Source organism: Bordetella ansorpii (assembly GCF_900078315.1).
Classification (GTDB): domain Bacteria; phylum Pseudomonadota; class Gammaproteobacteria; order Burkholderiales; family Burkholderiaceae_B; genus Bordetella; species Bordetella ansorpii.
Genome location: NZ_FKBS01000006.1, coordinates 115,343 through 171,787, shown reverse-complemented (window position 1 = coordinate 171,787; position 56,445 = coordinate 115,343). Strand labels below are relative to the sequence as shown.

General features: G+C 66.1%; 50 protein-coding genes (2 of these 50 only partly in view). 20 read left to right on the top strand and 30 right to left on the bottom strand.

Annotation, left to right across the window (positions count from 1 at the left end):
* Together panE and A7W11_RS01860 are read right to left on the bottom strand one after the other, a co-directional pair.
* Positions 1-367 carry the 5' end (the start) of a 2-dehydropantoate 2-reductase gene (gene panE, locus A7W11_RS01865; RefSeq protein WP_066406955.1) on the bottom strand. It extends 563 nt beyond the left edge of the window, so the window shows 367 of its 930 coding nt (coding positions 1-367); the start codon lies at positions 365-367; its stop codon lies beyond the left edge, outside the window.
* A 122-nt stretch (positions 368-489) separates the two neighbouring features.
* Positions 490-1,437, bottom strand: a complete 948-nt coding sequence (locus A7W11_RS01860; protein WP_066406952.1) for a VTT domain-containing protein — start codon at positions 1,435-1,437, stop codon at positions 490-492.
* A 311-nt stretch (positions 1,438-1,748) separates the two neighbouring features.
* Between A7W11_RS01860 and A7W11_RS01855 the strand changes: the two genes are divergently transcribed.
* Genes A7W11_RS01855 through A7W11_RS01835 form a run of 5 tightly spaced genes read left to right on the top strand, consistent with a single transcriptional unit; the run spans position 1,749 to position 7,657 of the window.
* On the top strand, positions 1,749-2,780 hold the full coding sequence (locus tag A7W11_RS01855; RefSeq protein WP_066406950.1) for a BMP family protein: 1,032 nt from the start codon (positions 1,749-1,751) through the stop codon (positions 2,778-2,780).
* Positions 2,777-4,324: an ABC transporter ATP-binding protein gene (locus A7W11_RS01850; protein ID WP_066406944.1), complete on the top strand. Its 1,548-nt coding sequence runs from the start codon at positions 2,777-2,779 to the stop codon at positions 4,322-4,324. Before A7W11_RS01855 ends, A7W11_RS01850 begins: the two co-directional genes overlap by 4 nt.
* Positions 4,324-5,394 (top strand): ABC transporter permease, encoded by a 1,071-nt coding sequence (locus A7W11_RS01845; protein WP_082887043.1) that lies wholly within the window; start codon positions 4,324-4,326, stop codon positions 5,392-5,394. Before A7W11_RS01850 ends, A7W11_RS01845 begins: the two co-directional genes overlap by 1 nt.
* 10 nt (positions 5,395-5,404) lie before the next feature.
* A complete protein-coding gene (locus tag A7W11_RS01840; RefSeq protein ID WP_066406936.1) occupies positions 5,405-6,355 on the top strand; it encodes an ABC transporter permease in 951 nt (316 codons plus the stop codon).
* Between the two features lie 18 nt (positions 6,356-6,373).
* Positions 6,374-7,657, top strand: a complete 1,284-nt coding sequence (locus A7W11_RS01835; protein ID WP_066406935.1) for an amidohydrolase family protein — start codon at positions 6,374-6,376, stop codon at positions 7,655-7,657.
* 133 nt (positions 7,658-7,790) lie between these two features.
* On the opposite strand, the gene A7W11_RS01830 is transcribed toward A7W11_RS01835, so the two are convergent.
* A complete protein-coding gene (locus A7W11_RS01830) occupies positions 7,791-8,705 on the bottom strand; it encodes a LysR family transcriptional regulator (protein ID WP_066406926.1) in 915 nt (304 codons plus the stop codon).
* A gap of 220 nt (positions 8,706-8,925) precedes the next feature.
* Here A7W11_RS01830 and A7W11_RS01825 point away from each other — a divergent pair, with 220 nt between their 5' ends.
* The gene (locus A7W11_RS01825; protein WP_066406924.1) at positions 8,926-9,858 is read left to right on the top strand and encodes a dihydrodipicolinate synthase family protein; all 933 of its coding nucleotides are present in this window, start codon (positions 8,926-8,928) and stop codon (positions 9,856-9,858) included.
* Positions 9,859-10,159: 301 nt separating this feature from the next.
* Here the strand turns inward: A7W11_RS01825 and A7W11_RS01820 are convergent, their stop codons facing one another.
* The 11 genes from A7W11_RS01820 to A7W11_RS01770 all read right to left on the bottom strand — a co-directional run bounded on the left by A7W11_RS01820 (position 10,160) and on the right by A7W11_RS01770 (position 21,301).
* Positions 10,160-11,707 carry a UxaA family hydrolase gene (locus A7W11_RS01820; protein ID WP_066406920.1) on the bottom strand — a complete coding sequence of 516 codons (1,548 nt, stop codon included), beginning with the start codon at positions 11,705-11,707 and terminating at the stop codon, positions 10,160-10,162.
* A gap of 53 nt (positions 11,708-11,760) precedes the next feature.
* Positions 11,761-12,768 (bottom strand): Bug family tripartite tricarboxylate transporter substrate binding protein, encoded by a 1,008-nt coding sequence (locus A7W11_RS01815; protein ID WP_066406919.1) that lies wholly within the window; start codon positions 12,766-12,768, stop codon positions 11,761-11,763.
* 241 nt (positions 12,769-13,009) lie between these two features.
* Positions 13,010-13,369 carry a RidA family protein gene (locus tag A7W11_RS01810; protein WP_066406918.1) on the bottom strand — a complete coding sequence of 120 codons (360 nt, stop codon included), beginning with the start codon at positions 13,367-13,369 and terminating at the stop codon, positions 13,010-13,012.
* 28 nt (positions 13,370-13,397) lie between these two features.
* Positions 13,398-14,540 (bottom strand): NAD(P)/FAD-dependent oxidoreductase, encoded by a 1,143-nt coding sequence (locus A7W11_RS01805; RefSeq protein ID WP_066406917.1) that lies wholly within the window; start codon positions 14,538-14,540, stop codon positions 13,398-13,400.
* 1 nt (position 14,541) lies between these two features.
* Positions 14,542-15,981 carry an FAD/NAD(P)-dependent oxidoreductase gene (locus A7W11_RS01800; RefSeq protein WP_066407367.1) on the bottom strand — a complete coding sequence of 480 codons (1,440 nt, stop codon included), beginning with the start codon at positions 15,979-15,981 and terminating at the stop codon, positions 14,542-14,544.
* A gap of 56 nt (positions 15,982-16,037) precedes the next feature.
* Positions 16,038-16,346 carry a (2Fe-2S)-binding protein gene (locus A7W11_RS01795; protein ID WP_066406916.1) on the bottom strand — a complete coding sequence of 103 codons (309 nt, stop codon included), beginning with the start codon at positions 16,344-16,346 and terminating at the stop codon, positions 16,038-16,040.
* On the bottom strand, positions 16,330-17,490 hold the full coding sequence (locus tag A7W11_RS01790) for an NAD(P)/FAD-dependent oxidoreductase (protein ID WP_066406914.1): 1,161 nt from the start codon (positions 17,488-17,490) through the stop codon (positions 16,330-16,332). Before A7W11_RS01790 ends, A7W11_RS01795 begins: the two co-directional genes overlap by 17 nt.
* Entirely contained in the window at positions 17,490-18,290 is an 801-nt protein-coding gene (locus tag A7W11_RS01785; RefSeq protein ID WP_066406910.1) for an ABC transporter permease, read from the bottom strand. The genes A7W11_RS01790 and A7W11_RS01785 overlap by 1 nt, the downstream gene beginning before the upstream one ends.
* A gap of 10 nt (positions 18,291-18,300) precedes the next feature.
* Positions 18,301-19,155 (bottom strand): ABC transporter permease, encoded by an 855-nt coding sequence (locus A7W11_RS01780; RefSeq protein ID WP_066406909.1) that lies wholly within the window; start codon positions 19,153-19,155, stop codon positions 18,301-18,303.
* A gap of 34 nt (positions 19,156-19,189) precedes the next feature.
* Positions 19,190-20,239, bottom strand: coding sequence for an ABC transporter ATP-binding protein (locus A7W11_RS01775; RefSeq protein ID WP_066406908.1), 1,050 nt, complete (start codon positions 20,237-20,239; stop codon positions 19,190-19,192).
* A gap of 30 nt (positions 20,240-20,269) precedes the next feature.
* Positions 20,270-21,301 (bottom strand): ABC transporter substrate-binding protein, encoded by a 1,032-nt coding sequence (locus A7W11_RS01770; protein ID WP_066406907.1) that lies wholly within the window; start codon positions 21,299-21,301, stop codon positions 20,270-20,272.
* 132 nt (positions 21,302-21,433) lie between these two features.
* On the opposite strand from A7W11_RS01770, the gene A7W11_RS01765 reads away from it, so the two are divergent.
* Positions 21,434-22,246 carry a GntR family transcriptional regulator gene (locus A7W11_RS01765; RefSeq protein WP_066406904.1) on the top strand — a complete coding sequence of 271 codons (813 nt, stop codon included), beginning with the start codon at positions 21,434-21,436 and terminating at the stop codon, positions 22,244-22,246.
* 27 nt (positions 22,247-22,273) lie between these two features.
* Here A7W11_RS01765 and A7W11_RS01760 read toward each other — a convergent pair whose 3' ends face one another.
* The 3 genes from A7W11_RS01760 to A7W11_RS01750 all read right to left on the bottom strand — a co-directional run bounded on the left by A7W11_RS01760 (position 22,274) and on the right by A7W11_RS01750 (position 27,080).
* Positions 22,274-23,971 (bottom strand): hydantoinase B/oxoprolinase family protein, encoded by a 1,698-nt coding sequence (locus A7W11_RS01760; protein ID WP_066406899.1) that lies wholly within the window; start codon positions 23,969-23,971, stop codon positions 22,274-22,276.
* Positions 23,964-26,018 (bottom strand): hydantoinase/oxoprolinase family protein, encoded by a 2,055-nt coding sequence (locus tag A7W11_RS01755; RefSeq protein WP_066406898.1) that lies wholly within the window; start codon positions 26,016-26,018, stop codon positions 23,964-23,966. Before A7W11_RS01755 ends, A7W11_RS01760 begins: the two co-directional genes overlap by 8 nt.
* A gap of 78 nt (positions 26,019-26,096) precedes the next feature.
* On the bottom strand, positions 26,097-27,080 hold the full coding sequence (locus A7W11_RS01750) for a Bug family tripartite tricarboxylate transporter substrate binding protein (protein WP_066406897.1): 984 nt from the start codon (positions 27,078-27,080) through the stop codon (positions 26,097-26,099).
* A 153-nt stretch (positions 27,081-27,233) separates the two neighbouring features.
* On the opposite strand from A7W11_RS01750, the gene A7W11_RS01745 reads away from it, so the two are divergent.
* Positions 27,234-28,130, top strand: a complete 897-nt coding sequence (locus A7W11_RS01745) for a LysR family transcriptional regulator (RefSeq protein WP_173678802.1) — start codon at positions 27,234-27,236, stop codon at positions 28,128-28,130.
* Between the two features lie 68 nt (positions 28,131-28,198).
* Here A7W11_RS01745 and A7W11_RS01740 read toward each other — a convergent pair whose 3' ends face one another.
* Positions 28,199-29,362, bottom strand: coding sequence for an alpha-hydroxy acid oxidase (locus A7W11_RS01740; RefSeq protein WP_066406896.1), 1,164 nt, complete (start codon positions 29,360-29,362; stop codon positions 28,199-28,201).
* Between the two features lie 169 nt (positions 29,363-29,531).
* Between A7W11_RS01740 and A7W11_RS01735 the strand changes: the two genes are divergently transcribed.
* Positions 29,532-29,816, top strand: coding sequence for an acylphosphatase (locus A7W11_RS01735; RefSeq protein WP_066406894.1), 285 nt, complete (start codon positions 29,532-29,534; stop codon positions 29,814-29,816).
* Between the two features lie 21 nt (positions 29,817-29,837).
* On the opposite strand, the gene A7W11_RS01730 is transcribed toward A7W11_RS01735, so the two are convergent.
* Both A7W11_RS01730 and A7W11_RS01725 read right to left on the bottom strand, forming a co-directional pair.
* Positions 29,838-31,250 carry an amidase gene (locus A7W11_RS01730; RefSeq protein WP_066406890.1) on the bottom strand — a complete coding sequence of 471 codons (1,413 nt, stop codon included), beginning with the start codon at positions 31,248-31,250 and terminating at the stop codon, positions 29,838-29,840.
* Positions 31,251-31,295: 45 nt separating this feature from the next.
* Complete coding sequence (locus tag A7W11_RS01725; RefSeq protein WP_066407362.1) at positions 31,296-32,225, bottom strand: LysR family transcriptional regulator; 930 nt, start codon at positions 32,223-32,225, stop codon at positions 31,296-31,298.
* A gap of 361 nt (positions 32,226-32,586) precedes the next feature.
* On the opposite strand from A7W11_RS01725, the gene A7W11_RS01720 reads away from it, so the two are divergent.
* The 5 genes from A7W11_RS01720 (at position 32,587) to A7W11_RS01700 (ending at position 39,158) form a co-directional block, all read left to right on the top strand.
* Positions 32,587-33,777 carry an acyl-CoA dehydrogenase family protein gene (locus A7W11_RS01720; RefSeq protein ID WP_066406889.1) on the top strand — a complete coding sequence of 397 codons (1,191 nt, stop codon included), beginning with the start codon at positions 32,587-32,589 and terminating at the stop codon, positions 33,775-33,777.
* An 8-nt stretch (positions 33,778-33,785) separates the two neighbouring features.
* Complete coding sequence (locus A7W11_RS01715; protein ID WP_066406887.1) at positions 33,786-34,910, top strand: acyl-CoA dehydrogenase family protein; 1,125 nt, start codon at positions 33,786-33,788, stop codon at positions 34,908-34,910.
* A gap of 11 nt (positions 34,911-34,921) precedes the next feature.
* On the top strand, positions 34,922-36,892 hold the full coding sequence (locus A7W11_RS01710; RefSeq protein WP_082887030.1) for an acyl-CoA synthetase: 1,971 nt from the start codon (positions 34,922-34,924) through the stop codon (positions 36,890-36,892).
* Between the two features lie 218 nt (positions 36,893-37,110).
* The gene (locus A7W11_RS01705; protein ID WP_066406884.1) at positions 37,111-38,091 is read left to right on the top strand and encodes a tripartite tricarboxylate transporter substrate binding protein; all 981 of its coding nucleotides are present in this window, start codon (positions 37,111-37,113) and stop codon (positions 38,089-38,091) included.
* Positions 38,092-38,432: 341 nt separating this feature from the next.
* Positions 38,433-39,158 carry a ribonuclease activity regulator RraA gene (locus A7W11_RS01700; RefSeq protein ID WP_066406876.1) on the top strand — a complete coding sequence of 242 codons (726 nt, stop codon included), beginning with the start codon at positions 38,433-38,435 and terminating at the stop codon, positions 39,156-39,158.
* Positions 39,159-39,184: 26 nt separating this feature from the next.
* On the opposite strand, the gene A7W11_RS01695 is transcribed toward A7W11_RS01700, so the two are convergent.
* The 5 genes from A7W11_RS01695 to dnaA form a co-directional block, all read right to left on the bottom strand.
* Entirely contained in the window at positions 39,185-40,300 is a 1,116-nt protein-coding gene (locus tag A7W11_RS01695) for a Fic family protein (protein ID WP_066407360.1), read from the bottom strand.
* A gap of 134 nt (positions 40,301-40,434) precedes the next feature.
* Positions 40,435-40,974: a hypothetical protein gene (locus tag A7W11_RS27840; protein ID WP_156522964.1), complete on the bottom strand. Its 540-nt coding sequence runs from the start codon at positions 40,972-40,974 to the stop codon at positions 40,435-40,437.
* Between the two features lie 84 nt (positions 40,975-41,058).
* Positions 41,059-43,512 (bottom strand): DNA topoisomerase (ATP-hydrolyzing) subunit B, encoded by a 2,454-nt coding sequence (gene gyrB, locus A7W11_RS01690; protein ID WP_066406874.1) that lies wholly within the window; start codon positions 43,510-43,512, stop codon positions 41,059-41,061.
* 157 nt (positions 43,513-43,669) lie between these two features.
* The gene (dnaN, locus tag A7W11_RS01685; RefSeq protein ID WP_066407355.1) at positions 43,670-44,779 is read right to left on the bottom strand and encodes a DNA polymerase III subunit beta; all 1,110 of its coding nucleotides are present in this window, start codon (positions 44,777-44,779) and stop codon (positions 43,670-43,672) included.
* Between the two features lie 2 nt (positions 44,780-44,781).
* Positions 44,782-46,239 carry a chromosomal replication initiator protein DnaA gene (gene dnaA / locus A7W11_RS01680; protein WP_066407358.1) on the bottom strand — a complete coding sequence of 486 codons (1,458 nt, stop codon included), beginning with the start codon at positions 46,237-46,239 and terminating at the stop codon, positions 44,782-44,784.
* Between the two features lie 444 nt (positions 46,240-46,683).
* Between dnaA and rpmH the strand changes: the two genes are divergently transcribed.
* From rpmH to A7W11_RS01655, 6 genes are all read left to right on the top strand, one after another.
* Positions 46,684-46,818, top strand: a complete 135-nt coding sequence (gene rpmH, locus A7W11_RS01675; RefSeq protein WP_003800771.1) for a 50S ribosomal protein L34 — start codon at positions 46,684-46,686, stop codon at positions 46,816-46,818.
* Positions 46,819-46,887: 69 nt separating this feature from the next.
* Positions 46,888-47,262, top strand: a complete 375-nt coding sequence (locus A7W11_RS01670; protein ID WP_066406870.1) for a ribonuclease P protein component — start codon at positions 46,888-46,890, stop codon at positions 47,260-47,262.
* A complete protein-coding gene (yidD, locus tag A7W11_RS27220; protein ID WP_082887029.1) occupies positions 47,259-47,528 on the top strand; it encodes a membrane protein insertion efficiency factor YidD in 270 nt (89 codons plus the stop codon). Before A7W11_RS01670 ends, yidD begins: the two co-directional genes overlap by 4 nt.
* A gap of 49 nt (positions 47,529-47,577) precedes the next feature.
* Positions 47,578-49,266, top strand: a complete 1,689-nt coding sequence (yidC, locus tag A7W11_RS01665; protein WP_066406869.1) for a membrane protein insertase YidC — start codon at positions 47,578-47,580, stop codon at positions 49,264-49,266.
* Between the two features lie 233 nt (positions 49,267-49,499).
* Positions 49,500-50,489 carry a Bug family tripartite tricarboxylate transporter substrate binding protein gene (locus tag A7W11_RS01660; RefSeq protein ID WP_066406868.1) on the top strand — a complete coding sequence of 330 codons (990 nt, stop codon included), beginning with the start codon at positions 49,500-49,502 and terminating at the stop codon, positions 50,487-50,489.
* Positions 50,490-50,779: 290 nt separating this feature from the next.
* A complete protein-coding gene (locus A7W11_RS01655) occupies positions 50,780-51,877 on the top strand; it encodes an Abi family protein (protein WP_082887028.1) in 1,098 nt (365 codons plus the stop codon).
* A 79-nt stretch (positions 51,878-51,956) separates the two neighbouring features.
* Here A7W11_RS01655 and A7W11_RS01650 read toward each other — a convergent pair whose 3' ends face one another.
* The 5 genes from A7W11_RS01650 to A7W11_RS01630 form a co-directional block, all read right to left on the bottom strand.
* A complete protein-coding gene (locus A7W11_RS01650; RefSeq protein WP_066406864.1) occupies positions 51,957-52,829 on the bottom strand; it encodes an ABC transporter permease in 873 nt (290 codons plus the stop codon).
* 9 nt (positions 52,830-52,838) lie between these two features.
* A complete protein-coding gene (locus A7W11_RS01645; RefSeq protein ID WP_066406861.1) occupies positions 52,839-53,657 on the bottom strand; it encodes an ABC transporter ATP-binding protein in 819 nt (272 codons plus the stop codon).
* A gap of 1 nt (position 53,658) precedes the next feature.
* A complete protein-coding gene (locus tag A7W11_RS01640) occupies positions 53,659-54,702 on the bottom strand; it encodes an ABC transporter substrate-binding protein (RefSeq protein WP_066406858.1) in 1,044 nt (347 codons plus the stop codon).
* Positions 54,703-54,743: 41 nt separating this feature from the next.
* A complete protein-coding gene (locus tag A7W11_RS01635) occupies positions 54,744-55,676 on the bottom strand; it encodes a TauD/TfdA dioxygenase family protein (protein ID WP_066406856.1) in 933 nt (310 codons plus the stop codon).
* A gap of 331 nt (positions 55,677-56,007) precedes the next feature.
* Positions 56,008-56,445, bottom strand: partial view of a M20 aminoacylase family protein gene (locus tag A7W11_RS01630; protein WP_066406853.1) — the 3' end only. The gene runs 768 nt beyond the window's last position; the window shows 438 of its 1,206 coding nt (coding positions 769-1,206); its start codon lies off the right edge, out of view; it ends in the stop codon at positions 56,008-56,010.

The window sequence follows — 56,445 nt, the reverse complement described above, 5'->3', positions numbered from 1 at the left end:
GGCCGCCCAGCACGCGATGCGCGCCGAACGCCGCATCCAGCGTCTCGTACTGGCGCATGCCGTTCAGGATGGGCAGCACGACGGTATTCTCGCCCACGGCGGGACGGATCGCCTCGATGGCGCTGTCCAGGTCGTAGGCCTTGCAACTGAGCATCACCACGTCGTAGGGGCCACCCACGTCGCCAGCCACGGCCAGTTGCGGGGTCAGCGTGGCGTCGCCCAGCGGGCTCTTGATGCGCAGGCCGTCGCGGCGCAGTTTCCCGGCCCGCGCCTCGCGCACCAGGAAGGTCACGTCCACGCCGGCTTGCGCCGCGCGTCCGCCGAAGTATCCACCGGTGCCGCCGGCGCCCAAGACCAACATCCGCATTGCATTCTCCGAGATGACGCGGCCGCCTCTGTCGGGCCGCGCCCGCCATTATGCGCCGTCGGGCCGGTCATCCTGAAGCGGCTTCGCCTGGTCGGGGAGTCGGAGGGCGAACATCATGCCGGTCATGCGCCGTAAGCCGCGGGCGCCATCTCGGGGTGAGCCCGGGCCGCGCGTTCCCAGGCCTCGTAGCCGCCGGTCAACGCCCAGATGTGCGTGAAACCCGCGGCATGCAGCCGCGCGGCCAGGCGGGCGGCCGATATCTCGTTGGGACACGAGCAATAGACCACGATCTGGTCGGGCACTTCATCCAGGGGCAGGTCGGCCAGACGGACGTTGGTGTCGGCCAGCAGCGAGCCGGGAATGCGCGGCATCGCATCCGACAGGCCGGGCCGCACGTCGATGACCACGGGCGTGCGGCCTTCGGCTTGCCAACGCAGCAGTTCGTCGGCCGACAGGCGCGGCACGCGCTTGAGCGTTCGCACCAGCACCAGCCGCCGCAAGGCGCGCATGGCCACGTACAACGCCAGCGCCAGGCCGATCAACAGCAGGCCGTACAGGCCATAGCGGTCCAGCACATCCAGGATGTCGTTGACCACCTCGTGAAACAGCGCGCCGGCCGCCACGCCCAGGCCCGCCCAGATCATCGAACCGGCCAGGTCGTAGGCCAGGAAACGCCGATAGGGCGTGCCGGTGAGCCCGGCCATGATGGTGGACAGCGCCCCCGCGCCCGGCAGGAACTTCGCCACCAGCAGCGAACGCACGCCCACCCGCAGATACAGCTTCTGCGAGGTACGGATGCATGAATCCTGCGACAGCGACACCTTGCACGCCAGGCCCAGCAGGCGGCCGCCATAGCGCTGGCCCGCCAGGTACCACGCGCTGTCGGCCAGCACGCAGGCCAGCGTTGCCAGCAGCCACGCCGCGATCCAGCCGCTCACGCCCTTGGCCAGCGCGCCGGCGGCCACCAGCATGGGAAAGGCGGGAATGGGCAGGCCGGCCTGCTCGGCCAGCACGTTGAAGAAAACCAGCCAGCCGCCGTATTGCTGCAGCAGGGTTTGGATGTCTGGCATGCGTGGGAAAAGGACGTTTGGAACAGGCCTGCATTTTAGGCCTCGCCGCCTCGCACGGAACATAAGCCCTTGGTATGGGAACGGGTACGGCATGCGCGTCATGCACCGGCACAGGCACCTTATTGGTGCGTTTCCGCCTGACGATGGGGCGCCGACAGGCGTATCATTCTCCGCCGCGGTGCGCCCGGCCCCGCATCGCGGCATTCCCCGCGGGCAGGCGGCGCACCGCCGATGGCATGCAACTTGCTTTTCATCGGAACGGGCCACGCGCCCGCTTTCCCATTGAACGTCCCACCTCGGAGCCCCCTTCCATGACTTCCCGGTTCTCCTCTTCCGTGTCCGGATCCGCCCGCCGCGCCCTGCTCAAACTGAGTCTGGCCGCCGGTCTCGCCCTGACGGCATCCGCCGTGCACGCGCAGGCGGCGCCGGCCAAAGTGAAGGTGGCCGCGGTCTACACCGTGCCGGTCGAGCAGCAATGGGTGTCGCGTATCCACAAGGCGCTGAACGCGGCCAAGGAACGCGGCGAGATCGACTACGCCTTCTCCGAGAACGTCAGCAATGCCGACTACGAGCGCGTGGTGCGCCAGTACGCCGAGCAGGGCAACAAGTTCATCGTGGGCGAAGCCTTCGCCGTCGAGTCGGCCGCGCGCAAGGTCGCCAAGGATTACCCGGGCACGGCCTTCCTGATGGGCTCGTCGGGCAAGCCGCAGGCGCCCAACTTCTCGGTGTTCGACAACTACATCCAGGAACCGGCGTATCTCACCGGCATGATCGCCGGCGGCATGACCAAGTCGCATCGCATCGGCCTGGTGGGCGGCTATCCCATCCCCGAGGTCAACCGCCTGATGCAGGCCTTCATGGCCGGCGCCAAGGAAATCGATCCGCAGGTCGAGTTCACTGTCAGTTTCATCGGTTCGTGGTTCGATCCCCCGAAGGCCAAGGAAGCCGCCTTCGCCATGATCGACAAGGGCGCCGACGTGCTGTACGCCGAGCGCTTCGGCGTGTCGGACGCCGCGAAGGAACGCGGCAAGCTGGCCATCGGCAACGTGGTCAACACGCAGCAGCAGTATCCCGAAACCGTGGTGGCCTCGGCCCTGTGGAACATGGAACCCACCATCGCCCAGGCGCTCTCCCAGGTGAAGGCCGGTACGTTCAAGGCCGAAGACTACGGCCAGTACTCGCTGATGAAGTTCAAGGGCTCCGAACTGGCGCCGCTGGGCACGTTCGAAGGCAAGGTGCCCGCTGACCTGATGGCCAAGGTGGCCGCCAGGCAGAAGGCCATCCTGGACGGCAGCTTCACGGTCAAGGTCGTGGACAGCGAACCCAAGTCGACCGCCAAATGACGCAGCCGTCCGCCGCGCTGCGCCTGACGGGCATCACCAAGCGCTTCGGCAGCCTGACCGCCAACGACGACGTGTCGTTGACGCTGGCGCCGGGCCAGGTGCTGGCCCTGCTGGGCGAGAACGGCGCGGGCAAATCCACGCTGGTTTCCATCCTGTTCGGCCATTACGTCGCCGACGCGGGCAGCATCGAGGTGTTCGGCCAGCCTTTGCCGCCGGGCCGGCCCGACGCGGCGCTGGCCGCGGGCGTCGGCATGGTGCACCAGCACTTCACGCTGGCCGACAACATGACGGTGCTGGACAACGTGATGGTCGGCACCGAGTCGCTGTGGCGCATGGCCTCGGCACGGCGCCAGGCGCGCGCCCGGCTGGCCGAGCTGGGCGCGCGCTTCGGCCTGTCGGTGTCGCCGGATGCGCGCGTCGGCACGCTGTCGGTGGGCGAGAAGCAGCGCGTCGAGATCCTGAAGGCCCTGTATCGCGGCGCGCGCGTGCTCATCCTGGATGAACCCACCGCCGTGCTCACGCCGCAGGAATCGCAGGCGCTGTTCGCCACGCTGCGCGAGCTCGTGGCGCAAGGCCTGGCCGTCATCTTCATCTCGCACAAGCTGGACGAAGTAATGGCCGTGTCGCAGCGCGTGGCCGTGCTGCGCCAGGGCAGGCTGGTGGCCGAACGCGATACCGCCGATACCAATGCTGCCGAACTGGCCGAGCTGATGGTGGGCCGCAAGGTCGTGCTGCCGCGCGCCGAGGCCGCCACGCCGTCGCAACAGGCCGCCCCCGTGATCACGCTGTCGCAGGCCGGCGTGCGCGAATCGCGCGATGCCGTGCCGCTGCTGCATCCGCTGGACCTGACCATCCACGCGCACGAGATCGTCGCGGTGGCGGGCGTGGCCGGCAACGGCCAGCAGGCGCTGGTGTCGCTGCTGACCGGCTTGCGCCAGCCGTCCGAAGGCACCATCCGGCTGGGCGCGGAGCACGCGCTGGCGCCGTCCTCGCCAGCAGGCTGGACGGTCGCGGGCGTGGGCCGCATCCCCGAAGACCGCCACCATGAAGGCGTGATCGGCGACAACCCCGTGTGGGAGAACGCCATCGTCGAAGACCTGCACGATCCGCGCTACGCCCGCTGGGGCCTGGTGCGCGCACGCGCCGGCCGCGCGCATGCGCAGGCCCTGGCCAGGCGCTTCGACGTGCGCGCCGCCTCGCTGGACGTGCGCACGCGCAGCCTGTCGGGCGGCAACATGCAGAAGCTGGTGCTGGGCCGCGCGCTGCTGCGCGAGCCGCGCTTCATCGTCGCCGACCAGCCCACCTGGGGCCTGGACATCGGCGCGGTCGCCTACGTGCGCGAGCAATTGCTGGCGGCCCGCACGCGCGGCGCCGGCATCCTGCTGGTCTCCGAAGACCTGGAAGAGATATTCGCGCTGGCCGACCGCATCGCGGTGCTGTGCGGCGGCAAGCTGGTGGACGTACGCCCCACATCGCAATGGACGCCGGCCACGGTCGGCTTGGCCATGACGGGCACGCCCCCGAAGGAAAACACCCTGCAATGATGAAGTGGACCCTGGAACGCCGCGCCGACCCGAGCCGGCTGGCGCTGGCCATGGCGCCCCTGGCCGCCGTGGCCTGCACCCTGCTGGTGGGCATGCTGCTGGTCGCCTGGGCCGGCGCGCCCGTCGGCCAGACCTATACCCTGCTGTTCGACGGCGCCTTCGGCTCGCGCTTCGCGCTGTCCGAGACCCTGACGCGCGCCACGCCGCTGATGCTGACCGGCCTGGCCTGCGCCGTGGCCTTTCGTGCGCGGCTGTTCAACATCGGCGCCGAAGGCCAACTGTACATGGGCGCGCTGGCAGCCGTGGCGGTGGGCGGCATGCATGGCGGCGCCGCCTTCGACCTGCCCACGCCCGTGCTGTTCGCCGGCATGATGGCCGCGGCCGCACTGGCCGGCGCCCTCCTGCTGCTGATTCCCGCGCTGCTGAAATCGCGCTTCGGCGTCGACGAGGTGGTGACCACGCTGCTGGGCAACTTCATCGTGCTGCTGTTCGTGTCGATGATGCTGGACGGCCCCATGAAAGATCCCATGGCGATGGGCTGGCCGCAATCGGTCGCGCTGGACGGCAGCCTGGAGCTGGGCAAGCTGATCGAACGCACGCGCGCCCATACCGGCCTGTTGTGGGCCATCGGCCTGGCCGTGGGCCTGTGGCTGGTCAACCGCTACACCGTGTTCGGTTTCCAGATGCGTTCGGTGGGCGCCAACGCGCACGCCTCGCGCTTCCTGGGCCTGCCGGTGCAACGCGTGATGCTGTGCACCGCCATGCTGTCGGGCGCGCTGGCCGGCCTGGCCGGCGCCATCGAAGTCGCGGGCCGCACCAGTTACGTCACGCTGGATATGTCGCCGGGCTACGGCTACACGGGCGTGGTGGTGGCCATGCTGGCGGGCCTGCATCCCATCGGCGTGGTGGCGGCCAGCATCTTCGTGGCCGGCATGCTGGTGGGCGCGGACAGCATGAGCCGCGCCGTCGCCGTGCCCAACTACATCGCCGACGTCATCGTCGCCGTCGCGCTGCTGGCCATGCTGGTGGCGACGCTGTTCGCGCAGTACCGCGTGCGCCGCGTACGCTGAGGAAACCAAGATGGAATGGATAGACCTGCTGGGCTCCGCGGCATTCTGGGTGGCCGTGCTGCGGCTGGCCACGCCGCTGATCCTGGGCACGCTGGGCGTGCTGCTGTGCGAACGCGCCGGCGTGCTGAACCTGGGTATCGAAGGCATCATGGTGGCGGGCGCCTTCAGCGGCTGGCTGGTGGTGTACCTGGGCGCGCCGCTGTACGTGGGCCTGCTGGCCGCCGCCGCCGCGGGCGCCGTGTTCGGCCTGCTGCACGCGGGCCTGACCGTGGGCCTCGGCCTGTCGCAACACGTATCGGGGCTGGGCGTCACCATGCTGGCCACCAGCCTGAGCTACTTCGCCTATCGCGTCACGTTTCCCAGCGTGAACACGCCGCCCACCATCCAGCCGTTCGCCGAGATGAAGTTCCTGGCGGACATCCCGCTGATCGGCCCCACGCTGGCCGGCCAGACGCCGATGACGCTGCTTGCGCTGGCCGCCGTGCCGCTGGTGGCGTGGGTGCTGAACCGCACGCCGCTGGGCCTGGCCATCCGCATGGTGGGCGAGAACCCCGCCGCCGCCGAGGGCCAGGGCCTGTCGGTGACCAAACTGCGCACCGGCGCCATCGTGGCGGGATCCGCGCTGATGGGCCTGGCCGGCAGCTTCCTGACGCTGGCCGCCTTCAACGCCTTCTTCTTCAACATGGTCAACGGCCGCGGCTGGATCTGCGTGGCGCTGGTGGTGTTCGCCTCGTGGCGGCCCGGCAAGGCGCTGCTGGGCGCGCTGGTGTTCGCCTTCTTCGACGCGCTGCAGTTGCGCCTGCAACAGGGCGCCACCTCGCTACCGGGCCTGCCCGAACTGCCGTATCAGGTGTACCTGATGCTGCCGTATATTCTTTCCATCCTCGCCCTGGTGGTGATGGCGCGCCGCGCCGCCTACCCGCAGGCGCTGATGAAGCCCTATCGCAAGGGCGAACGCTGATCTTCGAGGTGCCGTTTCATGTTTGACCTGCTCATTACCCGTTGCATGCTTCCAGATGGGCGCGGCCCCGTGGATGTCGGCGTCGTCGATGGCCGCATCGCCGCCATCGAGCCTGCCTTGCAAGGCCCTGCTGGCCAGACCGTCGATGCCGCCGGCCAGTTGCTGTCGCAGCCCTTCGTCGATGCGCACTTCCACATGGACTCGACGCTGTCGTACGGCATGCCGCGCGTCAACCAGTCTGGCACGCTGCTCGAAGGCATCGCGCTGTGGGGCGAACTGAAGCCGCTGCTGACCCAGGACGCCCTGGTGGAGCGCGCACTGGCCTACTGCGACTGGGCCGTGGGCCGTGGCCTCTTGGCCATCCGCTCGCACGTGGACGTGTGCGATCCGCGCCTGCTGGCCACCGAAGCGCTGCTGCACGTGCGCGAACGCGTGAAGCCCTATCTCGACCTGCAATTGGTGGCCTTCCCGCAGGACGGCGTACTGCGTTCGCCGGGCGCGCTGGAGAACCTGAAGCGCGCGCTGGACATGGGCGTGGACGTGGTGGGCGGCATCCCGCATTTCGAGCGCACCATGGCCGATGGCGCCGAGTCCGTGCGCATCCTGTGCGAACTGGCCGCCGAACGCGGCCTGCGCGTGGACATGCACTGCGACGAAACCGACGACCCCATGTCGCGCCACATCGAGTCGCTGGCCTGTCAGGCGCAGCGCCTGGGGCTGCAAGGCCGCGTCACCGGCTCGCACCTGACGTCCATGCACTCGATGGACAACTACTACGTGTCCAAGCTGATCCCGCTGATCCGCGAGGCAGGCGTCGCCGCCATCGCCAATCCGCTGATCAACATCACCATCCAGGGCCGCCACGACACCTATCCCAAGCGCCGCGGCATGACGCGCGTGCCCGAGCTGCTGGCGGCCGGCGTGCCAGTGGCGTTCGGCCACGATTGCGTGATGGATCCCTGGTACAGCCTGGGCTCGGGCGACATGCTGGAAGTCGCGCACATGGGCCTGCACGTGGCGCAGATGACGGGCCGCGATGCCATGCACGCCTGTTTCCAGGCCGTGACCTCGACGCCCGCAGCCATCCTGGGCCTGGATGAAACGGGCCTGGAAGTGGGCAAGCGCGCCGACATGGTGCTGCTGCAGGCCAGTGATCCGGTCGAGGCGGTGCGCCTGGGCGCAACGCGTTTGAAGGTATGGCGTGGCGGCAAGCTGATTGCTGAAACGCCACCGGCCACGGCGACGCTGCATCTGGAAGGACGGCCGGGGCAGGTCGATTATCGGATGGGACGGCCGGGATAGGGACAATCTGCATGGGCGCGGCCATGGCACGCGCCTGATACATGCGGACCACCAGAAAATCCTCGAGAAACGCTCACGAGACTCGAGAAATTTTCAGATTTCCTGGTTTTCGGGGCATTTACTCGAAAAAGACTCACGCCAGGGCACCGTTGCCATGCCCCGGCGCATGCGCCCCCGCATCGCTCATCGCCCCCTCGGTCGCTTCCACGAAGGCCTCCGACAACGTCGCATGCGGCGTCTGCGTGGCCCAGATCACGCCCATGCGGCGCACCGGCGCCGTATCGGGAAGCGGCACGCGCGCGATGCCGATGCTGTCCAGCCAGTCCGGCGCCCAATCGGGCACCAGCGACACGCCCAGGCCTTCGCGCACCATGCTGGCGATCGCCATCAAACCGTCGATCTCCAGGCGCTCATGCGGCCGGATGCCGTGCTGGCGCAGGTAGCGATCGGCCATGCGCCCGCCCCAGGCCGCGCGGTCGTAGCGGATGAAAGGCTGCTCGGCCATCAACCGGTGCGCATCGCGCGTGGCCACATCGGGATGCGCCAGCACCACCAACGGCTCTTCGGCAATCGTGCGCCAGCCATACCCCTTGGGCAGCGCAAACTGCGGCTGCACGATGAAGGCCACGTCGACATGCCCGCCGATGGTGCGGTGATACAGATGGCTGGACGTGCCGGGCTCGACGTACACGCTCAAGGAAGGATAGCGGCGATAAAGCCGCGTGAGCACGGGCGGCATCACGCCCGTCAACGCCGACACCGACACGCCCACGCGCAACTCGCCCAGCGGCGCGTCGTCGCTGGCGCTGGCCCGCAGGTCGCGCACGTCGCGCAGCACCAGGCGCGCGCGTTCCAGCATGCGCAGGCCGGCTTCGGTAGGCTTGACGTGACGCCCGGCGCGACGCAGCAGCGGCGTGCCCAGGTCCTGCTCCAGCGCACGCACGCGCGCGGCAATGGCGGCCGGCGTCAAGTCCAGCCGCCGCGCGGCCTCGGCCAGCGAGCCCGCTTCGACCACCGATACGAAACTCTGCAGGAACTGCGTGTCCACGGATGTCCTCCTCCTGGTGCGCGGGCCGGCAGGATACGCCGACATGGCACGCATCCATGGCCGACACATCTGTCCGGCATTCTCGCCGCAGCGCAGCGAGACACCAATAATTCTATGTTTTGAAAGCTGTACAAACAGCTTTTCGCGCAAGCACATATGGTGCCAGAATCGAAGTCTGCACCGGCCCCACGCCGCCGTCATTGTCATGGAGACTGTCGCAATGCCCAATTCCGCAGGTCTTTCCGGCGTATTCTCGCCGGTCCTCACCCCGTTCGACGCCCAGGGCCGTCCCAGCACCGAGCGCTTCGTCAAGCATTGCCGCTGGCTGCGCGGGCAGGACGTGGGCCTGGCGGTGTTCGGCACCAACTCCGAAGCCAATTCGCTCACCGTAGCCGAAAAGCAGAAGCTGCTGGCCGCGCTGCTCGAAGCGGGCGTCGAACCCTCGGCACTGATGCCCGGCACCGGCGCCTGCGCGCTGCCCGACGCCATCGAACTCACCCGCACCGCGGTGCAGGCCGGTTGCGCCGGCGTGCTGGTGCTGCCGCCGTTCTACTACAAGGGCGTCAGCGACGAAGGCCTGTTCCGCTACTTCGCGGGCCTGATCGAAGGCGTGGCCGACGAGCGCCTGCGCATCTTCCTGTATCACATCCCCCCGGTTGCTCAAGTGCCCATCAGCCTGGACCTGATCGACCGCCTGCTCGACCGCTATCCCGGCATCGTGGCCGGCGTGAAAGACAGCTCGGGCGACTGGGCCAACACCTCGGCCATGCTCGAGCGCCACGCCCCGCGCGGCTTCCAGGTGTTCGCGGGCAGCGAAGTGTTCCTGCTGCGCACGCTGCGCGGCGGCGGCGCGGGTTGCATCACCGCCACCGGCAACGTCAATCCCGGCCCCATCGTGGAACTGTTCAAGCACTGGCAGGACGCCGATGCCGACGAGCGCCAGGCCGGCCTGGACACCACGCGCGCCATCTTCCAGCGCTACCCCATGATCCCCGCCATGAAGGCCGCCATCGCGTGGCAATCGGGCGACGCCGATTGGCGCCATGTGCGTGCGCCGCTGGTCGAACTGGAAAAGAGCCAGGCGGACGCCCTGTGCGCCGAGCTGGAGAAATCGGGCTTCAGCATGCCCAACGCGAAGTCGCTGGCAGCGTAACTACCGCGTGGCAACAACAAGAAGCCCGATCCGGCATCCACGCTGGATCGGGCTTTTGCCATCTCAGGCAAGACTCCATTCGGGCCTAACCTTTGATTGGATTACACGCGCGCCCAACCGGTGCACCAACCTATTTAACGATGCCAAGAAGCAGGTCGGCATTGCCGTCGAATTGCGCAACTGCAAGCCGCAGGCGTACCGGAGAAGTCGCGCACGCAGCGCGAAAGCGCGAGTACGAGACTACGCAGGTACGACTGTGGCGTCGGAAGAACACAGAACGCCGCACGCCCTCGAGCCGCCATCAGCTGGTCACCCCGATATTCCAAGGCACGAACTCATGATCCCCCAAGCCCAGCTCTTCGCTGCGCGTCGTCCCGCCTGACGCCACCCGCAGGATCTCCTCGAACACCTGCTGCCCCATCTCCGCCATGGTCGCGGTGCCATCCAGCACCTGCCCGCAGTTCACGTCCATGTCCTCGGTCAGCCGTTCGTACATCGGCGTGTTGGTCGCCAGCTTGATCGACGGCACGGGCTTCGCGCCGAACATCGACCCGCGTCCCGTGGTGAAGCAGATGATATTCGCCCCGCCCGCGATCTGCCCCGTGGCCGACACGGGATCGAACCCCGGCGTATCCATGAACACGAACCCCGGCTGGCGCACCGGCTCGGCGTAGCGGTACACCTCCATCAGTCCCGTGGTGCCGCCCTTCATCGACGATCCCAGCGACTTCTCGAAAATGTTCGCCAGGCCGCCCATCTGGTTGCCCGGACTGACCTTGCCGTTGATCTGCACGTCGCGTCCCGGCGAGTACTCGTCCTTCCACCAGCGGATGCGGCTGACCAGTTTCTCACCCACTTCACGGCTTTGCGCGCGCGAGGTCAGCGTGTGTTCCACGCCATAGATTTCCGGCGTTTCCGACAGGATGGCCGTCCCGCCATGGCGCACCAGGATATCCATCGCCGCCCCCAACGCGGGGTTCGCGGTGATCGACGAAAACCCATCCGATCCGCCGCATTGCAGGCCGATCTTCAGATGCCGCGCGGACACCGTCTCGCGCCGCACGTCGTTGGCGGCCGGCAGCAATTCACGCACCGCCGCCACCCCCGCCTCGATGGTCTTGCGGGTGCCGCCGCTTTCCTGCATCACGAACGTGCGGATGCGCTCACCGGCCTGCAGGCCCTGATCCTTCAGCAACGCATCCAGCTGGTTGCGCTCACAGCCCAGGCCCACGATCAGCACGCCCGCGAAGTTCGCATGGCAGGCATAGCCGCCGATGGTCCGGCGCAGCAGGTCCATCGGCTCGCCCGACATCTCCATGCCGCAACCCAGGCCGTGGCTCAGCGCCACCACGCCGTCCACATTGGGAAACTGCTTCATCACCTCGGGCGTGAAGGCTTCGGCGATGCGGTGCACCACCGTGGCCGAACAGTTCACCGTCGACAGGATGCCCACATAGTTGCGTGTGCCCACCTGGCCATTGGCGCGCACGATGCCCTGGAACGTAGCCTGCTCGGCCTCGGGCAGCATGGGCGTGGGCACGTAATCGCGGCCATGCGCGTAGTCGCGGTCGAACTCGCGGAATTCGGTGTTGTGCGAGTGCACGTAAGTGCCGGCCGGAATGTCGCTGGCCGCGAAGCCGATACAGACGTTGTACTTCAGGATGGGCTCGCCCTGGCGCAGATCGCGCGCGGCGATCTTGTGGCCGGCCGGCACCTGGCTGCGCGAGGTGAAGCCCTCGCTGGGCACGTCGGTGCCGATGCCCACGGGCACGCGCGCCACCACGATGTTGTCGGACGGATGCAGGCGGATGATGGGGCCGCTGGCCCGTTTTGCGGATTGATCGATCATGATGGTTACGGCCTACTCCATGCAAGAAGCCGCGCGAGGCGGCCAGGTTCAATTCATTCGGGACGGATGCCGAGGTCACGGATGGTCGACGCCCAGCGCGGCACTTCCTGCTTGATGAAAGACGAGAACTTGTCCGGATCGGTGCCCACCACGGTGAAGCCCTGCTCGGCCAGCTTGTCGCGCGTGGCGTTGTCCTGCAGCGAGGTCTGCACGGCGCCGTACAGCTTGTCGACGATGGGTTTGGGCGTGCCGGCCGGCGCGAAGATGCCGTACCAGGTCAGCACCTCGAAACCGTCGTAGCCCGACTCGGCCATGGTCGGCAGGTCGGCGGCCTTGGGATCGCGTTGCAGGCTGGTCACCGCCAGCGCGCGCAGCTGGCCCGACTTCACATAGGGCATGGCCACGGGCAGGTTGGCGAACATGAAGGGCACCTGGCCGCCCAGCACGTCGGTGATGGCGGGCGCCTCGCCCTTGTACGGCACGTGCGTCACGGGCGTCTTCAGGCGGTGCGAGTACAGCTCGCCCGCGATGTGCTGCGGGCCGCCCTGGCCCGACGAGGCATACGTGGTGCCGCCGTTGCCCGACTGGCGGATCTGCGCGTCCAGTTCGGCCACGGTCCTGGCCTGCACCAGCTTGGGATTGACCACCAGCACCAGCGGCATCGACACCATCATCGTGACCGGCGTGAAGTCCTTGGATGGGCTGAAGGGCAGTTGCGGGTACAGCGAGGGCGCCACCAGCATGGTCGATTGCGAGCCCAGGAACAGCGAGTAGCCGTCCGGCTTGGAACGCGCCACGTTGTCGGCCGCGATGGTGCCGGTGGCGCCGGGGCGGTTCTCGACCACGACCTGCTGGCCCAGCGCCTGCGAGGCGCGAGCGCCGATCAGGCGGGCCACCACGTCGGCGCCGCCGCCCGGTGCAAAACCCACCACCAGGCGCAGGGGACGTTCAGGAAAGGCGTCCTGGGCGCTCGCCTGCGTGGCGGCGCCCAGCGTGAGTGCCAGCGTACAGGAGGCGAGGGCGAGCCGGCCCAGCAGGGGCCGCAGCAGCGGGGTGAACATGGTTGTCTCCGGATTTGTAGGTATGGGTGTGCCGTCCGGACGGCATGGGCAACCCGGACGGCCAAGGCCATTCTGGCTGCGTGACTGCACCGGTACAAGTACGCTTGGGCAGGTTCAGACAATAAGTTTTTTATGTTCCCAGCATCACAAATGCGAACGCCGCCCGAATGAAGGGCGGCGTCAGGCCATCCGCCGGGGCGGCCCCGCCTTGCCCGGCAGGCGCCCAGGCGAGACGGAACGATCAGCCCGGCTTGCGCGCCGCCGTCACGATGATCTCCACCAGCAGGTCGGGCGCGGCCAGCTTGGCCTCGCACGTGGCGCGCGTGGGCATCGCATCCTTGGGCGCCCACTCGGCCCACACCGCGTTCATGCCGTCGAAGTCGCGGTCGATGTCCTTCAGCCAGATCTGCACCTGCAGCATGCGCGACTTGTCGGTGCCGGCCTGCGCCAGGTAGGTGTCGATCTTGGCCAGTGCGCCACGCGTCTGCGCCTCGATGCCGCCCTCGTCGCGGGAGGTCACGCCCGCCACATACACGGTGTCGCCGTGGATCACGATGCGGCTGAGTTTGGCGTTGGAATCCATGCGCACGATGTCATTCATGCCGTACTGCTCCTGAAAGTGAATGCGGTCACTGCGGACCGGAAAGACGACCGGTGCGCGCGAAGCGCCCGATGCTGAAAGGTTCGATAGGCAAGCTGGCCGCGCCTTGCGTCACCAGCTCGCTCAGAATTTGGCCCACGATCGGCCCCAGCTCGAAACCGTGGGCGGAAAAACCGAAGGCATGAAAGGCGTTCTCGCGGCGCAGGCTCGGCCCGATCACGGGGATCTCATCGGGCATGCAGGCCTCGATGCCGGCCCAGCCACGATTGACCACCGCGCCTTCCATGTGCGGGAACAGGTCGCATACCGTGCGCGCGCCTTCGCCCAGCGAACGGAAATCCAGCTCCGTCCATTCGCGATCGCGATCCACCCACGCGCGCCGTCCGCCACCGATCAGTACGGTGCCGTTGCTGCGCTGCTTGAACGACAGCGGGCGCCCGGTGCCGATGACGACGGGATCCAGAAAATGCGGCATGCGCAGCGTCACCAGCATCATCGGACTGATGGCCTGCAAGGGCACGGGTTCATCCCATTGCCCGGCCACGCGGTCAGCCCACGCCCCCGCGCAGTTGATCAACGTGGGCGCGGTGTAGATGCCCGCGTCGCTCGTCACGATCCATTGCGCGCCTTCGCGGCGCGTCTCGTGCACGCGCACGCCTTCCATGAAGCGCGCGCCCAGGCCGGCTGCCTTGCGGCGAAACGCCAGCGTGGTGCGATAGGGATCGGCCGCGGCGTCGCCCCGCGCGATGACGCCGCCCCGCACCGTCGGCGCGATGCGCGGAATCATGGCGCGCAGTTCGTCCGCGGTTATCCATTCCTCATGCGTGTAGCCATGCGCGTGCATGGTGCGCAGGCGCTCGCGCAACGTGGCTTCATCGGCCTCGTTCTCGGCCACGCGCACCTGGCCATGCTGCTCGAAGCCGCAATCGTCATCGACCAGATCGCCGATGCCGTACCAGCGCTCGCGCGAGGCCAACGCCAGCGGGATCTCGGCGAGATGCCGGCCCAGCGTGCGCACGCCGCCCGCATTCACGCCCGACGCATGCCGGCCGACGTAGTTCTTCTCGATGACCAGTGCGGACACGCCCGCGCGCGCCAGGTGCAGCGCGGCCGAACTGCCATGCAGCCCGCCGCCCACGACGATCACCTCGGCGCTGCGCGATGCGTCCATGTCACTTCTTCAGGCGGACCACGGCCTGCCGGGAAGCGTCGGTCTGCGGCAAGGTGGCCAGTTCGCCCAGCGTCAGCGGCTTGGTCGGAAAGCGCAGGCGGTAATAGCCCACCTCGCTGACCGGCACGCCGCGTTCGTCGGCGATCAGCTCGCTGACGGTCAGGCCGCAGAAGCGGCCCTGGCACGGCCCCATGCCGCAACGCAGGAAGGCTTTCATCTGGTTGGGACCCGAACAGCCCAGGGCCACCGTGTCGCGCACCTGCTGCGCGGTGACTTCCTCGCAGCGGCACACGATGGTGTCGCCGGTCGGACGGCGATAGGCATCCGGCGCCTTGTACAGCGTGTCGAAGAAGGCCCGGCCGCGCGTGGCGCGAGCCAGCGCCTGACGGTGCGGCACGGCCTCGCGGTCGCGCCGCGCGGCGTCGATGCGGCCCAGCGTCTTCGCGGCATTCAGGGCGGCGATACGGCCGCGATGCTCGGCGGCCAACGCGCCCGCGATGCCGGCGCCGTCACCGGCGATGCCGATGTCGGCCACCGAGGTCGCGCCCCATTCGTCCACCTTGGGCTGCCAGCAGTCCAGCGCCTCGTTCCATTCGTGCTCGGCGCCCACGGCGCGCGACAGGTTCACGTTGGGCACGACGCCCTGATGCAGCATCAGCTGCTCGGCGGGCATCTCGTGCTGGCGACCGCCCGCCGTATAGCGCACCGATTGCAGCCTGCCGTCGCCCACGGCCTGCAGATCGCGCACGTCCTTGACGATGGGCACCGCGGCCTTCACCGCGCGCATCAGTTTCAGGCCCTTGCCCAGATACGGCGAGCGCAGGAAATCCCACACGTGCGGCAGCGCCTGCCTCATTCGACCGGCGGGCGCAGTCTCCAGCAACACATCGATCTTGGCGCCGGCATTCAGGTACTGCCAGGCCACCAGGTACAGCAGCGGGCCGCAACCGGCCAGCACGGTGGGGCCACTGGTCACCAGGCCCGCCGACTTCAGCAGGATCTGCGCCGCACCGGCCGTGATCACGCCAGGCAACGTCCAGCCCGGAATGGGGAAGGGACGCTCCTGCGCGCCAGTGGCCAGCAGGATGTAGCGGGCCTCGACCATGCGGGCTTGCCCGCTTACCGAGTACGCCACCTCGAAGCCCTGGGCAGGCGCCTCGGCCGTCATACGCGAGACGGCCCACACCGTGGCGCCGGGTTCGTAGCGTGCGACGCTGGCGCGGAACGGTTCGACCAGGCTGGCGCCGTGCCAGTAGTCCTCGCCCAGGATGCGCTTGTCGGAAACAGGCGTCGTGGTGATGGCGCGGTAGATCTGGCCGCCGGGCGCGGGCTGCTCGTCCAGCAGCAGCGTGTCCACGCCCAGGTTGGCCGCCGTGGCGGCGGCCGCCATGCCGGCGGGGCCGGCGCCGATCACCAGCAACTCGCAACGAGACGGGGTCATTGTGGAGCCTTCGTGCTGCGCACTACGGTATTCGCCCTTGGAGCGGTCCGGCAGGCTCATGACAGCACCTCGCGCGCGCCACGCTGGCGCTCGATCTTCATGCCTTCGCGCACCGGTGTCATGCACGCCTGGCGGTTGGGCTGGCCATCGATGGTGACCAGGCAGTCGTAGCAGACGCCCATCATGCAGTACGGACCGCGCGGCACCTCGCCCACGGCCGTGTCGCGGCAGTCGGCGTGGCCGGCGGCGAACAATGCAGCGGCGACGTTGTCGCCTTGGCGGCAGCCGACTTCGGCGCCGTCGACCGTGATGCGCACCGGCGTGCGGGCAGCCTGGTCCGCGGCCGCATCAAGCCTCTTGAACATGAAACCTCCGGGTGGAAAACGGCGCCATGTCTTCGGCCAGCGAACCGGCGGCGATCATGGGAGCGAGTTTGAGCGCATGGGCCGCGGCCAGCGTGACGCCGCTGTGGCAGGTGGCCACAAACGCGCCCGGACAGGTCTCGGACTGCTCATAAATCGGGAAACCATCGCGCGACATCACGCGCAGCGCGGCCCACGAGCGCACGACGCGCACGTCGCGCAGCGCCGGCAGGGTGCGCAGCGCGCGGTCGGCCAGCGTGCCCAGCACGTTCAGGCCGGCGATCTCGTCGGCGTAACCGGCTTCTTCCTGCGAATCGCCGATCAGCCAGGAGCCCTCATCCATCTGGCGCAGCGTGCTCAGCGGCAGCTTCAGCACGGGCCTGGTGCGCTCCAGCACGATGATCTGGCCGCGTTGCGGCCGCACCGGCAGGTCCATGCCGATGTACTTGCCCAGCTCGGGATTGCCCAGGCCGCTGGCCAGCACGATCTGGCGGGCACGCAACGCGCCTTGCGGCGTATCGACGTGGAACACGCCATCGGCGCGGCGGATGGACGTGCACTTGCGGCGCGGCAGGTAATCGACACGGTCACGCTTGAAGGCGGCATGCAGCGCGCGCAGCAGCTTCAGCGGATTGGCGATGCCGTCCACCGAGGTCAGGCTGGCGCCGCGCACGTCCGGGCCGATGCCGGGCATGATGTCGGCCAGCTCCTTGCGGTCCAGCATCTTCCAGTCGTACTGCGGCATGCCCGGCTGCGCCTGCAGCTTGGTCATGAACTGGATGCGCGCGTCGAACTCCTCGTCCGTCAGCACGGGATGCAGGCCGCCGTTCTGCTCCAGGCGCACGTCCACGCCGGTCTTGTCCAGCAGCTCGGTCGCCAGTTGCGGCCACAGCTCGACCGAGCTCAGCGTCCACGAGCCATAGCGCGGCAGGCCCATGCCCTTGCTCTGCACCCACACCAGGCCGAAGTTGCCTCGCGAGGCGCGAAACGCCGTATCGCCTTCGTCCAACACCGCCACGCGCTCGACCGAGCGGCGCAGGCCGTAGGCGATGGCCGAGCCGACCAGGCCGCCGCCTATCACCACGGCATCGTAGACACCGCCCTGCGGCGCCGCGCCCCCCGAAGAGGGCACCGTCTGCTGATTCATTACCGTCCTTTTCCGACAAACAGCTTTTCCAGACCGATCACACGGTCCAGGATGAAAATCGCGATCGCCGTCGCGTAGATCAGTACCGCCGACACGGCCGTCACCAGCGGGTCGATGGTGTCCTCGATGTGCAGGAAGATGCGCACCGGCAATGTGGTGGTGGACGGCGAGGCGACGAAGATCGACATCGTCAGCTCGTCGAAACTGGTGATGAAGGCGATCACCCAGCCGCTGATCACGCCCGGCAGCACCAGCGGCAGCACCACGCGCCGGAAGGCCACCCAGCTGGACGCGCCCAGCGACAGCGCGGCGCGCTCCAGCGCGGGATCGATGCCCGTGGCCGAGGCCAGCACCAGCCGCAACGCGTACGGCATGATGAGGATGACGTGCGCGATCACCAGCCCGAAATACGTGCCCACCAGGCCGACCGTGGTGAAAAACTTCAGGAACGCCAGGCCCAGCACGACGTGCGGGATCATCAGCGGCGACATGAAGAACGCCAGCAGCGCCTCGCGGCCAGGGAAGCGGTTGCGCGCGATGGCCAGCGCGCCCGGCACCGCCAGCACGATGGCGATCGAGGCCGACAGCGCCCCCAGCCCCATGCTGAACCAGAACGCGTCGATGAAGCGGGGGTTGTCCAGAATGGCGCGGAACCACCGCAGCGACAGGCCGCCGGACGGCAGCGAGATAAAGCCTTCCGACGTGAACGCCACCGCGCACACCATCACGATGGGCGCCAGGATGAACGCGATGAACACCGCGTGGAACAACAGGGCCAACGGACCGTTCTTGGAGTTCATGTTCGCCCCCTCAGTTGAAGACCGCGTTGTAGCGGCGCTCGACCATGCGGTTGGCGGCCAGCAGCACGATGACGGTCGCCACCAGCAGCACCATCGCCAGTGCCGCACCCAGTGGCCAGTCCAGCGTGTTCAGGAACTCGTCGTAGGCGGCCGTCGCCACGGTCTTCAGGCGGCGGCCGCCGATGATGGCCGGCGTGGCGAAGGCGCTGGCCGCCATGGCGAACACCATGATCGAGCCCGACAAGATGCCCGGCATGACCTGCGGCACGATCACGCGTCGGATCACCGTGAACTGGCTGGCGCCCAGCGACAGCGCCGCCGACTCGGTGGACGGATTGACCCGCTGCAGCGAGGCCCACACCGAGATCACCATGAAAGGCACCAGCACGTGCACCAGCGCGATGCCCACGCCGAGGTTGCTGTACATCAGGCTGACCGGCGCCGACGTCAGGCCCAGCGCCAACAGCGCCTTGCTGATCAGCCCCGTGGAGCCGAACAGCAAAGCCCAGCCCAGCGTGCGCACCACCACCGAGATCAGCAGGGGCCCCAGCACCACCATCAGGAACAGGCCCTTCCAGGGATTGGCCATGCGCGACAGCACGTAGGCCTCGGCGGTGCCCAGCACCATGCAGGCGAGGGTGACGGCGGCCGCCACGCCGAAGGTGCGCGCGTAGATCTCGTAGTAATAGCCATCGGTCAGGATGGCGAGGTAGTTCTTGAACGTGACGGCTTCCTGGATGCCGCCGTAGAAATCGAAGTTGAAGAAGCTGATCAGGAACACCAACGCCAGCGGCACCGTCAGGAAGGTGACGTAGACGACGATGGCGGGCGCGCTGAGCACCCAGGGATTGGCGCGTTCGCTCATCGGCGGCCTCCGTGAGGCACGATTCGGGCCGCGTTCATGCCTTGTCCTCGCCCACCGGCCGCATGTCTTGCGCGCGCCAGCGCAGATGCACCGGGCTGCCTTCCTGCGGCACCGGCACGCCGTCGTTCTGGCGGATCACCAGCACGTCGCCCACCGAGGTCTCCACCTGGCACAGCCAGTGGTTGCCCTGGAACACCCGGGCCTTCAGCTTGCCGGGCAAGGCACAGACCGAGGGCTCCGAGAACAGGATCTTCTCGGGCCGCACGATGACCTGCCCGGACGGCATGGCCGCGCCCTCCAGCGCGACGCGCGCCTCGCCGATGGCCGCGCGCGCCTGGCCTTCGTGTTGCGCCGGTTGCGGCGTGAACAGATTGGCCTTGCCCAGGAATCCCCCCACGAACCGGCTGACAGGCGCTTCATAGGCCGAGAACGGATCGGCCACCTGCTCGGCACGGCCCTGGTTCATCACCACGATGCGGTCGGACAGCGCCAGCGCTTCCGATTGATCGTGCGTGACCAGGATGGTGGTGGTGCCCACCGTGCGCTGGATGCTGCGCAGTTCCAGCTGCATTTCCTCGCGCAGCTTGGCATCCAGGTTGGACAGCGGTTCGTCCAGCAGCAGCACCGCCGGCTTGATCACCAGCGCGCGGGCCAGGGCCACGCGCTGCTGCTGGCCGCCCGACATGCGGGCCGGATGGCGGTCAGCGAGGTGCGACAGGCCCACCAGCTCCAGCGCCTCGCCCACGCGCTTGGCGCGCTCGGCGCGCGGCACGTCGCGCATCTCCAGCCCGAAGGCCACATTCTGCGCGGCCGTCATGTGCGGGAACAGCGCGTAGTTCTGGAACACCATGCCCAGTCCGCGCTTGTTGGCCGGCATGCGGCCCATGTCGCGGCCATCGAGCACGATGCTGCCCGCGGTGGGCTCGACGAAACCCGCGATCATCTGCAGGGTCGTCGTCTTGCCGCACCCGGAGGGCCCCAGCAGCGAGACGAACTCGCCGCGATTCACGGACAGGCTGACCCTGTCCACGGCGACAACGTCACCGTAGCGCTTGGTCAGGCCGTTCAACACCAGATAAGTCATGTCAGGATCCCAGCAGCCGGCAAGAAGTGCTTAACGCTCGATCTCGCGCGTCCAGCGCTTGTTCCAGTCGTCGCGGTTCTGGTTGACCGTGTCCCAATCCAGGACGATGAGCTTGGCCGCGCGCTCGCCGATCGGCATCGGCACATTGGGGTTGTCCTTGGCTTGCGCCTTCTTGTTGACTGGACCGTAGCCGTAGCTGCTGCCCAGTTTGGTCTGCACCTCGGGGGTCATCAGGTAGTTGATGAAGGCCTGCGCGGCGGGATTCGGCTTGTCCTTGGCGATGGGGCACACCGACGACAGCAGCGCATAGGCGCCTTCACGCGGATACACGAAGCCCACGGGAAAACCGGTGTCGGCGAAAGCCTTGGCGCGGCCGCTGCCCCACACGCCGATCACGGCCTGGCCGCTGGAGAACAGCTCGGTCATCTTGCCGGGCGAGGGCTCGTACACCAGCACGTTGGGGCCGACCTTGTCCTTGAAGGTCTTGAAGCCGGCGTCGACGTTCTTCTCGCTGCCGCCGCCCTCCCGGGCGTACTGCACCAGCGCATGCAGGCCATAGGTGTTGTTCAGCGGCGGAATGACCAGCAGTTGCTTGTACTTGGGATCCTTCAGGTCGTCCCACGACGTGGGCGGCGCCCATTTCTTCTCTTCGAAGACCTTCTTGTTGTACATGATGCCGGTGGCGACGATGCCCAGCGCCACGGCCTTGTCGTCCTTGTACAGCGCGGTCTTGTACAGATCGTCCTTGGGCAGGCCCTGGATGGGCGCGCAAAAGCCCAGCGCGATGGCCTGGTACATGGGGCCGTCATCGATGATGGCCACGTCGACCTGCTGGTTGCTCTTCTGGGCCTGCAGGCGCGCCACCGTGTTGGTGGAGTTGCCCGCCACGTATTCCAGTTCGACGCCATGCTGCTTGCCGAAGGCCGGGAAGATCTCCTGGCGCATGATGTCTTCGAACGAACCGCCGTAGCCCGCCACCACCAGCTTCTGCTGGGCATGCGCCGCCGTAGCCGACAGGGCCGCCAGCGTGGCGGCGGCAAGCACTGCAACAACCTTACCCATGATGAACCCCCGATCTTTATTGGCCGTACAATTGTCCGGACATGAATGTCCGGACAAATAATCCGGCTTTCGAGGTAAAGTCGTCAACATAGTGATGTCCCTTACTTCCCGCCCGATTTCCAGGAAAACCCCATGATCCGATCCGCGCCGTCCGAGGCCGCCGTACCCGCCCATGAGGCAGGCACGATGCTCGGCGCCGGCACGCCGGCAGAGGACAGCCGCGCGCCGCGTTACAAGGCCATCTACGAAGACCTGGCTCGCGGTATCCGCGCCGGCCGCTACCCGGTGATGACCCTGCTGCCCACCGAGCACGAACTGTGCGTGCAGTACGACGCCAGCCGCCATACCGTGCGCGAGGCCGTCCGCCTGCTGACCGAAGCCGGCATGGTGTCGCGCCGGCCCGGCGTGGGCACGCGCGTCGAGGCCGCCAAATCGGACACCCGCCACACCCAGCGCATCTCGCAGTTCTCCGAGCTGTTCCAGTACATCAAGAACGCATCGCTGCGCGTGCACGATGCGCGCATGATCAAGGCCAACGCGCGCCAGGCCACCGCGCTGGGCTGCACGCTGCGCCACGAGTGGCTGTACGTGCGCGCCATCAAGCTGCTGGGCAACAAGGCCGCTCCCGTGGCGTTCTCCGAGGCCTACATCCACCCCGACTACGCCGCCATCGAGGCCGACATCGGCCGCGTGCACCTGCCGCTGTCCGGCCTGATCGAAACCCGCTACAGCCAGCGCATCCGCGAGGTCGCACAGGAGTTCTCGGCCACGCCCATCGGCAAGGAAGTGGCCGGATTGCTGAAGGTCGCGCCCAAGACGGCGGGACTGGTCATCACCCGCCGCTACTTCGGCGAGCACAGCATCCCCATGCTGGTCACGATCACCACCTTTCCGCACACCAAGATGAAGTACTCGATGTCGCTGAAGGTGGATTTGCCCGAATAAGCCCGCGCCGCAGCGCGTGGCGCCGGCTTATTGCGCGTAGGCCGCCGCCGCGTGCTGCGCGCTGACCTTGCCGTCCAGCATGTCGCGCTCCAGTTTGGCGCGCGAACGCTCGGCCGGGCTGCCGTAGCCGCCGCCGCCAGGCGTCTCGATACGCACGCTCTCGCCGGGTCCCAACGGGATGTTGGCGGTCTTGGAGAACAGCACTTCTTCCTGCGGGGTGCCGAAGTTGCGCACCAGCCGCGCGCGCCGGCCATCGCCGCCACCCGCCACGCCGCTGGCCACGCCCACCACGTGGCTGTCCGAACGCGCCGAGAACACCACGCCAGGACCCACCGCGCGGATCTGCTTGGCGATCGCCAGGCCGCCGCGCGTGCGGCCGGGGCCGCCCGAATCGGCGATCAGCGCGTACTCGTCCATCAGCAGCGGGTATTCATTCTCCAGCGCCTCGACCGGCAGGTTGGACGTGTTGGTCATGTGCACGTGTACGCCATCCATGCCGTCCGTGTCGTAGCGCGCGCCGGCGCCGCCGCCCAGGGTTTCCAGGTACACGAACTGGCCCGCGCGGCTGGGCCAGCGGCCCGAGAACGTGATGGCCGGGCAGCAGTCGTTGCCCGAGGCCATGATGCGTTCCGGCGGCAGCAGGCCGCGGAAGGCGCCGAAGATCGTGCCGGCCACTTTCTGCGCGGTGATCGAGCGCGCACCCACGGCGGCGGGCGCCTCGGGATTGGTGATGGTGCCCAGCGGCGCCGACACCGAGATCGGATCGAACAGGCCGGCGTTGGGCGCCAGGTCCGGATCCAGCAGCGCCTTCACCGCGTAGTACACGCAGGCGCGCAGGGCATTGAAGGGCAGGTTCATGGCGCCGCGCGCCTGCTTGCCCGTGCCGTCGAAATCGAAATGCAGTTTGCCCGCGGACACGGTCAACGTCACCTGGATCGGCACCGGATCGCCGCCCATGCCGTCGTCGTCCAGATCGCTGCGGAACGAATAGCTGCCTTCCTGCAATTCGGCGATGCGATTCTGCAGGCGGCGGCGCGTGTACGTGATCACGTCGTCCACCGAACGCAGCACGGCCTGCAGGCCCATCTGGCGGATCAGGCCTTGCACCGCGGCCGCGCCGCGGCGGTTGGTGGCCATCTGCACGCGCAGGTCCAGCACGCGCTCTTCCGGATCGCGTGTGTTCGAGCAGATCAGGCGCAGCATGTCCTCGTCCACTTCGCCATTGCGCCCGATGCGGCAGGCGGGGATGCGGATGCCTTCCTCGAAGATCGACTTCAGGCCGCCGGCGATCGAGCCCGGCACCGAACCGCCCACGTCCGAGTGGTGCGCGATGTTGGCCGCGAAGAAACGCAGCGTGCCTTCCCAGAACACCGGCGTGACGATATTGATGTCGGGCAGGTGGCTGCCGTCGGCCAGATAGGGATCGTTGCAGATGTAGATGTCGCCGTCGCGGATGTCTTCGGGCTTGTAGGTCTTCAGGATGGCGCGCATCGCGCCGTCCAGCGAACCCAGGTGCAGCGGGATCTGCGTGCCTTGCGCCACCAGGCGGCCGGCGGCGTCGAACAGCGCCACCGAGCAGTCCTTGCGTTCCTTGATGTTGGTCGAGAACGAGGCCCGCACCAGGGTGTTGTTCATGTCTTCGGTGATCGACAGCAGGCGGTTGCAGAACACCTCCATGCCGATGGGGTCCGCCAGGACCGGGGCTTCCAACGTGGACTCAGCCATGCTGGCCTCCTTGCAGCAGAATGATCAGGTTGCCGTATGCGTCGACGGTGACGTGCTGGCCGGGGCCGATCACCGTGGTCGAGCTCATTTCCTCCACCAGCGCCGGGCCGGTGAACGTCGTGCCCGCGGGCAGCAGGTCGCGGTCGTACACCGGCGACTCCAGCCAGCCGGCGGTGGCGCCGAAATAAGAGCGGCGCTCGCCCATGCGGGCGCGTTCCAGGCTGCCGTCCACATGGCGCGGCGCCAGGGGGGCCTTGATCACCTGGCCCACCGCCTGCAGGCGGCAGTTGATGATCTGCACGCCGCGGTCATCCACCGTGTAGCCGTACTCGCGCTCGTGCGCCTCGCCGAAGCGGCGCATGAACTCGTCGCAGCCCTGTTCGGTGCTGTCCATCACGACCTGCACCTCGAAGTTCTGGCCTTCGTAGCGCGCATCGATGGCCATGCGCACCTGACGCATGGCGGGCGCCACGCGCTCGGTCTCCAGCCAGGCCTGCGCCTGCTGGTTCAGCTCGCCGAACACCGCCTGCACCTTGGGCCAGCTGGCGTCGGACGCCAGCGAGATCTCGCTGCGCACGAAGTCGAACGAGATGTCGGACAGCAGGATGCCGCGCGCGCACATCGTGCCCGGCTCCTGCGGCACGATCACGCAAGGGATGCCGCACTCCTCGGCCACTTCCACCGCGTGCAAGGGACCTGCGCCGCCGTAGGCGTACAGCGCGAAATCGCTCAGGGCATAGCCGCGCTCGGTGGACACGGCGCGAATGGCGCGGCTCATGTTGGCCGCGGCGATGCGCAGGATGCCTTCGGCCGCGTCTTCCATCGACAGGCCCAGCGGCTGGGCCACTTTCTCCTGGATCACCTTGCGCGCGGCCTCCGCGTGCACCGCCATGCGGCCCTTCAGCAGCGACACGGGATTCAGGCGTTGCAGCGCGATCTCGGCGTCGGTGATGGTCGGCTCGACGCCGCCACGGCCGTAGCCCACCGGACCGGGCACCGCGCCCGCGCTGTGCGGGCCCACCTTCAACGCGCCGGCATCATCCATCCAGGCGATGCTGCCACCACCCGCGCCGATGACGTGGATGTCGACCATCGGCGTCTTCACCGGATAGCCGGCCACGTGGCGATGCGAGGTGAACAGCGGCTGGCCGTCCACCACCAGCGACACGTCCGTGCTGGTGCCGCCCACGTCGAACGTCACCAGGTTGGGGCTGCCGATCACGCGGCCCACCGCGGCCGCGCCCACCACGCCGGCCGCGGGGCCCGACAGGCAGGTGCGCACCGGATAGCGGCGCACCGTGGCGATCGACATCAGGCCGCCGTTCGAGTGGATGGTGTGCGGCTCGTGCGCGATGTCCAACTCACGGGTGCGCGCCAGGAAGCGTTCCAGGTAGCGCTCCATGCGCGGGCCCACCGCGGCATTCAGCACCGTGGTGGACAGGCGCTCGTACTCGCGGAACTCGGGCAGCACCTCGCTGGAGATGCTGACGTACACGCCCGGCAGCTCCTCGGCCACGATCTCGGCGGCGCGCCGTTCGTGCGCGGGATTGCGATAGGAGTGCAGGAAGCAGATCGTCACGGCTTCGATCTCGCCTTCGGCAAAGACGCGGGCGGCGGCGCGCACCTGTGCTTCGTCCAGCTCGCGCAGCACCGCGCCCGAGGCATCGACACGCTCGTCGATCTCGATGCGGAACTGGCGCGGCACGGCCACGGGCGGCTTGCCGACGCTGTAGTCGTACAGATGCGGGCGCGTCTGGCGGCCGATCTCGAGCACGTCGCGGAAACCACGCGTGGTCAGCAGCCCCACGCGCGCGCCCTTGCGCTCGATAATCAGGTTGGTCGCCACGGTGGTGCCGTGGCCCACATGCGAGACCTGGCTGGGCGAGACCTCGTGGTCGGCCAGCATGCCTGCGATGCCGTTCTGGATGGCCTCGGAGGGGTCGTGCGGGGTCGAGGGCACTTTGTGGAAGTGCACCTGCCCGGTTCCCTCGTCGATCATCGTGAAGTCGGTGAACGTGCCCCCGACGTCTATGCCTATGCGATACATGCCTGTCTTCCTATGTTGTCTTGGCGGCCCGCGCGCCCTGCCCGATCACGCGTGCAAAGATTCGGCTCAAGCCGGCCCCTAGTCCAGCTTGATGCCGGCTCTCTTGACCACGTCGCACCACTTGGACACTTCGGTCTTGATCATGTCGGTAAAGGTCGCGCCCGCCACGTCGGACACCTCGGCGCCCTGCGCCTCCAGGTAAGGCTTCATCTCGGGACCATGCAGCACCGACACCAGCGCATCGGTCAGCGGCTTGCGCACGTCCTCGGGCAGCTTGGCCGGGGCCAGCATGCCGAACCAGACCATCGCCTCGTAGCCCGGATAGCCGGACTCGGCCACCGTCGGCACGTCGGGCAGCATCTTCGAACGCTGCGTCGAAGTGACCGCCAGTGCCTTGATCTTGCCGTCCTTCACATAGGGATAGGACGTCATCACCACGTCCATCATCATGTTGACCTGGCCACCGACCAGATCGATCAGCGCCGGACCCGATCCGCGGTAGGGTACGTGCACCATCGACACGCCAGCCGTGGTCTTGAACAGCTCGGCCGCCAGGTGATTCGACGTCCCCTGGCCGTTCGAGGCGAACGAATACTTTTCGGGATCTTTCTTCAACAGCGCCACGAACTGCTGCAGGTTGTCGGCGGGCACCGACTTGTTCACCACCAGCACGTTGGGAATGGTGGCCACGACCGCCAGCGGCGTGAAATCCTTGATCGGGTCATAGGGCAGCTTCGAATACACACAGGCGGCGCTGCCGTGCGTGCTGACCGAACCCATCAGGATGGTGTAGCCATCGGCCGGCTGGCGCGCCACGTACTCGGTGCCCACCGTGCCGCCGGCGCCCGGCCGGTTCTCCACGATGACGTTGGCGCTGAGCTTCTTGCCCAGGCCCTCGGCCACCTTGCGCGCGATCAGGTCGGTCGACCCGCCCGCGGCGAACGGCACGACGATGCGCACCACCTTGTCTTGCGGCCATGCGGCCAGGGAAGGCGCCGCCGCGGTCAGCGCGACAACCGCGGCCGCCATCCGGCATGCCGTGACGAAACGTCCTGCATTCATGTACTACCCCTTGTGTCGTTAGAACTTCTTGGTCGCCGGTCGTATCGCCGGCATGTGTTCACTGCAACAACGTGGCCATACTAGGCCCGCGCAAGAGGTGACAGCAGCACTTCTTGTTTATAGTCACATCAACGGCATTTATGGAGGCCGGCGATGAAACACCCAGACCTGAACCTGCTGCTGCATTTCGAGGCGCTGATGAGCTGCCGCAGCCTGACCCGCGCCGCGGAGCAACTGGGCGTCAGCCAGCCCGCCATGAGCGCGGCCCTCAACCGCCTGCGCCGCCTGTTCAACGACCCATTGCTGGTGCGCGAGGGCGGCTGGCAGCCGACCGAGCAGGCCAACGAACTGCACCGGCGCTTCCGCCCCTTGCTGGAAGAATGGCGCCGCGCCACGCGCGAACTGGACGCCTTCGATCCCGCGCACTCGTCGCGTTCGCTGTCGCTGTACGCCACCGACTACGTGCAGTTCACGCTGCTGCCGCGCCTGTTGCCCGACCTGGCGCGCGACGCGCCGCATTTCCAGCTGCGCATCGTGCCGGCCCGCCCGCAGCACGGCCTGAGCATGCTGGACACGAACCATGTGGAATTGATCGCGGGGTACTTTCCCGAACCGTCGCCCGACCTGCGCACGCGCTTCCTGTACGACGAGCCCGCCGTGTGCGTCGTGCGCGAAGGACACCCGTGCCTGCGCAAGCGCTGGAACCTGGATGCCTACCTGAAGTACGGCCACCTGGATCTGGCCGCGCACACGCGCTTTTTCAGCAACGCGGTGGACCGCGTGCTGCTCGGGCAGAACCGCAGCCGCCACATCGTGGCCACGCTATCGAGCTATCTGGTCTGTCCGTTCGTCATTGCACAGTCGGACCTGATTGCGACCATGCCGGAAAGCATCGCCAGGACCATGTCCACGGCGACGAAGACGGTGACGCTGAAGGTGCCGCTGGGACTGCCGAACATCGCGGTGTCGCTGTACTGGCACGAGCGGTACCAGGACGACGCGGGGCATGCGTGGCTGCGGCAGTACATCGCGGATCGGATATCGATGTAGCGAGCCCGCAAGCGCGGCAGGCTGCCCGCCTGTCCGCGCTTCTTTCATGAAACAGCGCCATGCGCCGCTTATTCCGGATACGTACCCGGCACCAGAATGCTGCGATCAACTTGCGCGATGTTCTTGCGGCCGCACAGCGCCATCGTCACGTCCATCTCCTTGTACAGGATCTCGAGCACGCGACGGACACCGTCCTGACCGTAGGCGCCCAGGCCATACAGGAAGGCGCGGCCGATCATCGTGCCGCGCGCGCCCAGCGCCACGGCCTTCAGCACGTCCTGGCCGGAACGAATGCCGCCGTCCATCCAGACCTCGATGTTCGAGCCCGCGGCCTCGACGATGGCAGGCAGCATGCTGATGGACGACAGCGCGCCGTCGAGCTGACGGCCGCCGTGATTGCTGACGATCAGCGCGTCGGCGCCGCTGTCGGCCGCCAGCCGCGCATCCTCGGCATCCAGGATGCCCTTGAGAATGAGCTTGCCGCCCCAACGCTTCTTGATCCATTCGACGTCGGCCCAGCTCAGGCGCGGGTCGAACTGCTCGGCGGTCCATGCCGACAGCGACGACAGGTCGGTGACGCTCTTGGCATGGCCCACGATGTTGCCGAAACTGCGGCGCGGCGTGCCCAGCATGTTCAGGCACCAACGCGGCTTGGTGGCCAGGTTGATCAGATTGGCCAGCGTGGGCTTGGGCGGCGCGGACAGGCCGTTCTTGATGTCCTTGTGGCGCTGGCCCAGGATCTGCAGGTCCAGCGTCAGCACCAGCGCAGAGCAATGGGCGGCCTTGGCGCGGTCGATCAGGTTCTCGATGAACTCGCGGTCGCGCATCACGTATAGCTGGAACCAGAAGGGCTTCTGCGTGTGCTGGGCCACGTCCTCGATCGAGCAGATGCTCATCGTGGACAGCGTGAACGGCACGCCGAAATCCGCGGCCGCCTTGGCGGCCAGCATCTCGCCATTGGCGTGCTGCATGCCGGTCAGGCCGGTCGGGGCCAATGCCACGGGCATGACGGCGTTCTGGCCGACCATGGTGGTGGCCAGCGAACGGCCTTCCATGTCGACCGCCACGCGCTGGCGCAGCTTGATTTTCTGAAAGTCTTCCTCGTTGGCCCGATAGGTGCCTTCGGTCCAGGCGCCGGAGTCCGCGTAGTCGTAGAACATGCGCGGCACGCGGCGCTTGGCGATGATCCGCAGGTCTTCTACGGTGGTGATCTTGGAGAGATTCTGGCTCATGTTATTGGGATCGTGATGGCCGTGAATTCGAATGATGGTGACGGCATGCCGCGCCCCTGCGCGCAGGCGGTGCCCAGTATACGCCCGGCCCCTTCCGCATCACGGGCCGCTCCCTATAATCGGCCCATGGCGGCCATGCCGCCGCCGCTCGCAGGATAAGGACAGACTCATGCAACAAGCCCCCCTCGAAACCGTACTCGTCTCCATCCGGGGCAAGGTCCAGGGCGTCGGCTATCGCCACGCCACCGTGCGCCGCGCCCACATGCTGGGCGTGACCGGCTGGGTGCAGAACCTGGAAGACGGCACGGTCGAAGCCCTGGTGCAGGGCTCGCCCGATCAGGTCGACCACATGCTGGAATGGCTGCGCCGCGGCCCGCCCGCGGCCGTGGTGACCGACCTGGAGACCCAGCGCGACTTCAGCGAGAAGCGCTACGGGCGCTTCGAACAGCTGTAAACCGCACGGAAGCGGACGCGGTCAGAGCGTCGGCGCCTGCTTCCAGAACTGCGTGGCCTGCTCGAAGGCATGCGCCATCTGCAGCACGCTCCACTCGTCGCGATAGCGGCCCACGATCTGCAGGCCCACCGGCAGACCCGTGGCCGTGAAGCCGGCGGGCACCGAGATGGCGGGATGGCCGGTCAGCGACACGTAGTACGCCGAACGCATCCAGTCGATGTAGTTCAGCATCGGCATGTTGTCGATGGCCAGCGGATACTCTTCGTCCACCTTGAACGGCACGACCTGGCTGACCGGACCGATGATGAAGTCGTAGTCCTGCATGAAGGCGTGCATGCGCTCGAACAGCGCGGCGCGCTCGCGCTCGGCATGCACCAGGCGTTCCGCCGGCTGCGTCCAGCCCAGCTCGGTGTTCCAGATCACCGTCTGCTTCACCTTGTCGGGGTATTGGCGCACCGTATCGCCCTGGCCGATGGCGAACTGCTGCGCGCGCAGGGCCTGGAAGGCGCCGTCCGCGTCGCCGAAATCCGGGCATGCCTCTTCCACCACGCAGCCCAGCTTCCTGAATACCTCGACCTGCGCCTGCAGGGCCTGCACCACCGCGGGCTCGACCGGCAGGCCGTCCCAGTCCATCGTGACGGCCACGCGCACGCCACGGAAGCCGCGTTCCAGCGGTTCGAGAAAGCGGCGCGGATCCTGGTCGATGGCCAGCGGATCGCGCGCGTCCGGGCCGGCCAGGGCGGCCAGCATCAGCGCCACGTCGCCCACGGTGCGCGCCATGGGGCCGGCCACCGTCAGTGTGCTGTACGGCGCGGCCGTCGGCACGTTGGGCACGCGGCCAGGCGACGGACGCAGCCCCACCACGTTGCAGAAGCCCGCGGGATTGCGCAGCGAACCGCCCATGTCCGTGCCGTCCGCCAGGGGCAGCATGCGCGTGGCCAGCGCCGCGGCCGCGCCCCCGCTGCTGCCGCCCGAAGTGCGGTTGCGGTCATACGGATTGCGCGTGGCGCCGAACACCGTGTTGAACGTGTGCGAACCCGCGCCGAACTCCGGCAGGTTGGTCTTGCCCAGCGTGATGGCGCCGGCGGCGCGCTGGCGCGCGACCGGCAGGCTGTCGCGCGTGGGCACGAAATCGCGGAACACCGGCGACCCATACGTGGTGCGCATGCCGGCGGTCAGGAAACTGTCCTTGTGCGCCACGGGCAGGCCATGCAAGAGGCCCAGCGGCTTGCCCGCGGCCTGTGCCTCATCGGCCTGCGCAGCCTGTTTCAGCGCGCCTTCGGCGTCCAGCGTGACGATGGCGTTGACCTTCGGATTCCATTGCTCGATGCGGGCCAGGTGGGCTTGCACGACCTCGCGTGCGCTCAGATGGCCCGCGGCGATCTCGGCGCGCATCTGCAACGCGGTCATCTCGCAGATCGAGGTGGAATCCATGGGCAAATCTCCTTGTTGCGGGTTCAGCGGCACTATACGCCGGGTCTATGTGTCGGGCCTGCCATTCATGCCCATGCCTCGGACATCGCGCGCGCACTCCTGCAGATACTCGATCATCGTGGCGATGGCGCGCGGGTGATGGCGGTTGGGCATGTACAGCATGAACATGCTGCGGCCGTAGATGCTCAGGTGCCAATCCGACAGCACCCGGACCATGTCGCCGCGAGCCAGATCGTCGTCGATCACGTAATCCGGCAACAGGCCGATGCCCAGCCCCTCCCGCACCGCCTGGCGCAGGAACGGGTAATCGCGCGAGCCCAGCGCGGGCGCCTCCAGCGTGACCTGGTTGCGCCGGCCATCGGCGTCATAGGCCGACAGGCGCGTCGGGCGGCCGATCACGGCCGCATACAGCATCGGCGCCTCGCGCAGGCCATCCGGATGCGTGGGTAGCTCCTGCGTGGCAGCGTACTCGCGCGACACGCAGGCGTAGTAGCGGATCGTGCCCAGCTCGCGCGCCACCAGCATGGGCGGCGGCTCGGACATGATGCGCACGGCGATGTCCACCTCGTCGCGCACCAGATCGTCCACGCTGTTGTTGAACAGCACGTCCAGCAGGATGCCAGGATAGCGGCGCTTGAACGTCATCAGCCAGGGCGCCATCACGAAATGCCCGTAGCCGCTGGGCACGCTCAGGCGCACACGGCCCTGCAGCGTATTGCCCAATGTCTGCACCGATTCGCGCGCGGCCGACAGCTCGTCCTGGATGCTGCGGCCATGCCGATACAGCTTCAGGCCGAGTTCGGTGGGCTCGACCCGGCGAGTGGTGCGGCGCACCAACTGCATGCCGACCGAGCGCTCCAGCTGGCTCAGGTGATAGCTGACGTTGGCCCGCGTCATCTTCAATCGGCGGGCGGCTTCACTCAGGTTGCCGGCATCGAGAATCTCGACCAGCAGGGTCAGCGACTTCAGGTCCATGGCGTTGCTGTGCTGCAGCGTGGCTGCCAATGTCAAAATTTTCTGTACAGATTGTCAATCGAATGGGGGATTGTCAAGGAAGGCTTGCTGGCAAAGAATCTGTGTTGCCTGCTTCCCTGGCGGTTCCGGATCGATCACAGCCATGAAGCAGTGCCCTCAGACATGACGAGCACCGGCGCCGCGGCGACCGGTCCATCAGGAGACCAGTCCTTGCCGACGACCCCAAGTCCGCATGGCCGGCGCACCGTTGCGCGCGGCCCATCCCCAGCCCGACTTGCGATGCGTGCTCCTGCGCGGTCCCTGCGTGATCTGTCGGCGCGGTACTGCCGCAACGCCCTCTTCCTTTTCCTGGAACGTATTCATGGACCTGAACTTCAGCCCTGAAGAACTGGCCTTTCGCGACGACGTGCGCGATTTCCTACGCCAGCGCCTGACGCCCGAACTGGCTGCCAAGGTGCGCGCCGGCAAACACCTGAGCAAGGCCGAGATGGAAGGCTGGCACGCCGAGCTGCACGCACGCGGCTGGTTGGCCAGCCACTGGCCCGAGCAGTACGGCGGCACCGGCTGGAGCGCCGCGCAGAAATACCTGTTCGACCATGAGTGCGCGCTGGCCGGCGCGCCGCGCATCGTGCCCTTCGGCGTCAGCATGCTGGGGCCGGTGCTGATCAAGTACGGCAACGAAGCCCAGAAACGCCATTGGCTGCCGCGCATCCTGGATGGCTCGGACTGGTGGTGCCAGGGCTATTCCGAGCCCGGCGCGGGTTCGGACCTGGCCTCGCTGCAGACGCGCGCCGTGCGCCAAGGCAACGAATACATCGTCAATGGCCAGAAGACCTGGACCACGCTGGGCCAGCACGCCAACATGATCTTCTGCCTGGTGCGCACCGCAAGCGATGGCCGGCCCCAGGAAGGCATCAGCTTCCTGCTGATCGACATGAACACGCCCGGCATCGAGTTGCGTCCCATCCGCACGCTGGATGGCGATCACGAGGTCAACGAGGTCTTCTTCTCGGACGTGCGCGTGCCGGTGGAAAACCTGGTGGGCGAAGAGAACCGCGGCTGGACCTGCGCCAAGTACCTGCTGACCTACGAGCGCACCAACATCGCGGGCGTGGGCCTGTCGTATGCGGCGCTGGCCGAGTTGAAAGCGGCCGCCTCGAAGGCCGTGCGCAACGGCCGCCCCCTGACCGAAGACCCGCTGTACGCCGCACGCCTGGCCCGCGTCGAGATCGACCTGGACAACATGCGCACCACCAACCTGCGCGTGATCGCGGCCTCCGAACACGGCGCGCCGGGCGCCGAAAGCTCGATGCTGAAGATACGCGGCACGCAGATCCGTCAGGAGATCTCGTCGCTGATGCGCCGCGCCGCCGGCCCGCATGGCCGCGCGCACGATCCGCGCATGCTCGAAGCGGGCGATGCATTGGGCCTCGGACCGGAGGGCACCGAAGGCTCGGCCGCGCGCTACTTCAACCTGCGCAAGCTGTCGATCTTCGGGGGCTCCAACGAGATCCAGCGCAACATCATCTCGAAAATGATCCTGGGACTATAGGCGGACACATGGACCTGCAGCACACCGAAGACCGCCGCATGCTGGCGGACATGCTGGGCCGCTTCATCGGCGAGCAGCACGATGCGGCGGCGCGCATGCGCATCGCGTATTCCGAGACAGGACATGATCCGCAGTTATGGAAGCGCTTCGCCGAACAAGGGGCCATCGCGGCCTTGTTCGACGAAGCCGCCGGCGGACTGGGCGGCGCGGCGTTCGACATCACCGTCGTGTTCGAAGCCTTGGGCAAGGGCCTGGTGGCCGAGCCTTTCCTCGGCACCTTGATGGCGGGCGGCGTGTTGGCCGAGGCGGGCGATGCGCACCTCGGCATGCTGGGCCGCATGATCGCGGGTGAAGAGATCGTCTTGCTGGCGCACGAAGAGACGGGCGGTCATGCACCGGACCACGTGGCCACGCGCGCGCATGCCGAGGGCCAGGAATGGGTGCTGGATGGCGGCAAGGCCATGGTGCCGTGCGCGAACACGGCGGGGCACTTCGTCATCTCGGCAAACCATGCCGATGCGGGCAAGGACCACATCCAGCTGTTCCTGGTGCCGCGCGATGCCGCGGGGCTGACGCTGCGGGATTGCGGCTCGGTGGACGGCGGCCGGGTGGCCGAACTGACGCTGCATGAGGTCCGCGTGCCGGCCTCGTCCGTGCTGGGCCGCGAAGGCGAAGGCGCCATGCTGCTGGAGCGGGCGTTGGGACGCGGCGTGCTGGCCCTGTGCGCCGAAGCCGTCGGCATCATGGACGTCATCCGCGACAGCACATTGGACTACCTGCGCACGCGCCGCCAGTTCGGCGCCGTCATCGGCCAGTTCCAGGCCTTGCAGCATCGCATGACCGAACTGGTCATCGAGATCGAGCAGGCCCGCTCCGCCGTCATCAACGCGGCGGCGGCCGTGGATGACGAGGATGACCGGCTGGCGCGCGAGCGCGCATTGGCCGCGGCCAAGTACACGATCGGCCGCGTGGGCGCGCTGGTGGCGGAAGAAACCATCCAGCTGCATGGCGGCATCGGCATGACGTGGGAATTGCCCCTGGCCCATTACGCCAAGCGGCTGGTGATGATCGATCATCAGTTGGGCGACGAAGACGAACAGCTTTCGCGCTACATCGCGCTGGGCCGGGGATAGGAGTCCGCATCATGAATGCCGCAGCCTGGCCCGATGACGCCACCGCCGCCCAGCGGGCCTTTCGCGCGGGTCCGCCGGTGCGCAGCCTGGCGGACGTGCGCCGCCTGGAATCCCTTGCGCTCGATCAGGCCGTTACCGCGAGCAGCACGTACGAGATCTTCCGCAACGGCGCCGCGGCCTTTGGAGACAAGCGGGCGCTGACGTTCCTGCATACCGCCGAGCCCGGCGCCGCGTCTTCGTCGTTGAGCTATGTCGAGTTGCTGCAAGGCATCCATCGCACCGCGAATGCCCTGCATGCGTTGGGAGTGGGTGCGCGCGACAGCGTGGCGATCATGCTGCCGGGGTGCCTGGAATATCACCTGGCGTTGTGGGGGGGCGAGGCGGCGGGCATCGTGCAGCCGCTCAATCCCATGCTGAACGAAGACAAGCTCGCGGCCCTGTTGAATGCGACGGGCGCCGTGGCGATGATCGCGTACGGCAGCGACAAGGAATCGGAGATCTGGTCGAAGGCGTTGCGCTTGGCGAAGGTGGTGCCGACGTTGCGGGTGGTGTTGCGGGTCAGGCCGGTCGATGAGTCGAACCTGACCGGGGCAACGTCCCACCCGTCCCCCGAGGCCGACTCATCCCGCCACACGGTTCGCATGTTGGACTTCGATGCGGCGTTGGCATCGCAGCCCCACGATCGTCTGCTCAGCGGCCGTGTTCCCCAGCCCACTGACATCGCCTCGTACTTCCACACCGGCGGCACCACCGGCGCGCCCAAACTCGCCATCCACACGCATGCCAACCAGGTTTTCACCGCATGGGCCGGCATGCAGCTGCAAGGCGCGGGGCCGAACGACGTCGTCATCAACGGCTACCCGCTCTTTCACGTGGCGGGCGTGCTGCCATCCTCGTTGGCCGCGCTGTCGGCAGGCGTCGAGATCGTCATCCCGACCACCGCACTGATGCGCAACCGCGACATCATCCGCAACTACTGGCGCCTGGTCGAACACCATCGCGCCACGTCGCTGCAAGGCGTGCCCACCGTGCTGGCGGCCCTGGCGGAAGTGCCGTTGGATGGCGCCAACATCTCGTCGCTGCGTTATTGCCGCACCGGCGCCGCGCTGCTGCCGCCCGAGCTGGCCGCGCGATTCGAACGGCAGTTCGGCCTGCATGTGCATGAAAGCCTGGGCATGACCGAGATGGCCGGCATCTCCAGCATCACGCCGCCCGGCGTCATCGGCCCGGTGGGTTGCGTCGGCTTTCCCTTGCCGTATGCCCGCATGCGCATCGTCGCGCTGGACAGCCTGGACGGCAATGGCCGCGACCTGCCCGTGGGCGAAGTCGGCATGGTGCTGTTCCGCTCGCCCAACGTCTTTCCCGGTTATCTCGATGCCGCCGACACCGCCGATGCCTTCACCAAGGACGGCTGGCTCATAACCGGCGACATCGGCCTGGTCGACGAAGAAGGCCGCCTGCACCTGAAGGGCCGCGCCAAGGACCTGATCATCCGCAGCGGCCACAACATCGATCCCAAGGCCATCGAGGATGCGCTGGGCGGACATCCCGCCGTACGCCTGTGCGCGGCCGTGGGCGCTCCCGATGCCTATGCCGGCGAGCTGCCCGTGGCGTATGCCGTGCTGGCCGAGGGCGTCGAGGTCAGCGAGACCGAACTGCTGGCCTACGCCGCGAGCCACGTCGAAGAGGCGCCCGCGCGGCCCAAGCGCATCACCATCCTGCCCACCCTGCCGACCACCAACGTGGGCAAGATCTACAAGCCGGAACTGCGCAGGCTGGCGGCCGAAGCGGCGGTGATGGCAGAAGCGCAACGCCTGTGGCTGGCCGCTGGAGAAACCGGCGTGCCGCCGTTGAAGATATGGGCGGAATCGGCCTCGGTCGTATCCGTGACATCACAGGGCGCTATCAATCCAGCATCGTACGAATCGCTGCGCCAGGGCCTGCAACGCCTGCCGCTGGATATCCGGTTTCGCGATGCTTGAGTAGTGCAGGGCGATGGCACGCGCACGGCGATGCGCGCCATGCCTGCGTGAAAAAGGAGGGAAGGCAACCCGGCGTGCCATCGCCACGGTTGCCGCATGCAGTGCCGAGTACCGCCGTGACGTATCGCCAGTGCGCTGGCAGCGCCGCGGCAAGCAAGCCGTATCGATCGCCCGAGAAGCGACAGCACAAACCAACGAGAAGACCGAAGGAGACAACCATGACCCAGCCGTTCACCCGGCGCGCCTGCCTGCTTGCGATGGCTGGCGTGGCGCTAGGCGCTGCCCTGCCTGCCGCACACGCCGCCGACACCTACCCCAGCAAACCCATCACCCTGATCGTGCCCTGGCCCGCGGGCGGCTCCACCGACCGCCACCTGCGCGCGCTGGCGCACATCGCTGGCAAGCACCTGGGCCAACCCGTCATTGTCGAGAACCGTCCTGGCGCCGGCGGCACGCTCGGCCCCAGCAGCATGGCCATGACGGCCAAGCCCGACGGCTACACCATCTCGCAGTATCCGCTGGGCCTGCTGCGCATGCCGCACATGCAGAAAGTGAAGTGGCATCCCATCGACGACTTCACCTTCATCATGGGCCTGTCGGGCTACACCTTCGGCCTGACCGTGCGCAGCGATTCGCCCTTCAAGACCTTCGACCAGTACATCCAGGCCGCGCGCGACAAGCCGGGCAGCGTCAACTACGGCTCCACCGGCACGGGCTCGTCGCCGCACCTGTTCATGGAAGAAGTCGCCATCAACGCCAAGGTGCGGCTGGAGCACATTCCGTTCAAGGGCAGCGCCGAACTGCAACAAGCCTTGCTGGGCGGGCACATCATGGCGCAGAGCGATGCGGCAGGCTGGGACAAGTTCGTGGACGGCGGGCAGATGCGTTTGCTGGTCACCTTCGGCGAGAAGCGCACCGAGCGCTGGCCGGATGTGCCCACGGCCAAGGAGCTGGGCTATGGCGTGGTGTCGACGTCGCCTTACGGATTGGCGGGGCCCAAGGGCATGGACCCGAAGATCGTGAAGATCCTGCACGATGCGTTCAAGCAGGCGCTGCTCGATCCTGAAAGCGTGGAGATCATGCGCCAGCTGAACCAGGACGCGGCGTACAGCACCGGCGAGGATTTCAAGGCCTGGGCCAGCCAGACCTTCGTGAAGGACAAGGCAATGATCGAGAAGCTGGGGCTGGCGGCGAAATGATGGGATGATGCCTGTCGGGTGAATCACGTTGCCCGATACCGAGTGCCCGGATGACGATGCCGTCCGGGCACTTTGCTTTTCAGGCTTGTTTTCTTCTCAGTATGTCGTTGGCTATCGGCGTATGGTGTGCCGGGGTTTTCCGATATATATCGGATCGAGAAACTCCAATCCTATTTCACGGTCGAACGTCCCGCGTCTCGGCCTGTCTGGCCTATCTGCAAAACACTGCAAATTCCGCCAGGCGTTTGGAGTTGTGGTATTTGCCGTAGCGCTAGTGTGATAGCGTCTTTCCAAAAGAATCAACCGCAGTATTCCGTCATCAACGAATCAGGAGCTTTCCCATGGGCATGGACCCCATTGAGTTGGACGAAGACATCGTGCGCGCGCTGTCAGGTGTAACCACCGCCACCTTGACCACCGTGCTGCTCAAGAAGGGCCTGCGCAATGTATGGATGCGCGGCGCCAAGCCCATCCGTTCTGGCCAATCCCGCATCGTGGGCCGTGCCTTTACGCTGCGTTTCGTGCCTGCCCGTGAAGACCTGGCCACGCCGGCTTCATGGAGTTCGCTGATTTCCACCCGCTCCGCCATCGAGAATATTCCGCCGGGCTGCATCGTCGTGGTCGACGCCATGGGCCTGACAGATGCCGGCATTCTCGGGGATATCCTGTGCGCGCGCATGGCCAAGCGCGAGGTGCTGGGCCTGGTTACCGATGGCGCCGTGCGGGATATGGATGGAGTGATGGATACGGATCTGCCCGTGTGGTGCGCGGGTGCCGCGGCGCCGCCGTCGGTCGCCAGCCTGACGTTCGTGGGTTGGCAGGAGCCCATCGGGTGCGGCGGCGTGGCCGTCTATCCGGATGACATTATCGTCGCGGATAACGATGGGGCAGTGCTGATTCCGTCGGCGTTGCTGGATGATGTGGTTGAAGCTGCCTTGGAGCAGGAGAGGCAGGAGGGCTGGATCATGCAGCAGGTTGCCGAGGGGCATGCGTTGCCGGGGCTGTATCCGCCGAATGAGGAGAACAAGGCGCGGTATGAGGCTTGGGCGAAGCAGCAGAAACGTTGATAAACGCCTGAATGCACACGGGCCGATCAATCGGCCAATTCGTATGAGGTGCTGCGACCGCCGGCCTCTGAGCGGCGCAGCACTCCCAATGCCACCAGTTCGGTCAAATCCCGCAAGGCGGTATCGGGCGAGCATTTGGTCAATGCTGCCCATTTACTGCTGGTCAGCTTTCCTTCAGAACCGTCCAGCAGCCGCGTCAGCACTTTGTGCTGCCGCGCGTTGAATGCTGCGCCCGCCCAGCGGCGCCAGAACTGCGCTCGAGCCAGTACCTCGTCGACTTGAATATGTGCGTGCTGCACAGCGCGATGTAGCGTAGCCAGAAACCAGCTCAGCCATTCAGTGATATCCAGATCGCCTTTTTGAGTGCGCTCCAGAATGTCGTAATAATCTTTCCGTTCGCGCTGGATTTGCGCCGACAGGCTGTAGAAACGTTGCGGGCTTTTCTCGGCGCGCGCCAACAGCAGATCGCCGACGGCGCGAGCGATACGGCCATTGCCGTCATCGAAGGGATGCAGCGTGACGAACCATAGATGGCCCAAACCGGCTTTCAGTAATGGAGGATCGCTGGTGTCGTTTTCCAGCCAATCGAGGAACCGGGCCATCTCATCGCCCAGCCACTGCGCAGGGGGCGCTTCGAAATGCACGCGCTGGCGGCCCATTGGCCCGGAGACGACCTGCATGGGGCCCAAGGCATCGTCACGCCAATCGCCGACACGTATCTTGGACATCCCACTGAAGCCGGTAGGGAACAGCGCAGCGTGCCAGCCTTGCAACCTGGAAGCCGTCACCGGGGCGTCGTAGCGTGCCGTGGCGTCCAGCACCATGTCCACGACGCCTTCCACGTGGCGGTCCACGGGAGCAAGGGCTCCGATGTCCAGGCCCAGGCGGCGGGCGACGGAAGAACGCACTGAACCGACGTCCAGCCGTTCTCCCTCGATTTCGCTGGTTTTGAGTACGTCCTGCGTGAGGGCGTCCAGGCTGGCTTGGTCTTGCAAGGCCATGCCTACGTCGACCAGCCGGCCTGCGAGCAGCCCCTGTGCATGCGCGACAGCCGCCAGGGGCGCGGCCAAGCGAGCCGCGTCATAGCGCCATTGCGGCCAGTCTGGGGACTTCCAGATGTAGAGGTAATCTCCGCGAATCATGCGGAGATTGTGGAAGAAAAACACCGCTTGCGCAACGATAAAGCTTTTTTATATCGAAGAACCGCAATAGCAACACTCGCCACGCTTGATCCACGCAAGCCCGTTCTCGCACTAAACGCGTCAGCGAGCCAAATTTACATGTCTCCCTGACATACCAACTTGTCGTTCAAGGCGAGTAAACGTGCTTGATACTCAGCCACTTGGCGCTTGTAGTCAGAAATCTTGGGCTTTTCAGAATCCCAAGAATATGCAGACTCGAGCAAACTCTCGGTCCGCTCTTTTTTCTTCTCAATATCCTTTGCCATCAGCAAAACGTTGCAATTCGAGGCATACGATTTCACTGTTTCCTGCAAATCGCCATTCGATTTCCTCCACTGCTCAAGAACTCTTTTATATTCATTAAGGTCGGAATTCGACTTGTCGAAATCCGACTTAAATCGCTCACGGTCGGCCTCAGCGAGACTCACTTTCCTTTTAAGCGATTCAATTTCTGAATTTGCGCTATAAAGTCGCTCTGACGCTGATTTTTCCTTGCTGCTCAGCTCAGAAATCATTTCCGCCTTAATCTGTACTCGAATAATTTCAGACGCCGCCCAACCAGCCGCGAAACCTGCAATGATGGCTCCGCAGAAGAGGACAACTGCATTATCTTCGATTTTTTTCTTCAGAGTCATTGTGATGATAATAAAAAATAGATTCCTGACCAAAAAAAGGCTCCCATTTTTTGAGAGCCCCTCATCAATCAACAATCAAAATGACTACGCATCAATATTCCCCGCCGACAACGCATGCGCTTCAATAAACGCACGCCGGGGCTCAACATCATCCCCCATCAGCGTAGTAAACACCTCATCCGCAGCAATCGCATCCTCGATCTGCACACGCAGCAAACGACGCACCTTCGGATCCATCGTCGTCTCCCACAACTGCTCGGGATTCATCTCCCCCAGACCCTTATACCGCTGCTTGCTGATTCCACGCTCCGCTTCACTACGCAGCCACTGCATGGCTTCGCGGAAATCCGACACCGGCTGTTCCTTGCGCTTCTCGCCCTCGCCGCGCACAACGATCGCGCCGCCACGGATCAACCCCAGGAACGTCTTGGCCGACTTGGCCAGCACCGCATAATCCGACCCACCGACGAAATCGCCATCGATCACGCTGACCCGCACGTTGCCGTGGTGCATGCGCTTCACGACCAGACGATGCTTCTCGGTGGCTTCATCGAACTGCGCCTCGATCTCGACACCTGCGCCGAACTCGCTGCCCGCCAACGCACGCGTCAGTGCCTGGGCCGATTCCTGCGTACGCTCGGCGTTGTCCAGATTGATCTCGACCCCCTCGGCCAGCGCCGACAGCGCCGCCACGTCGAACACGCGCGACAGGCGGCTGATCACCGCATCGGCCAGCACGTACTGGCGAGCCAGCTCAGCCAGCGCTTCGCCTGAAATCGGGTCCGCGCCATCGCCCGGCAACAGCGCGGCATCCTTCAGCGCCAGCTGCAGCATGTACTGCGCTTCCTCGACGTCATCCTTCAGATAACGCTCGTCGCGGCCGACCTTGACCTTGTACAGCGGCGGCTGGGCGATGTAGACGTAGCCGCGCGACACCAGTTCGGGCATCTGGCGGTACAGCAGCGTCAGCAGCAGCGTACGGATGTGCGCGCCGTCGACGTCCGCGTCGGTCATGATGATCAGGCGGTGGTAGCGCAGCTTGTCGACGTTGAAGTCGGGGCCGATGCTGGTACCCAGCGCGGTGATCAGCGTGGCGATCTGTTCGCTGGCGATCAGGCGGTCGAAACGTGCCTTCTCGACGTTCAGCACCTTGCCGCGCAGCGGCAGGATGGCCTGGAACTTGCGGTCGCGGCCTTGCTTGGCCGAGCCGCCTGCCGAGTCACCCTCGACGATGTACAGCTCGCACAGCGCGGGGTCTTTCTCTTGGCAATCCGCCAGCTTGCCGGGCAGGCCGGCGCCTTCCAGCACGCTCTTGCGGCGCGTCATCTCGCGCGCCTTGCGCGCGGCCTCGCGGGCGCGGGCGGCCTCGACGATCTTGGCGCACAGGGCCTTGGCGTCGTTGGGATGTTCGAGCAGCCAGGTTTCCAGCGAGCGGGCCACGGCATCTTCGACCGCCGGACGCACTTCGCTGGAGACCAGCTTGTCCTTGGTCTGACTGCTGAACTTGGGCTCGGGCACTTTCACGGACAACACGCAGGCCAGGCCTTCGCGCATGTCGTCGCCGGAGGTCTCGACCTTGGCCTTCTTGGCCAGGTCGTTGTCGGTGATGTACTTGTTCAGCACGCGCGTCATCGCCGCGCGCAGGCCGGTCAGGTGCGAGCCGCCGTCGCGCTGCGGGATGTTGTTGGTGAAGCACAGCACGCTTTCGCCGTAGCTGTCGTTCCACTGCATGGCGACTTCGACGCCGACGTGCACGCCACCCGCCGCCGATTCGGCGGTGACCGCGAACACGTTGGGGTGCAGCACGGTCTTGCTGCGGTTGATGTACTCGACGAAGCCCTTCACGCCACCCGAGAACGCGAAGTTCTCTTCCTTGCCCTGGCGCTGGTCGACCAGGCGGATCTTGACGCCGTTGTTCAGGAACGAGAGCTCGCGCAGGCGCTTGGAGAGGATCTCGTAGTGGTATTCGACGTTGGTGAAGATGACGGCGTCGGCCAGGAAGCGGACTTCGGTGCCGCGCAGGTCGGTCTTGCCCGTGACGCCCAGGGGCGCCACGCGCTCGCCGCGGCGGAACTCCATCTGGTGCACTTCGCCGTTGCGGCGGATGGTCAGGCGCAGCCACTCGGACAGGGCGTTCACGCAGGACACGCCCACGCCGTGCAGGCCGCCGGACACCTTGTACGAGTTCTGGTCGAACTTGCCGCCGGCGTGCAGTTCGGTCATCACGATTTCGGCGGCGCTGCGGCCGAACTCGTCGTCCTTGTGGACGTCGGTGGGGATGCCGCGGCCGTTGTCGGTGACCGAGATGGAGTTGTCGGTATGGATGGTGACGACGATGTCGTCGCAATATCCGGCCAGGGCTTCGTCGATGGCGTTGTCGACGACCTCGAACACCATGTGATGCAGGCCGGTGCCATCGGACGTGTCGCCGATGTACATGCCGGGGCGCTTGCGCACCGCCTCCAGGCCCTTGAGCATCTTGATCGAATCGGCGCCGTAGCCGCCGTTTTCAGCCGGAGTGTTCTGTTGCTCAGACATATGGAATTCTTAGCCTTCAAAAAGGGCCCCGATACCGCATTCCGTGGTGTGCTCGAAGAGCAGTGCCGGAATGCGATCCGGCGGCAAAAGCGGCCTCACGGCCGGGCGGGCCGCCGCGGGCAACACGCCCGCCTGCGGCCGCTGGGCGCATGCGCAATCAAATGCGCATGGGCATGACGACGTACTTGAACTGGTCGTCTTCAGGCAGGGTGATGAGCGCCGACGCATTGGCGTCGGGCATCACGGACCACTGGATGTTTTCCGTCTTGACGTTGCCCAGCACGTCCAGCAGGTAGCTGACGTTGAAGCCGACGTCCAGCGGTTCATGGCCATAGTCGATGTCGAGCTCTTCCTGCGCCTCTTCCTGCTCGGCGTTGGAGGACGAGATCTTCATCTGGTTCTGCGCCAGCTGCAGGCGCACGCCCTTGAACTTGTCGGTGGTCAGGATGGCGGCACGCTGCAGGCTGCCCTGCAGCAGTTCGCGCGACACGCTGAAGTGACGTGTGTAGTTGGTCGGGATGACGCGCGTGAAATCGGGGAACTTGCCCTCGACCAGCTTGGAGACCAGCTCGACGCCGCCGAAACGGAAACGGATCTGGCCGGGCGCGACATCCAGCGAGACCGGCTCGTCGGAGTCTTCCAGCAGGCGCTGCATTTCGAGCACGGTCTTGCGCGGCACGATGACTTCATGGCGCTCGGCGATGCCGTCGGCGGCGGTGGCGCAGTGCGCCAGGCGGTGGCCGTCGGTGGCCACGGCGCGCACGTGGCCCGGCTCGAACACCAGCAGCATGCCGTTCAGGTAGTAGCGGATGTCCTGCTGGGCCATGGCGAAGTGCACCATGTTGAACAGGTGGCGCAGCATGCGTTGCGGCATGGTCAGCGAGACGTTCCACTGCTCGGGCTGGGCCACGGTGGGGAACTCGCTGGCGGCCAGCGTCTGCAGCGCGAAGCGGCTCTTGCCGGTCTGCACGGTGAGCTTGCTGTTGGCCAGCGACAGGCGCACGTCGTCGGTGGCCGGCAGCGCCTTCAGGATGTCCAGCAGCTTGCGCGCGGCCACCGTGATCGACTCGTTTTCGGAACCCACGCCGAAATCCGCATGCGTCGTGATCTGCACTTCGAGGTCGGTGGCGATGAACGACACCTTGTTGCCCTCTTTGCGCATCAGGATGTTCGCCAGGATGGGCAGGGTGTGGCGTCTTTCGACGATACCCGCCACGGTCGACAGCGGTTTCAGCAATGCATCGCGTGTGGTTTGTACGAGTTGCATGTTCATCCTTTTAGAGTTTGTTCCAACACGTGCAGGGTATGGTTGAGTTCCGCTTGCTTGGCCCGGGCATCGGAGATCTTGCGAACCGCGTGCAGCACCGTGGTGTGATCGCGGCCACCGAACAGATCACCGATTTCCGGCAGGCTTTTCTGGGTCAACTCCTTCGCCAGGTACATTGCAACCTGACGCGGCAACGCAATATTGGCGGGACGCCGTTTCGAATACATGTCGGCGACCTTGATCTTGTAGAAGTCGGCGACTGTTTTCTGGATGTTCTCGACCGTGATCTGGCCGTTGGACACGGACAGCAGGTCTTTCAGGGCATCTTTGCAGACGTCGACCGTCAGGACGTCGCGGCCGTGGAAGCGCGCATAGGCCAGTACCTTGCGCAGCGCGCCTTCGAGCTCGCGCACGTTGCTGCGCAGGTGCTTGGCGATGAAGAACGCGACTTCTTCCGGCATGGGCACGCCCTCGGACTCGGCCTTGCGCAGCAGGATGGCCACGCGCATCTCGAGTTCGGGCGGCTCGATGGCGACCGTGAGGCCGGAATCGAAACGCGAGATCAGCCGGCTGTCGATGCCGGAGAGTTCCTTCGGATACGTATCGCTGGTGATGATGATCTGCTTGCGCTGGGCCACCATCGCCTCGAAGGCGTAGAAAAACTCTTCCTGAGTGCGGTTCTTGCCGGAGAAGAACTGGATATCGTCGATCAGCAGCAGATCCAGCGAGTGGTAGTACCGCTTGAAGTCGTCGAACGCCTTGCGCTGGTAGGCCTTCACCACGTCGGACACGTACTGGTCGGCATGCACGTAGCGCACGCGCACGCCGGTGCCCGCCGCCACCATGGCATTGCCGATGGAGTGGATGAGGTGGGTCTTGCCCAGGCCCACGCCACCGTACAGGAACAGCGGGTTGTACGAGATGCCGGGATTCTCGGCCACCTGCAACGCCGCCGCGCGGGCCAGCTGGTTGGCCTTGCCGGTGACGAAGTTGTCGAACGTGAGATCGGTGTTCAGGCGCGAACGTTCGTACACCAGGCTGGCCGCATCGGTGGCCGCGCCGCCGGACATGGCGGCGGCCTGGCTGCCGACCCCGGCGGGCATGGGAGGCGCGGCGGGCGCGGGCTCGTCCAGGTGCATCTGCTGCGTGGACGCAACAGGCGGCGGCGCGGAGTTCGGCGAGCGCGGCGCCTGCGGAATACGCGGCGCGCTGCTGCTGCCCGGCAACTCGAACGTGACCTGTACCGGTCGCTCGAACCATTCGGAGGCAAGGGCTTCGATCTGGGTGGAGAAGTTCTTGCGAACCCAGTCGAGCTTGAAGCGATTGGGCGCGGCGACGCGCAGCACCGCGTTCGCCTCATCGAAGGCGAGCGGAACTAGCGGCCGGATCCAGGCGCTGATTTGTTGGGGGGGGAGTTCCTGCTCAAGACGACTGACGCAGGTCTGCCAGAATTCTTTCATGTCGCTCTTGTTCAAACCTCGATTCTACCGTGCCTGAGGGCAGGTTATCCACAGCCCGCGACCGTTACATCTCTGAGAGCGGCCGCTAACTGTTTGACAATGCGAAGGAAACTTGCTGAAATGGTGGGCTTTTCCGAATTCTACCTGTCGAAGACGGGGCAAAAGTGCGGAAGCAGGGCCGCGGCAGAGCTTAAAACCCTCTGGAACCGGCTCTGTGGAGTTGTAAGACTCCGGGGAACGTCTGCCTACGACGACATGTTGCCGAACAGGCCATGCCGATCACGCAGCCGGTCTCGAAAGTCCCTGATCGCGGCGAAACCGCAACAGGGTAGCCCGCAGCCGCGGGCCAGGCCTGGCGGCACGCCGCCGGCCATACGGCAAGAAATACAACCAACCCGCAGCAAGTAACCCGGTCATTCGGCCTGTTCTTTCCTTGGAACGTCCATGAAACGCACCTACCAACCTTCCGTCACCCGTCGCAAGCGCACCCACGGCTTTCGCGTGCGCATGAAAACCCGCGGCGGCCGCGCCGTCCTGAACGCTCGCCGCGCCAAGGGCCGCAAGCGCCTGGCCGTCTAAGGCCCGGCGGTTTCGAGACCGCATCGCGCGCCCCGGCGCACCCTGCGGTTCCGGCTGGACCTGCCGTTCATGACACGCGCCACGCTCCCTGCGGAGGCGCGACTGCATCGCCCCTCCGAGTACGCCGCCGCCCTGAAAGGCCGGCGTGCGGCCCGAGGGGCGTTTTTCATCATCAGCGCCATTCCCGCCGTTGCCACCACGGAAGGGGAACCCGCCTGTGCGCGGCTCGGCATGGTGATCGCCAAACGCTTCGCGCCCCGCTCCGTCACCCGCAACGCCCTGAAGCGCGTCATCCGCGAAGCTTTCCGGGCCAAGCGGCTGACGTTGCCTGCCCACGACTACGTGGTCCGGCTGCAAAGCCGCGTCGCACCGGTTTCACTGACTGAGCTCAAGCGCACGGCACGCGCTGAAGTAGACGCTCACTTCGAGCGTATCGCGCGATGATCAAGGCACTGTTGATTGCGCCGATCCGGTTCTACCGGTTCTTCCTCAGCCCTTGGATTGGCCGGCAGTGCCGTTTTACGCCGACCTGTTCCGCCTACGCCATCGAAGCCATCGAACGCCACGGCCCCTTGCGCGGTCTATGGTTGGCGGCCCGCCGTATCGGCCGCTGCCACCCCTGGTCACCCGGGGGCCACGATCCCGTGCCGGATGCCGACAGCAACGGCGCGCCCTGTTGCTCGGGGCATCGCCGCACGGGAATGGATTGACGCTACACTGGTGGGCTTTGCTGGTCCGCCGCTCACTTCCTCAGGAACCATGGATATCCGACGCACCGTCCTCTGGATGATTTTCGCTTTCTCGCTGCTGCTGCTGTGGAACAACTGGCAGGTTCAGCACGGCAAGCAGTCGCTGTTTGGCCCGTCCACCCCGGCGGCCCAGACTCAAAACGCCAAGCCGGCCGAGCCCGCGCCCACCGCTTCGATCCCGAACGCGCCCGCGGCCAACACCGGTTCGTCCACGCCCAGCGCGCCGGGCAGCTCCGTGCCGGGCACGGGCACGCCGGTCAAGGCGGAAGAAGTGGTGGTCACGTCCGACGCCCTGCGCCTGACCTTCGACACCACCGGCGCCCAGCTGATCCGCGCCGAACTGCTGAAGTTCACCGACGGCGAGACTCAGCGCCCCACCGTGCTGCTCGACCGTTCGCCCAACCTGACCTACATCGCGCAAACCGGTGTGGTCGGCGCCGCCAACGGCGAAAGTTTCCCGACGCACCAGACGCCTTTCCGCCTGGTCTCGACCGAGCGCACGATGACCGGCGACACCCTGCCCATCGTGTTCGAAGCCGAATCGGGCGGCCTGAAGGTCACCAAGACCTTCACGCTGCATCGCGGCCGCTACGACGTCGACGTGCGCCACGACCTGTCGAACACGGGTTCGGGTCCGGTCAAGCCCGCGCTGTACCTGCAGCTCGAGCGTGACGGCAGCGATCCGGCCGGCACGTCCAGCTTCTATCACACGTTCACCGGCATGGCCGTGTACTCCGACCAGGAGCACTTCCAGAAGGTCACGTGGTCGGACATCCAGAAGAACAAGGGCGGCTACGTCAAGCAGGCCGACAACGGCTGGATCGCCGTGGTGCAGCACTACTTCGCCACCGCCTGGATTCCGCCGCAGGGCAAGGCCCGCAGCAACGAAGTGCTGCAGGTCCAGCCGAACCTGTACGCCGCGCGCACCGTGGAAGCGGTGGGCGAGGTCGCCCCGGGTTCGACGGCCACCGTCGACTCGCACCTGTGGGTCGGTCCGCAAGACCAGAAGGCCATGGCCGCGCTGGCGCCCGGCCTGGAAACCGTGGTCGACTACGGCTGGCTGACCATCATCGCCAAGCCGCTGTTCACCCTGATGACCTGGCTGCACAGCGTGCTGGGCAACTGGGGCTGGACCATCGTGGCCCTGACGGTCATCATCAAGGCCATCTTCTTCCCGCTGGCCGCCGCCAGCTACAAGTCGATGGCGCGCATGAAGCGCGTGGCGCCCCGCCTGCAGGCCCTGAAAGAGAAGTACGGCGACGATCGCCAGAAGCTCAACCAGGCCATGATGGAGATGTACCGCACCGAGAAGATCAATCCGCTGGGCGGCTGCCTGCCCATGGTGGTGCAGATCCCGGTGTTCATCTCGCTGTACTGGGTGCTGCTGGCCAGCGTGGAAATGCGCGGCGCGCCGTGGATCCTGTGGGTGCACGACCTGTCGGTGCGCGATCCGTTCTTCATCCTGCCCGCCATCATGATGGGCACCATGTTCCTGCAGATCCGCCTGAACCCGACGCCGCCGGACCCCATCCAGGCCAAGGTCATGATGGTCATGCCGCTGGTGTTCGGCGGGATGATGTTCTTCTTCCCGGCCGGCCTGGTGCTGTACTGGTGCGTGAACAACACGCTGTCCATCGCGCAGCAGTGGACCATCACGAAGAAGATGGAAAAGGAGACGGCCAGCGCGGCGAACGGCTGAGCGGGCCGGCCGGGGCGGTGAAAGCCGCCTGACCGGCGTTTTCCAGGAAGGGCTGGATGCCACGATGCAATCCAGCCCTTTTTCTATGCTTAAGAGCACGATCAGGCAGTGCGAACGCGAGCTCGCGGACACGCGGGCATACTTTTCCCTCGGTACCGATGAATAGTCAGAACACTGACATCGGCCCCGCGCCTTCAGGCGCGGCGGCAACGGCCCACTAAGGAGGAGTATCCATGGCACAGCAACAGACGCGCCGGCGCAGAGGCGTCCTGGCAATGATGGCGTTCACGCTGTTGGGCGGCGCGCTGGCGGCGGTGGGCAATGCCCAGGCGGCCTGGCCAGACAAGCCGATCCGGGTGATCGTGCCCTACACGCCCGGCGGCGCGACGGACACGGCCACGCGGGTGGTGATGAACAAGCTGGGCGACCGCCTGAAGCAGACCATCATCGTGGAGAACCGGCCGGGCGCCAACAGCAATCTCGGCGCGGCCCAGGCGGCCAAGGCCGATCCGGACGGCTACACGTTCCTCAGCATCCTGCCCGCGTACGTGATCAACGCGCACCTGTACGAACTGAACTACTCGCAGGACAATCTGGTGCCCGTGGTGCAGATGGCCGACCTGCCGCTGTTCCTGTTCGTCAACAAGGACCTGCCGGTGAAGACCTTGCCCGAACTGGTGTCTTATGCGCAGGCCCATCCCGACAAGCTGACCTACGCCTCCAGCGGCACCGGCTCCAGCGCGCACCTGACGGGTGCGGAAATGGCATTGCGGGCCAAGCTGAAGATGACGCACGTGGCCTACAAGGGCAGCGCGCCGATCCTGGCCGACCTGCTGGCGGGCCGGGTGTCGATGGTGTTCGATCCCATCCTGGTGCCCATGCAGTACGTCAAGGAAGGCCGCCTGCGCGCGCTGGCCTTCACGGGCAAGCAGCGCTGGCCCACCGAGCCCGATATTCCCACGATGGAACAGGCGGGCATGCCCGGCTTCGTGACGAGTTCCTGGGTCGGCCTGCTGGCGCCCAAGGGTACCGATCCAGCCATCATCGATCGCATGGCGCGCGAGATCAGCGCCATTGTGCAAGAGCCCGACGTGCGGAAGACGTACATGGATGCAGGCTTCCTGCCGGTTGGCGGCACGCCAGCCGCGTTCGGAGCGCTGATGAAAGCAGACTCCGACCGCTACGGACGCGTCATCAAGGACGCGAAGATCACCGTGAACTGAATGGAAGACAAGCTGATCGCAGGCGGCGTACTGTGATCCTACAGATAAAACGTGCGTCGTTACAGCTACAGATGGGCTCTCGTAACTTTCAAGCAATTTTTCTAACATAGAAGACCAATAGTTCTACCATCTCAAAAGAAGATCTTCTTTGGTAGTTGACTAGATGATCAAATTTGATCAATAATTCTTCTAACGCAACCCGCCACACTTGCTGTCTTAGGACAGTGTGTCTTTCTTAGAAAGACAGTGCAAAAGGCGGGTTTTTCACGTCTATAGCTTGTGCAAGAACGATGAACTATCAAGCACAACCGGCAGAAGCCGGTGCCAAGCAAGCTGCGGGAGACGCCAGACGAGTCTTCAACAAAGTCCACTTAGATCCGGACGAATTGTTGGCTAAGCTGCAAAAGCAGGGTATGGCCGTCGACGCACAGACCGCGTTGCCCTATCTCACGCAGGTAGGCGGCTACAGGATGAAGGGCTACTGGTATCAGTGGCTAGACCCAGAGTCAAAGACTTTCAGGCAAGGCACACACTTTGACCAAATCATCGAGCGGTACGAGTTCGACCGAGAACTGCGCAGAATTACTGGGGATGCGCTAGAACGAATCGAGCTTATGGTTCGCGCGGCAATCTCCAATGTGATGAGCAAACATCACGGGCCGCATTGGTTCGAGAATGCTGCGCTGTTCATCGGCCACACCCCTGCGCCTGTTAAGGTTCAGGCGCTCCAGGACGCCAAGCGCAAGAAGTCTCTGGTAGAGCTGATAGCAGAAGAAGTCGATCGGATGAAGAAGAAGCCCTTCATCGAGCACTATCAGAAGAAGTACAAGGAACCGGCACTTCCGCCTAGCTGGGCGATCAGCGAATGCCTGTCCTTCGGATCGTGGTCTACCGCGTACCCTACCGTGGCAGACGTAGGCCTGCGCAAAGAGGTAAGCCGAAAATTCAAAGTTGAAGATCCTGCCGTCTTTCGCACTTGGCTTCACGCGTTCTCAGTGATGCGGAACACCGTCTTTCACCACGGGCGCCTGCTTGGCGCAAATACTAGCGTTACCCCTGCAGAGTACAGAAAGCGGGACCTACGATTCGATAAAGAGCAGCAGCGCACCTTCTACGCTACTGCCACCATAATCAACTATGTTTGCAAGAGCATCAGACGAGGTCCGCGTTGGAAAAGCGACCTTGAAGCCTTGTTCGCCAAGTATCCAAACATCCCAATTGGCCCAGCATTGGGCTTTCCGGAAGATTGGAAGAACTCGCCAGCATGGACGGCCAATGTACCGAGTCCACGGAAGCATGTCCGGACCAAAGAGACGGAACCCGGCAGCCAACTGGGCGCTATGCTAAAAGCGGCCTTGGCAGCCCAGCAGAAAGTTCAAACCGAGTAGGTCAAATCACAACAGTCAGACCGGCCTCTTTTGCTAACCCAGCTTTGCAGACTATTGCTGCGCATCGAGACAAGGCCCTTTACCGCTGCATCCCCCAACGCCGCACCGTGACGCGCTCGAGCAGTTCGAACACCAGGTTCTCCACCAGCAGGCCGATGATCACCACCGCCACCAGGCCGGCGAACACGCGGTCGGTATAAAGCTCGTTGCGGTTCTGGAAGATGTACCAGCCCAGGCCACCCTGGCCGCTGGACGCGCCGAACACCAGTTCGGCGGCGATCAGCGTGCGCCAGGCGAAGGCCCAGGCGATCTTCAGGCCCGACAGGATGGCGGGCAGCGCCGCGGGCACCAGGATGGCCAGCACGTAGCGCAGGCCCGTCAGGCCGTAGTTGCGGCCGGCCATGCGCAGCGTCTCGGACACGCCCAGGAAGCCGCTGTACATGTTCACGGCCAGCGCCCACAGCACAGAGTGGATCAACACGAACACCAGGCTGCCCTGGCCCAGGCCGAACCACAGCATGGACAGCGGCAGCAGCGCGATCGCGGGCAGGGGATTGAACATCGAAGTGAGCGTGGACAGCAGGTCGCGGCCGAAGCGCGTGGACACGGCCAGCGTGGTCAGCACGAAGGCCAGCACGATGCCGGCCAGGTAGCCCTTGAGCAGCACGCTCATGGACAACGCGGCGCGGCGGGTCAGCTCACCGGTCGCGATGCCGTCGATGAAGGCGCGGCCCGTCTGCAGGGCGCCGGGCAGCAGCAGGTCGTTGTCGGCATAGCGCGCGCCGGCTTCCCACACGATGGCCAGCAGCACCAGGATCAGCGACTTGCGCACGATGGCGTGGCGGAACAGGCGTTCGTGCCATGACAGCGGGACGGCAACGGAAATGCCCTGCGGCAGCGGCTCGGGCTCGCGCACGAACTCGGGCCGCACCGAGGCGGAGGAAACGGACATGGGAACTCCTTACGCGGCGGCTTGCTGCGCGGGCTGGACGGCGGCGTCGGGCTCGTCGAACAGCAGATCGTGGATACGGCGCGACGCCGCCTGGAAGCCCGCGGAACCGGGGCTGCGCAGGTCGTACTGGTGCGCGTTCAGTTCGGCGCGCACGCGGCCGGGATGCGGCGACAGCAGCAGGATGCGGTTGCCCAGCACCAGCGCCTCGTCGATGGAATGGGTGACGAACAGCAACGTGAAGGGCGAGCCCTCCCACAACGCCGTCAGCTCTTCCTGCATGCGGCGGCGGGTCAGCGCGTCCAATGCGGCAAAGGGTTCGTCCATCAGCAGCACGCGCGGCTGCATGGCCAGGGCGCGGGCAATGGCCACGCGCTGCTTCATGCCGCCCGACAACGTGTGCGGGTAGGCATCGGCGAAGGCAGCCAGCCCGACCTTCTCCAGATAATGCAGGGCGCGCTCATCGGCCTCGGCGCGCGACAGGCGACGCGCCGCGCGCAGCGGAAAGGCTACGTTCTGGCGCACCGTCTTCCAGGGCGGCAACTGGTCGAACTCCTGGAACACCACGACGCGATCGGGGCCGGGACCACGGATGCGCTTGCCATCCAGCAGGAACTCGCCTTCGACGGGCTGCACGAAGCCCGCGGCGGCCTTCAGCAGCGTCGACTTGCCGCAACCCGACGGGCCCAGCAGGATGAAGCGGTCTTGAGGCAACACGTCGAAGCTGACCTGGTGCGTGGCGCGCACCAGGCGGTCGGGCGTCTTGTATTCAATGGTGACGCCGCGCGCGCTGAGCAACGGCGTGGGCAGGTGGCTCGGGGTGGCGCTCATCTCAGCTGCCCTGTGCCGTGATGGCGTCGTCGAAGAAGTAGTCGCGCGCGCTGGCCGGCTTGTTCTTGATGGCGCCGACCTGATGCATGAACTCGGCCAGCGGGTAGGTGTTCTGGGGCGCCAGCTTGAACTGCACCTGCGGATTGGTGATGACCTTGACCAGCAGGGCGCGGTCGATCCTGGCCTGCGTGGCCTTGATGTAGATGTCGGCGGCCTGCTCGGGATGGGCGCGCACGAATTCGGCGGCCTCGGCCAGCGCGGCCAGGAAGGCGGCATAGGTCTTGGGGTTTTCCTTGCGGTACTTCTCGGTGGCGAACAGCACCGTCGACGAACTGGGGCCACCCAGCACGTCGTACGAATTCAGCACGATGTGCGCCTTGGGGTTCTCGGCCAGTTCCTGATCTTGAAACGGCGGGTTGGCGAAATGGCCGGTGATCTCGGTGCCGCCCGAGATGATGGCGGCGGCGGCATCGGGGTGCGGCAGCGCGAGGGTCAGGCGGTCCAGGCGGTTGAACTGCTCGGCGCCCCACTGCCTGGCCGCGGCCATCTGCAACACACGCGACTGCACCGACACGGTGACGGCAGGCACGGCGATGCGGTCCTTGTCGGTGAAGTCGGCAATCGTCTTCACTGCGGGATTGTTGCTGACCAGGTAGTAAGGGAAGTTGCCCAGCGAGGCCACGCCACGCACGTTCTGGCGGCCACGGGTGCGGTCCCACAGCGTCAGCAGCGGGCCGACCCCGGCGCCGCCGATGTCGACCGCGCCGGACAGCAGCGCGTCGTTCACGGCCGAACCGCCCGACAGCTTGGCCCATTCCACCTCGATGTCCACGCCGGCGGCCTTGCCGTGCTTCTCGATCAGTTGCTGGTCGCGGGTGACGTTCAGCAGCAGATAGACGACGCCGTATTGCTCGGCGATGCGGATGCGGCCTTCGGCCTGGGCCGGGGTGGGAGAAGCCAGCGCCAGCACTGCGATCAGCAGGGCCAGCACGGTGGCGGTCAGCACGCGCGTGAAGCGTTCGCTGGAGGTTTCGACAGGGCGCATGAGAGAACGTCCGTAAAGCGTAGGGGAGATGCGGCGCGGCCTTAGAAAGGCGCGTCGCCTTCGATGGTGGTGCGGAACAGCTTGCGGCGCAGTTCGGGCGGGCAGCCGGCGGCCAGGTGGATCAGCGAGCGGTTGTCCCAGAACAGCAGATCGTGCGGCTGCCACTGGTGGCGGTAGATGTGCTCGGGACGCACGGCGTGCGCGTTCAGCTCGTCCAGGACCTGGCGGCTTTCGTCTTCGGGCAGGCCCTCGATGCGGGTCGTGAAGCCTTCGCTGACGAACAGCGCGCGTCGGCCGGTTTCGGGATGGGTGCGCACCACGGGATGCGACACTTCCTTCACCTGGGCGATCTGCTCGGCGCTGAGCGTGGGACGCCAGTTGCTCTGGCCGCGCAGGCGGTCGTAGCGGGCCAGGTACGAGTGGATGGCGTTGCGGCCTTCGACCACTTTACGCAGGTGCTCGGGCAAGGTCTTGTAGGCCAGCTCCATGTCGGCGAACAGGGTATCGCCGCCTTCGGACGGCAGCTCTTGCGCATGCAATAGAGACCCCAGGGCCGGCAATTCCTTGTACGAGATGTCCGAGTGCCATTCCTTGCCCGCGTCGCCCAGGCCGATGGGCTGGCCGTTCTCGACGACGTTGGAGATGATGAGGATCTCGGGATGGCCGGCCAGGTGGAACTGGTGCAGCACGTGGATCATCAGCTTGCCGAAGCGGCGGCTGAAGTCGATGTGCTGCTGCGGGGTGATCCGCTGGTCGCGGAACACCACCACGTGATAGTCGAGATGGGCGCGATGCACGCGGCCGAAGTCTTCTGCGTTCAGGTCGCGGCCCAGGTCGATGCCCACGATCTCGGCGCCAATGCCGTTGGCGAAAGGGCGAACCTCGAAGCTTTGCGGGGCGGCGGCCGAGTGCGACCCAGCCGATTGCGGCCCAGCCGAGACAGGACGTTCGAGGATGACGGGATTGGCGGACATCGTTTTGCTCCATGCAGCGGCCCGCTTGCGGACCGGCTACCTTGCCGCGATATAGGCGGCGCTTATATGAGTCAGGAGCTCTGATTATGAAAACGCCGAGGCCTTACGCAAACGAATAAATCCGCCTTTCGACAGAGCTTTTAGTCATATGGGTACGCATATGAAATCGGCCCATATGCTTATGCTGGAACGCATGGGTCGAACACGCTTGAATCGGGTTCGGCGCGCCACGGTCGGCCCCAAAAAGGGGCGTCAATGCAAAACGCCGACCTCTCGGTCGGCGCTCGGCGTGCAAGGGCTACGCGGCGGCATGGCGCCGCCGCTTATGCCGTCAGGCCTGCTTGAAGAAGGCCTGCACCAGCTTCACCCAGTACGTCGCGCCCACGGGCAGCAACGCATCGTTGAAATCGTAGTTGGAGTTGTGCAGTTGGCACGGCCCCATGCCGTGGTAGCTGGCCAGGCGGTGATCGCCCTCGCCATTGCCCAGGAACAGGTAGCAGCCAGGCTTGGCTTCCAGGAAGAACGAGAAGTCCTCGGCGCCCATGAACGCCGGGATGGTCGTATCGACGGCTTCGTCGCCGAAGGTGTCGCGCGCGACCTGCGCGGCGAAGGCGGTTTCCTTTTCCCAGTTGACCAACGGCGGGTAAGCGCGCACGAAGTGAAGCTCGCCCGTGCCGCCATAGACCTGCGGCAGCGTCGTGGCGATGCGGCGCATGTCTTCCTCGATCTTGTCCAGCGCCTCGGTGGTGTAGGTGCGCACCGTGCCGCG

What these genes read in the sequence shown, in the direction of transcription:
- A7W11_RS01860 (WP_066406952.1), bottom strand. Translation starts at nt 1,437, where the DNA reads ATGCCAGACATCCAAACCCTGCTGCAGCAATACGGCGGCTGGCTGGTT.
- A7W11_RS01855 (WP_066406950.1), top strand. Translation starts at nt 1,749, where the DNA reads ATGACTTCCCGGTTCTCCTCTTCCGTGTCCGGATCCGCCCGCCGCGCC.
- A7W11_RS01850 (WP_066406944.1), top strand. Translation starts at nt 2,777, where the DNA reads ATGACGCAGCCGTCCGCCGCGCTGCGCCTGACGGGCATCACCAAGCGC.
- A7W11_RS01845 (WP_082887043.1), top strand. Translation starts at nt 4,324, where the DNA reads ATGAAGTGGACCCTGGAACGCCGCGCCGACCCGAGCCGGCTGGCGCTG.
- A7W11_RS01840 (WP_066406936.1), top strand. Translation starts at nt 5,405, where the DNA reads ATGGAATGGATAGACCTGCTGGGCTCCGCGGCATTCTGGGTGGCCGTG.
- A7W11_RS01835 (WP_066406935.1), top strand. Translation starts at nt 6,374, where the DNA reads ATGTTTGACCTGCTCATTACCCGTTGCATGCTTCCAGATGGGCGCGGC.
- A7W11_RS01825 (WP_066406924.1), top strand. Translation starts at nt 8,926, where the DNA reads ATGCCCAATTCCGCAGGTCTTTCCGGCGTATTCTCGCCGGTCCTCACC.
- A7W11_RS01820 (WP_066406920.1), bottom strand. Translation starts at nt 11,707, where the DNA reads ATGATCGATCAATCCGCAAAACGGGCCAGCGGCCCCATCATCCGCCTG.
- A7W11_RS01815 (WP_066406919.1), bottom strand. Translation starts at nt 12,768, where the DNA reads ATGTTCACCCCGCTGCTGCGGCCCCTGCTGGGCCGGCTCGCCCTCGCC.
- A7W11_RS01810 (WP_066406918.1), bottom strand. Translation starts at nt 13,369, where the DNA reads ATGAATGACATCGTGCGCATGGATTCCAACGCCAAACTCAGCCGCATC.
- A7W11_RS01805 (WP_066406917.1), bottom strand. Translation starts at nt 14,540, where the DNA reads ATGGACGCATCGCGCAGCGCCGAGGTGATCGTCGTGGGCGGCGGGCTG.
- A7W11_RS01800 (WP_066407367.1), bottom strand. Translation starts at nt 15,981, where the DNA reads ATGACCCCGTCTCGTTGCGAGTTGCTGGTGATCGGCGCCGGCCCCGCC.
- A7W11_RS01795 (WP_066406916.1), bottom strand. Translation starts at nt 16,346, where the DNA reads ATGTTCAAGAGGCTTGATGCGGCCGCGGACCAGGCTGCCCGCACGCCG.
- A7W11_RS01790 (WP_066406914.1), bottom strand. Translation starts at nt 17,490, where the DNA reads ATGAATCAGCAGACGGTGCCCTCTTCGGGGGGCGCGGCGCCGCAGGGC.
- A7W11_RS01785 (WP_066406910.1), bottom strand. Translation starts at nt 18,290, where the DNA reads ATGAACTCCAAGAACGGTCCGTTGGCCCTGTTGTTCCACGCGGTGTTC.
- A7W11_RS01780 (WP_066406909.1), bottom strand. Translation starts at nt 19,155, where the DNA reads ATGAGCGAACGCGCCAATCCCTGGGTGCTCAGCGCGCCCGCCATCGTC.
- A7W11_RS01775 (WP_066406908.1), bottom strand. Translation starts at nt 20,239, where the DNA reads ATGACTTATCTGGTGTTGAACGGCCTGACCAAGCGCTACGGTGACGTT.
- A7W11_RS01770 (WP_066406907.1), bottom strand. Translation starts at nt 21,301, where the DNA reads ATGGGTAAGGTTGTTGCAGTGCTTGCCGCCGCCACGCTGGCGGCCCTG.
- A7W11_RS01765 (WP_066406904.1), top strand. Translation starts at nt 21,434, where the DNA reads ATGATCCGATCCGCGCCGTCCGAGGCCGCCGTACCCGCCCATGAGGCA.
- A7W11_RS01760 (WP_066406899.1), bottom strand. Translation starts at nt 23,971, where the DNA reads ATGGCTGAGTCCACGTTGGAAGCCCCGGTCCTGGCGGACCCCATCGGC.
- A7W11_RS01755 (WP_066406898.1), bottom strand. Translation starts at nt 26,018, where the DNA reads ATGTATCGCATAGGCATAGACGTCGGGGGCACGTTCACCGACTTCACG.
- A7W11_RS01750 (WP_066406897.1), bottom strand. Translation starts at nt 27,080, where the DNA reads ATGAATGCAGGACGTTTCGTCACGGCATGCCGGATGGCGGCCGCGGTT.
- A7W11_RS01745 (WP_173678802.1), top strand. Translation starts at nt 27,234, where the DNA reads ATGAAACACCCAGACCTGAACCTGCTGCTGCATTTCGAGGCGCTGATG.
- A7W11_RS01740 (WP_066406896.1), bottom strand. Translation starts at nt 29,362, where the DNA reads ATGAGCCAGAATCTCTCCAAGATCACCACCGTAGAAGACCTGCGGATC.
- A7W11_RS01735 (WP_066406894.1), top strand. Translation starts at nt 29,532, where the DNA reads ATGCAACAAGCCCCCCTCGAAACCGTACTCGTCTCCATCCGGGGCAAG.
- A7W11_RS01730 (WP_066406890.1), bottom strand. Translation starts at nt 31,250, where the DNA reads ATGGATTCCACCTCGATCTGCGAGATGACCGCGTTGCAGATGCGCGCC.
- A7W11_RS01725 (WP_066407362.1), bottom strand. Translation starts at nt 32,225, where the DNA reads ATGGACCTGAAGTCGCTGACCCTGCTGGTCGAGATTCTCGATGCCGGC.
- A7W11_RS01720 (WP_066406889.1), top strand. Translation starts at nt 32,587, where the DNA reads ATGGACCTGAACTTCAGCCCTGAAGAACTGGCCTTTCGCGACGACGTG.
- A7W11_RS01715 (WP_066406887.1), top strand. Translation starts at nt 33,786, where the DNA reads ATGGACCTGCAGCACACCGAAGACCGCCGCATGCTGGCGGACATGCTG.
- A7W11_RS01710 (WP_082887030.1), top strand. Translation starts at nt 34,922, where the DNA reads ATGAATGCCGCAGCCTGGCCCGATGACGCCACCGCCGCCCAGCGGGCC.
- A7W11_RS01705 (WP_066406884.1), top strand. Translation starts at nt 37,111, where the DNA reads ATGACCCAGCCGTTCACCCGGCGCGCCTGCCTGCTTGCGATGGCTGGC.
- A7W11_RS01700 (WP_066406876.1), top strand. Translation starts at nt 38,433, where the DNA reads ATGGGCATGGACCCCATTGAGTTGGACGAAGACATCGTGCGCGCGCTG.
- A7W11_RS01695 (WP_066407360.1), bottom strand. Translation starts at nt 40,300, where the DNA reads ATGATTCGCGGAGATTACCTCTACATCTGGAAGTCCCCAGACTGGCCG.
- A7W11_RS27840 (WP_156522964.1), bottom strand. Translation starts at nt 40,974, where the DNA reads ATGACTCTGAAGAAAAAAATCGAAGATAATGCAGTTGTCCTCTTCTGC.
- gyrB (WP_066406874.1), bottom strand. Translation starts at nt 43,512, where the DNA reads ATGTCTGAGCAACAGAACACTCCGGCTGAAAACGGCGGCTACGGCGCC.
- dnaN (WP_066407355.1), bottom strand. Translation starts at nt 44,779, where the DNA reads ATGCAACTCGTACAAACCACACGCGATGCATTGCTGAAACCGCTGTCG.
- dnaA (WP_066407358.1), bottom strand. Translation starts at nt 46,239, where the DNA reads ATGAAAGAATTCTGGCAGACCTGCGTCAGTCGTCTTGAGCAGGAACTC.
- rpmH (WP_003800771.1), top strand. Translation starts at nt 46,684, where the DNA reads ATGAAACGCACCTACCAACCTTCCGTCACCCGTCGCAAGCGCACCCAC.
- A7W11_RS01670 (WP_066406870.1), top strand. Translation starts at nt 46,888, where the DNA reads ATGACACGCGCCACGCTCCCTGCGGAGGCGCGACTGCATCGCCCCTCC.
- yidD (WP_082887029.1), top strand. Translation starts at nt 47,259, where the DNA reads ATGATCAAGGCACTGTTGATTGCGCCGATCCGGTTCTACCGGTTCTTC.
- yidC (WP_066406869.1), top strand. Translation starts at nt 47,578, where the DNA reads ATGGATATCCGACGCACCGTCCTCTGGATGATTTTCGCTTTCTCGCTG.
- A7W11_RS01660 (WP_066406868.1), top strand. Translation starts at nt 49,500, where the DNA reads ATGGCACAGCAACAGACGCGCCGGCGCAGAGGCGTCCTGGCAATGATG.
- A7W11_RS01655 (WP_082887028.1), top strand. Translation starts at nt 50,780, where the DNA reads ATGAACTATCAAGCACAACCGGCAGAAGCCGGTGCCAAGCAAGCTGCG.
- A7W11_RS01650 (WP_066406864.1), bottom strand. Translation starts at nt 52,829, where the DNA reads ATGTCCGTTTCCTCCGCCTCGGTGCGGCCCGAGTTCGTGCGCGAGCCC.
- A7W11_RS01645 (WP_066406861.1), bottom strand. Translation starts at nt 53,657, where the DNA reads ATGAGCGCCACCCCGAGCCACCTGCCCACGCCGTTGCTCAGCGCGCGC.
- A7W11_RS01640 (WP_066406858.1), bottom strand. Translation starts at nt 54,702, where the DNA reads ATGCGCCCTGTCGAAACCTCCAGCGAACGCTTCACGCGCGTGCTGACC.
- A7W11_RS01635 (WP_066406856.1), bottom strand. Translation starts at nt 55,676, where the DNA reads ATGTCCGCCAATCCCGTCATCCTCGAACGTCCTGTCTCGGCTGGGCCG.